53 protein-coding genes (2 of these 53 cut by a window edge) are annotated in these 56835 nt (G+C 70.0%); 34 read left to right on the top strand and 19 right to left on the bottom strand.

Annotated elements, in window-relative coordinates; translation table 11 throughout:
• The 3 genes in view from SD37_RS35605 to SD37_RS35595 are tightly spaced (at most 55 nt apart) and all read left to right on the top strand, a layout consistent with a single transcriptional unit that may run on beyond the window.
• Nucleotides 1-66, top strand: partial view of a helix-turn-helix transcriptional regulator gene (locus tag SD37_RS35605; protein WP_044854678.1) — the final stretch only. 903 nt of this gene lie to the left of the window's left edge; only the last 66 of its 969 coding nucleotides appear in the window; the start codon falls outside the window, past its left edge; the stop codon is at nt 64-66.
• Nucleotides 59-868: a uroporphyrinogen-III synthase gene (locus tag SD37_RS35600; protein WP_044854679.1), complete on the top strand. Its 810-nt coding sequence runs from the start codon at nt 59-61 to the stop codon at nt 866-868. The genes SD37_RS35605 and SD37_RS35600 overlap by 8 nt, the downstream gene beginning before the upstream one ends.
• Nucleotides 869-923: 55 nt before the next feature.
• On the top strand, nt 924-2213 hold the full coding sequence (locus tag SD37_RS35595) for a sensor histidine kinase (protein ID WP_044854680.1): 1290 nt from the start codon (nt 924-926) through the stop codon (nt 2211-2213).
• A 377-nt stretch (nt 2214-2590) separates the two neighbouring features.
• On the opposite strand, the gene SD37_RS35590 is transcribed toward SD37_RS35595, so the two are convergent.
• A complete protein-coding gene (locus tag SD37_RS35590) occupies nt 2591-3418 on the bottom strand; it encodes a siderophore-interacting protein (RefSeq protein ID WP_044854681.1) in 828 nt (275 codons plus the stop codon).
• 14 nt (nt 3419-3432) lie between these two features.
• Nucleotides 3433-3756, bottom strand: a complete 324-nt coding sequence (locus tag SD37_RS35585) for an MGMT family protein (protein ID WP_044854682.1) — start codon at nt 3754-3756, stop codon at nt 3433-3435.
• Between the two features lie 54 nt (nt 3757-3810).
• Between SD37_RS35585 and SD37_RS35580 the strand changes: the two genes are divergently transcribed.
• Complete coding sequence (locus tag SD37_RS35580; RefSeq protein WP_174567880.1) at nt 3811-7035, top strand: ATP-dependent helicase; 3225 nt, start codon at nt 3811-3813, stop codon at nt 7033-7035.
• Nucleotides 7032-10310 carry an ATP-dependent helicase gene (locus tag SD37_RS35575; RefSeq protein WP_044854683.1) on the top strand — a complete coding sequence of 1093 codons (3279 nt, stop codon included), beginning with the start codon at nt 7032-7034 and terminating at the stop codon, nt 10308-10310. The genes SD37_RS35580 and SD37_RS35575 overlap by 4 nt, the downstream gene beginning before the upstream one ends.
• 13 nt (nt 10311-10323) lie before the next feature.
• On the opposite strand, the gene SD37_RS35570 is transcribed toward SD37_RS35575, so the two are convergent.
• Nucleotides 10324-10710 carry a DoxX family protein gene (locus SD37_RS35570; protein WP_037316454.1) on the bottom strand — a complete coding sequence of 129 codons (387 nt, stop codon included), beginning with the start codon at nt 10708-10710 and terminating at the stop codon, nt 10324-10326.
• Between the two features lie 89 nt (nt 10711-10799).
• Between SD37_RS35570 and SD37_RS35565 the strand changes: the two genes are divergently transcribed.
• From SD37_RS35565 to SD37_RS35555, 3 genes are all read left to right on the top strand, one after another.
• Nucleotides 10800-11876, top strand: a complete 1077-nt coding sequence (locus SD37_RS35565) for a potassium channel family protein (protein WP_044854684.1) — start codon at nt 10800-10802, stop codon at nt 11874-11876.
• A gap of 605 nt (nt 11877-12481) precedes the next feature.
• Nucleotides 12482-12889 (top strand): hypothetical protein, encoded by a 408-nt coding sequence (locus tag SD37_RS35560; RefSeq protein WP_083255345.1) that lies wholly within the window; start codon nt 12482-12484, stop codon nt 12887-12889.
• Nucleotides 12890-12957: 68 nt separating this feature from the next.
• Complete coding sequence (locus SD37_RS35555) at nt 12958-13569, top strand: FKBP-type peptidyl-prolyl cis-trans isomerase (RefSeq protein WP_044854685.1); 612 nt, start codon at nt 12958-12960, stop codon at nt 13567-13569.
• A 15-nt stretch (nt 13570-13584) separates the two neighbouring features.
• On the opposite strand, the gene SD37_RS35550 is transcribed toward SD37_RS35555, so the two are convergent.
• Nucleotides 13585-14667 (bottom strand): neutral zinc metallopeptidase, encoded by a 1083-nt coding sequence (locus SD37_RS35550; RefSeq protein WP_236725199.1) that lies wholly within the window; start codon nt 14665-14667, stop codon nt 13585-13587.
• Between the two features lie 218 nt (nt 14668-14885).
• On the opposite strand from SD37_RS35550, the gene SD37_RS35545 reads away from it, so the two are divergent.
• The 6 genes from SD37_RS35545 (at nt 14886) to SD37_RS35520 (ending at nt 20911) form a co-directional block, all read left to right on the top strand.
• Entirely contained in the window at nt 14886-15998 is a 1113-nt protein-coding gene (locus tag SD37_RS35545) for a DUF7847 domain-containing protein (RefSeq protein ID WP_044854686.1), read from the top strand.
• The gene (locus SD37_RS35540; RefSeq protein WP_044854687.1) at nt 15992-16633 is read left to right on the top strand and encodes a DUF4129 domain-containing protein; all 642 of its coding nucleotides are present in this window, start codon (nt 15992-15994) and stop codon (nt 16631-16633) included. The genes SD37_RS35545 and SD37_RS35540 overlap by 7 nt, the downstream gene beginning before the upstream one ends.
• Nucleotides 16630-17754: a DUF4350 domain-containing protein gene (locus tag SD37_RS35535; RefSeq protein ID WP_044854688.1), complete on the top strand. Its 1125-nt coding sequence runs from the start codon at nt 16630-16632 to the stop codon at nt 17752-17754. Before SD37_RS35540 ends, SD37_RS35535 begins: the two co-directional genes overlap by 4 nt.
• 26 nt (nt 17755-17780) lie before the next feature.
• Entirely contained in the window at nt 17781-18740 is a 960-nt protein-coding gene (locus tag SD37_RS35530) for an AAA family ATPase (protein ID WP_044854776.1), read from the top strand.
• Complete coding sequence (locus SD37_RS35525) at nt 18740-20026, top strand: DUF58 domain-containing protein (protein WP_044854689.1); 1287 nt, start codon at nt 18740-18742, stop codon at nt 20024-20026. The genes SD37_RS35530 and SD37_RS35525 overlap by 1 nt, the downstream gene beginning before the upstream one ends.
• A gap of 102 nt (nt 20027-20128) precedes the next feature.
• A complete protein-coding gene (locus SD37_RS35520) occupies nt 20129-20911 on the top strand; it encodes an RICIN domain-containing protein (RefSeq protein ID WP_044854777.1) in 783 nt (260 codons plus the stop codon).
• Between the two features lie 68 nt (nt 20912-20979).
• On the opposite strand, the gene SD37_RS35515 is transcribed toward SD37_RS35520, so the two are convergent.
• Both SD37_RS35515 and SD37_RS35510 read right to left on the bottom strand, forming a co-directional pair.
• The gene (locus tag SD37_RS35515; protein WP_044854690.1) at nt 20980-22053 is read right to left on the bottom strand and encodes a hypothetical protein; all 1074 of its coding nucleotides are present in this window, start codon (nt 22051-22053) and stop codon (nt 20980-20982) included.
• A gap of 17 nt (nt 22054-22070) precedes the next feature.
• Complete coding sequence (locus SD37_RS35510) at nt 22071-23078, bottom strand: stage II sporulation protein M (protein ID WP_044854691.1); 1008 nt, start codon at nt 23076-23078, stop codon at nt 22071-22073.
• A 61-nt stretch (nt 23079-23139) separates the two neighbouring features.
• On the opposite strand from SD37_RS35510, the gene SD37_RS35505 reads away from it, so the two are divergent.
• Nucleotides 23140-24063, top strand: coding sequence for an RDD family protein (locus SD37_RS35505; protein ID WP_044854692.1), 924 nt, complete (start codon nt 23140-23142; stop codon nt 24061-24063).
• Nucleotides 24064-24125: 62 nt separating this feature from the next.
• Here SD37_RS35505 and SD37_RS35500 read toward each other — a convergent pair whose 3' ends face one another.
• A complete protein-coding gene (locus SD37_RS35500) occupies nt 24126-25616 on the bottom strand; it encodes a neutral zinc metallopeptidase (RefSeq protein ID WP_236725197.1) in 1491 nt (496 codons plus the stop codon).
• A 99-nt stretch (nt 25617-25715) separates the two neighbouring features.
• Between SD37_RS35500 and SD37_RS35495 the strand changes: the two genes are divergently transcribed.
• The 12 genes from SD37_RS35495 (at nt 25716) to SD37_RS35440 (ending at nt 40170) form a co-directional block, all read left to right on the top strand.
• Nucleotides 25716-27485 (top strand): DUF2207 family protein, encoded by a 1770-nt coding sequence (locus tag SD37_RS35495; RefSeq protein WP_044854693.1) that lies wholly within the window; start codon nt 25716-25718, stop codon nt 27483-27485.
• A 1-nt stretch (nt 27486) separates the two neighbouring features.
• Complete coding sequence (locus SD37_RS35490) at nt 27487-29094, top strand: DUF2207 family protein (RefSeq protein WP_044854694.1); 1608 nt, start codon at nt 27487-27489, stop codon at nt 29092-29094.
• Between the two features lie 21 nt (nt 29095-29115).
• The gene (locus tag SD37_RS35485; RefSeq protein ID WP_065913046.1) at nt 29116-30420 is read left to right on the top strand and encodes a M16 family metallopeptidase; all 1305 of its coding nucleotides are present in this window, start codon (nt 29116-29118) and stop codon (nt 30418-30420) included.
• Nucleotides 30417-31796 (top strand): M16 family metallopeptidase, encoded by a 1380-nt coding sequence (locus tag SD37_RS35480; protein ID WP_044854696.1) that lies wholly within the window; start codon nt 30417-30419, stop codon nt 31794-31796. Before SD37_RS35485 ends, SD37_RS35480 begins: the two co-directional genes overlap by 4 nt.
• Nucleotides 31793-32806: an NAD(+) diphosphatase gene (nudC, locus tag SD37_RS35475; RefSeq protein ID WP_044854697.1), complete on the top strand. Its 1014-nt coding sequence runs from the start codon at nt 31793-31795 to the stop codon at nt 32804-32806. The genes SD37_RS35480 and nudC overlap by 4 nt, the downstream gene beginning before the upstream one ends.
• A 95-nt stretch (nt 32807-32901) precedes the next feature.
• Nucleotides 32902-33147 carry a hypothetical protein gene (locus SD37_RS35470; RefSeq protein WP_044854698.1) on the top strand — a complete coding sequence of 82 codons (246 nt, stop codon included), beginning with the start codon at nt 32902-32904 and terminating at the stop codon, nt 33145-33147.
• Nucleotides 33148-33391: 244 nt separating this feature from the next.
• Entirely contained in the window at nt 33392-34642 is a 1251-nt protein-coding gene (locus SD37_RS35465; protein WP_044854699.1) for an ROK family transcriptional regulator, read from the top strand.
• Between the two features lie 64 nt (nt 34643-34706).
• Nucleotides 34707-36035: an extracellular solute-binding protein gene (locus SD37_RS35460; protein ID WP_174567928.1), complete on the top strand. Its 1329-nt coding sequence runs from the start codon at nt 34707-34709 to the stop codon at nt 36033-36035.
• 4 nt (nt 36036-36039) lie between these two features.
• Nucleotides 36040-37029, top strand: a complete 990-nt coding sequence (locus SD37_RS35455; RefSeq protein WP_044854701.1) for a carbohydrate ABC transporter permease — start codon at nt 36040-36042, stop codon at nt 37027-37029.
• Nucleotides 37026-37919: a carbohydrate ABC transporter permease gene (locus SD37_RS35450; protein WP_037316846.1), complete on the top strand. Its 894-nt coding sequence runs from the start codon at nt 37026-37028 to the stop codon at nt 37917-37919. The genes SD37_RS35455 and SD37_RS35450 overlap by 4 nt, the downstream gene beginning before the upstream one ends.
• Nucleotides 37916-39181, top strand: a complete 1266-nt coding sequence (locus SD37_RS35445) for a 6-phospho-beta-glucosidase (RefSeq protein ID WP_044854702.1) — start codon at nt 37916-37918, stop codon at nt 39179-39181. The genes SD37_RS35450 and SD37_RS35445 overlap by 4 nt, the downstream gene beginning before the upstream one ends.
• Entirely contained in the window at nt 39166-40170 is a 1005-nt protein-coding gene (locus SD37_RS35440; protein WP_083255175.1) for an N-acetylglucosamine kinase, read from the top strand. The genes SD37_RS35445 and SD37_RS35440 overlap by 16 nt, the downstream gene beginning before the upstream one ends.
• A 91-nt stretch (nt 40171-40261) precedes the next feature.
• Here SD37_RS35440 and SD37_RS35435 read toward each other — a convergent pair whose 3' ends face one another.
• From SD37_RS35435 to SD37_RS35420, 4 genes are all read right to left on the bottom strand, one after another.
• Nucleotides 40262-40771, bottom strand: coding sequence for an SRPBCC family protein (locus SD37_RS35435; RefSeq protein ID WP_044854703.1), 510 nt, complete (start codon nt 40769-40771; stop codon nt 40262-40264).
• Nucleotides 40768-41094 (bottom strand): ArsR/SmtB family transcription factor, encoded by a 327-nt coding sequence (locus tag SD37_RS35430; RefSeq protein ID WP_037316906.1) that lies wholly within the window; start codon nt 41092-41094, stop codon nt 40768-40770. The genes SD37_RS35435 and SD37_RS35430 overlap by 4 nt, the downstream gene beginning before the upstream one ends.
• A 111-nt stretch (nt 41095-41205) precedes the next feature.
• Nucleotides 41206-42573, bottom strand: a complete 1368-nt coding sequence (locus SD37_RS35425; protein ID WP_044854704.1) for a GntT/GntP/DsdX family permease — start codon at nt 42571-42573, stop codon at nt 41206-41208.
• Entirely contained in the window at nt 42570-43064 is a 495-nt protein-coding gene (locus tag SD37_RS35420) for a gluconokinase (protein WP_044854705.1), read from the bottom strand. The genes SD37_RS35425 and SD37_RS35420 overlap by 4 nt, the downstream gene beginning before the upstream one ends.
• Before the next feature lie 127 nt (nt 43065-43191).
• Here SD37_RS35420 and SD37_RS35415 point away from each other — a divergent pair, with 127 nt between their 5' ends.
• Both SD37_RS35415 and SD37_RS35410 read left to right on the top strand, forming a co-directional pair.
• Nucleotides 43192-43863 carry a FadR/GntR family transcriptional regulator gene (locus SD37_RS35415; RefSeq protein WP_044854706.1) on the top strand — a complete coding sequence of 224 codons (672 nt, stop codon included), beginning with the start codon at nt 43192-43194 and terminating at the stop codon, nt 43861-43863.
• Nucleotides 43864-43915: 52 nt separating this feature from the next.
• Nucleotides 43916-44857, top strand: a complete 942-nt coding sequence (locus SD37_RS35410; protein WP_044854780.1) for a cobalamin biosynthesis protein CobD/CbiB — start codon at nt 43916-43918, stop codon at nt 44855-44857.
• Between the two features lie 219 nt (nt 44858-45076).
• On the opposite strand, the gene SD37_RS35405 is transcribed toward SD37_RS35410, so the two are convergent.
• From SD37_RS35405 to SD37_RS35395, 3 genes are read right to left on the bottom strand one after another with little or no spacing between them, the layout of a single operon-like run.
• Nucleotides 45077-45697, bottom strand: coding sequence for an FMN-binding negative transcriptional regulator (locus tag SD37_RS35405; RefSeq protein WP_044854707.1), 621 nt, complete (start codon nt 45695-45697; stop codon nt 45077-45079).
• Nucleotides 45698-45751: 54 nt separating this feature from the next.
• On the bottom strand, nt 45752-46573 hold the full coding sequence (locus SD37_RS35400; protein ID WP_044854708.1) for an SURF1 family cytochrome oxidase biogenesis protein: 822 nt from the start codon (nt 46571-46573) through the stop codon (nt 45752-45754).
• A gap of 23 nt (nt 46574-46596) precedes the next feature.
• Nucleotides 46597-47058 (bottom strand): low molecular weight protein-tyrosine-phosphatase, encoded by a 462-nt coding sequence (locus SD37_RS35395; protein WP_044854709.1) that lies wholly within the window; start codon nt 47056-47058, stop codon nt 46597-46599.
• 130 nt (nt 47059-47188) lie between these two features.
• Between SD37_RS35395 and SD37_RS35390 the strand changes: the two genes are divergently transcribed.
• Nucleotides 47189-47509: a hypothetical protein gene (locus tag SD37_RS35390; RefSeq protein WP_044854710.1), complete on the top strand. Its 321-nt coding sequence runs from the start codon at nt 47189-47191 to the stop codon at nt 47507-47509.
• Between the two features lie 89 nt (nt 47510-47598).
• On the opposite strand, the gene SD37_RS35385 is transcribed toward SD37_RS35390, so the two are convergent.
• A complete protein-coding gene (locus SD37_RS35385; protein ID WP_044854711.1) occupies nt 47599-48156 on the bottom strand; it encodes a chorismate mutase in 558 nt (185 codons plus the stop codon).
• Nucleotides 48157-48187: 31 nt separating this feature from the next.
• On the opposite strand from SD37_RS35385, the gene SD37_RS35380 reads away from it, so the two are divergent.
• The 4 genes from SD37_RS35380 to SD37_RS35365 all read left to right on the top strand — a co-directional run bounded on the left by SD37_RS35380 (nt 48188) and on the right by SD37_RS35365 (nt 52747).
• Nucleotides 48188-49009 carry a Nif3-like dinuclear metal center hexameric protein gene (locus SD37_RS35380; protein WP_044854712.1) on the top strand — a complete coding sequence of 274 codons (822 nt, stop codon included), beginning with the start codon at nt 48188-48190 and terminating at the stop codon, nt 49007-49009.
• A gap of 15 nt (nt 49010-49024) precedes the next feature.
• Nucleotides 49025-49762, top strand: a complete 738-nt coding sequence (locus SD37_RS35375; RefSeq protein ID WP_044854713.1) for a zinc ribbon domain-containing protein — start codon at nt 49025-49027, stop codon at nt 49760-49762.
• Complete coding sequence (locus SD37_RS35370; protein ID WP_174567878.1) at nt 49759-50895, top strand: bifunctional RNase H/acid phosphatase; 1137 nt, start codon at nt 49759-49761, stop codon at nt 50893-50895. Before SD37_RS35375 ends, SD37_RS35370 begins: the two co-directional genes overlap by 4 nt.
• Before the next feature lie 112 nt (nt 50896-51007).
• Nucleotides 51008-52747 carry a hypothetical protein gene (locus SD37_RS35365; protein WP_044854714.1) on the top strand — a complete coding sequence of 580 codons (1740 nt, stop codon included), beginning with the start codon at nt 51008-51010 and terminating at the stop codon, nt 52745-52747.
• 63 nt (nt 52748-52810) lie between these two features.
• On the opposite strand, the gene SD37_RS35360 is transcribed toward SD37_RS35365, so the two are convergent.
• The 4 genes from SD37_RS35360 to SD37_RS35345 form a co-directional block, all read right to left on the bottom strand.
• A complete protein-coding gene (locus tag SD37_RS35360; protein WP_044854715.1) occupies nt 52811-53077 on the bottom strand; it encodes a hypothetical protein in 267 nt (88 codons plus the stop codon).
• 149 nt (nt 53078-53226) lie between these two features.
• Nucleotides 53227-56040: an AAA family ATPase gene (locus SD37_RS35355; RefSeq protein WP_044854716.1), complete on the bottom strand. Its 2814-nt coding sequence runs from the start codon at nt 56038-56040 to the stop codon at nt 53227-53229.
• 31 nt (nt 56041-56071) lie between these two features.
• Complete coding sequence (locus SD37_RS35350) at nt 56072-56491, bottom strand: zf-HC2 domain-containing protein (RefSeq protein WP_236725196.1); 420 nt, start codon at nt 56489-56491, stop codon at nt 56072-56074.
• 11 nt (nt 56492-56502) lie between these two features.
• On the bottom strand, nt 56503-56835 hold the 3' portion of the coding sequence (locus SD37_RS35345) for a sigma-70 family RNA polymerase sigma factor (RefSeq protein WP_418189835.1). It continues 180 nt past the right edge of the window; only the last 333 of its 513 coding nucleotides appear in the window; its start codon lies off the right edge, out of view — the gene reads right to left on this strand; its stop codon occupies nt 56503-56505.

The raw sequence follows: 56835 nt of genomic DNA, 5'->3' as shown, positions 1-56835 counted from the left end.
GAACCGCCGGAGCTGCGCGAGCGGCTGGCGGAGGAGATCAGGAAGATGGGCACGCGTTATGGCTGACCTGGACGGCATCACGATCGGGATCACCGCGGAACGGCGGGCCGACGACTTCGTCGCGGCACTGGAACGGCACGGCGCGACAGTGCTGCACGCGCCCACCATCCGCATCGTCCCGCTGCCGGACGACACCGAACTGCGCGCGGCGACGGACACCGTACTGGCCGCCCCGGTCGATTTCACCGCGGTCACCACCGGTGCCGGGTTCCGTGGCTGGCTTTCCGCCGCCGAAGGCTGGGGCCTGCGCGAACCGTTGCTGGAACGGCTGGCGGCGTCACGGATCTTCGTGCGCGGGCCGAAAGCGGCCGGTGCGGTGCGCGGTGAAGGACTTCGTGAGGAATTCTCCGCGCCGGAGGAGAGCAACGCCGAACTGTTCGAGGGCCTGCGCGACGCCGGGGTGCGCGGGTCGCGGGTCGCCGTCCAGCTGCACGGCACGCTGCTGCCCGAACTCACCGGACTGCTGCGAGAGTCCGGCGCGGACGTCGTCCAGGCGCAGCCGTATCGCTGGCTTTCGCCGGAGAATGTCGAACCTGTGCACGAACTCGTCGAAAGTGTGATCGCCGGGCGGGTGCACGCACTGGCGTTCACGTCCGCGCCCGCGGCGACGAATCTGCTCACCCTGGCGGGCTCGCGGCGCGAGGAACTCCTTGCCGCGCTGCGAGGTCCGGTGTTGTGCGCCTGCGTCGGACCGGTGACCGCCGCGCCGCTGGAAGCCGCCGGCGTCCCGACCGTCCAGCCGGAACGGCAACGACTCGGCGCGCTGGTGAAACTTCTCGTCGCGGAGCTGCGCATTCGGCCGTCTTGACGGGGGTGATCCCCTTTGCCAGGCTCGACATACCGGACGCACGGGAGGGCGGCGGATGTCCGAGTCGCAATCGGTCACCTTCGTGCGCGCGATGTTGCGAAAGGGATCTTCGGTACTGGGCGCCAGCCCGCCCGATGAAGCACCCGACCCCGATTCCGTGCCCGATTGGCGCTATCGCGAGGATTCCGCGGATTCGTTGCTGACGCGCGCGATCCGCTATTCCTCGCTCGGCCCGATCTTCTACCGCGTCGCGGCCTTTCCCAAGGTGTACCTCGGTTTCCTGGTCGCGAACGGCTCGGCCGGAATCGTCCCGGTGCTGAGCACGACGATCTTGGCGGTGCTGCTGAACGTCTTCGCCGTCTGGTGGGTGGTGCGGGGCCGCGGCATCCGGGCGAAGACGTCCGGGCGGCTGACGTACGCCGATCTCGCGGTGGGCGTGGTGCTCGCGACGTTCGTGGCCGCGACGGCGCCCGCCGGGATCCAGCCGTTCGCCGTCGATGTCGCGTGGACGTGGCTGGTCGGCACGGTGGCGTTGTGGACGCTGGCGTTCGGGTTGCCCGCCGCTTTCCTGGTGGTGCTCGGGGCCTTGCCGTTCCGCCTGTTCCTGACCTGGATCGGCGGGCTTCCCCTCGACGACCCGCTCGCGGTGAGCCGTTCGGTGGGCTGCATGGTCGCGCTCCTCGTGGCGATGGTGACCACAGCGGGGATCCTGATCCTGCTCGGCGTCGGGACGCGCTTCGCGCTCGGGATCGGGATGCGCCGCGGGCAGCGCGCCGAGCGGTTGCGGACCCAGCGGCTCATGCACGACAGCGTCTTGCAGACCCTCGAAGCGATGGGCCTGGAAGCGCCGGACGACGATTCCGCGGCGTCGCAACGGCTCGCGGAGATGCGCGCGACCGCGCGGGCGCAGGCCGCCGAACTGCGGCGCGAACTGACCGGTCCGGAAGCGCCATCGGCCCGCGGGCTCGCCGCGGACCTCGCCGAGGTCGCTACCGAAATGGCGCGTGACGGCCTCCGCACCCAGCTCGTCGCGGCGGAGACCGAAGAGGACTACCGCCTCTCGCACGCGCGCCGGACCGCCATCCGCGACGCTGTCCGCGAAGCACTCCGGAACACCGTGAAGCACGCCGGGACGAAACAGGTCGTGCTTCGCGTCGAGGAGCGCGAAGGCGGCATCGCGGTCATCGCGCGGGATCAGGGGACCGGCTTCAGCATGCTGGACCGGCCGCCGGGGTTCGGGATCAGTCAGTCGATCATGGCGCGGCTGGCGGAGGTCGGTGGGCGGGGGACCATCGATTCGCATCCGGGGCGCGGGACCCGGGTGACGCTTTGGGTGCCGCACTGAGTCGTGGCGCGTGACCGCCGAGGGCCGGAGCGGCAGCAGCGATAGCAAGGGACCTTTGCTATCGCTTGGTCCGGACACCGGACTGTTGATCATGATGGGGCTCTACGGCGCGGCGCTCATCGTCGGCGCGAGCATGCCTACGTAAGCGAGAGCAAAGGTCCCTTGCTCTCTTTCCGCGGGTCAGCGCGGCGACCGTGTGGATTTTGGGACATCTGACGTCCTGAAATCCACACGGTCAGCAGGCGTCGCTACGCGGAGTGAGGGGTGTGTGGAAATAGGGACACTCAACGTCCCTATTTCCACACACCCCACCTGCGGTAGCAAAGGTCCCCTGCTCCCTTTTCGCAGGTCAGGAGGGCAAGCCCGCCCGAGCGCAGTCAATCCTCTTCGGAAGGAACCTCGCCGTTCTCGAGCTGCCGCATGGCCTCACGCCCGGCGGCCTCTTCGCTCAGCCCCTGCCGCCAGTACCCGGTGAAACAGATCGCCCGCTTGTCGACCCCGCGCTCCCGCACGAGATGCCGCCGCGTCAGCTTCACCATGTTCGCCTCGCCCGAAATCCACGCGTAGGGCGTCCCGCCCGGCAGATCCGCCTTCCGCACGGCTTCGAGCACCGCGTCGCCGACAGGATCAGAGCCGCGCACCACCCAGTGCAGCTCCACCGCCCCCTGGGTTTCGAAGACCTGCCTGTCCTCACGGTCGCCGATCTCGACGTAGACCACCGCCCTGGTCCCGGCGGGCAGCGCCTCGACGATCGCGCCGATCGCCGGGATCGCGGTCTCGTCGCCGATCAGCAGTTGCCAGTTCGTGCCCTCGGGCACGGCGTAGAGGCCGTGCGGGCCCAGGAACGCGACCTTGTCACCCTCCGAAGCGCGCGAAGCCCAGGCCGAGGCGGGGCCTTCGTCGCCGTGCAGCACGAAGTCGATGTCGATCTCCTGCACCGACGGCCGCAGCGCGCGCACCGTGTAGGTGCGCATCGGCGGGCGGACGTCGTCGGGCATCGCGAGATAGGTCCGGTACCAGGACATCACCTCGTCGCCGCTCAGCGGCGCGGGCAGCACGGGCTCGGCCTGGCCGGGCTGCGGGAAGAACACCTTCAGGTACTGATCGGGTGCCTGGTCCACCAGCGACGCCCCCGAGAAGGTCACCCTGCTCATATGCGGGGTGAGCCGCCGGACACCGGCCACCTTCGCCTCGATATAGCTCATTAGGCGAGGCTAACCTAAAAGAGCGCGCCGGGGCCGGCGTCGTCGTCCGTATCACGCCGCCACCGGTATTTCCGCAGGTCGACGCGCTGGCCGTCCGGTACGACGCCCTCCTCGCGCAGCCGTTGCAGCTGTTCGTCGAGCAGATGCGGCGCCGGTGTCCCGTCGGCGCGCAGAATGCGGTGCCAGGGCAGGTCGTGGCCGTCCTCACCGAGGATCCGCCCGACCAGCCGCGGCGACGGAGCCCCCGAAACCGACGCTATATCCCCATAAGTCGCGACCGAGCCGGCGGGCACGCTCGCGATGACCTCGCGCACCCGCTCGTGCAGTTCGTCATCCATGGGACCACTTTGCCGTGCCGCTGCGAGGTTGTGTCGGCGGGGCGTGGTTCCATCGTGGGCGTGAACGGGCGGCGAACAGCGGCAGGAACCGACGCGCGGCTGGTCCGCACGCCGGTCACCGGCACGCCCTCGTTCCAGTGGGATTCCGCCGCCCGCCGCCTGCTGGCCGCCCCGGACGGCTTCCGCCGGGTCCTCGGCGGTCCGGGCACGGGCAAGACGGCTTTGCTGGCGTCGGCGGCCTCGCGGCGGATCGCCGAGGGCGCGGATCCGGGGAGCGTGCTCATCCTGACCACCTCCCGCAAGGCGGCCGACGTCCTGCGCGCCGACATCACCCACCGGCTCACCACCGATCCGGAAGAGGATCCGCTGCCGCGCACCATCCGCGAACCGCTCGTGCGCACGGTGCACTCGTACGCGTACGCACTGTTGCGGATGGAGGCCCAGGCCGACGACCTCCCGCCGCCCCGGCTGCTGGCCGGGGCGGAACAGGACGTCGTCGTCCGCGAGCTGCTCGCCGGTGACCTCGAAGCGGGCGCGCTCGACTGGCCGGAACAGCTGCGGCCCGCGCTGAACGTGCCCGGTTTCGCCGAGGAACTGCGCGACCTCCTGCTCCGCGCCGCCGAACGCGGACTGGGCCCCGAGGATCTGGCCGAACTCGGCAGGCGGCGCGGCCGCGAGGAATGGATCGCGGCCGGGCACTTCTGGAGCCAGTACGAAGAGGTCACGCTGCTGCAGGGCGCGGGTGGCAACGCGCTCGGGGTCGCGAGCGCGCCCGCGCTGGACGCGGCCGAACTCGTCACTTCCGCGCTGCTGGCCCTGGAGGACGACCCCGAACTGCGGGAACGCGAGCAGCGCCGGGTCCGGCACCTGTTCGTCGACGACGCGCAGCATCTCGATCCGCTGCAGACGCAGCTCATCCGGCTCATCGGGCACGCGGCCGACGAGTTCGTCGTCGCGGGTGATCCCGATCAGTCCGTGTTCTCCTTCCGTGGCGCGGATCCCCGGCTGTTCGCCGACGCGGACGAGGACGGCGAGCGCACGGTCCTGCTGACCACCGCGCACCGGCTCGCCCCGGTGATCCGCACGGCCGTCACGAAACTCGGCTCCGTACTGCCCGGTTCGTCACCGCAGCGCAAACTCGTCGACGCGCCGGACGCCGAGGGCGGCGCCGTGCGGGTCCGCCTGATGCCGACCCCGGCGGCCGAGGCAAGCTGGATCGCCGATCAGCTGCGCCGCGCGCATCTCGTCGACGGCGTGCCGTGGTCGGAGATGGCGGTGCTCGTCCGGTCGCCGGCCCGTACTTTCCTTGTCCTGCAACGCGCGCTCCGCGCCGCCGGGGTGCCGATCGGTTCGGCCACCGAGGAACTGCCCCTCGCGAAACAACCGGCCGTGCGGCCGTTGCTGGCGATGTTGCGGCTCGCCGCCGATCCGGAACTGCTCGACGTCGACCTCGCCGAGATGCTGTTGTCCTCGCCGTTGGGCGGTGCGGATCCGCTCGCCCTGCGGCGGCTGCGGCGCGGCCTGCGCCGGCTGGAACTGGCAGGCGGCGGGCAGCGGTCCAGCGACGAGCTGCTGGTGGAAGCCTTGCGCGCCAACGACGTCCTCACCGGCCTGGCGGAGGCCGAAGCGCTGCCGATGCGCCGGATCGGCGGCCTGCTGCACGCGGCACACCAGGCCGTGGTGCGGGGCGACGGGGTCGAGCAGGTGCTGTGGGATCTGTGGCAGGCCAGCGGTCTGGAACAGCGCTTCCTGCGGCTGGTCGATCGCGGTGGTTCCCTGGGCTCGCAGGCCGATCGCGACCTCGACGCGATCGTCGCGCTCTTCGACGCGGCCGGTCGCTATGTCGACAGATTGCCGAGGGCGAGTGTCGCCTCGTTCGCGGATTACCTGTCCTCGCAGAACATCGCCGGGGGCACGCTCGCGCCCGCGGCGATGAAGAGCGAAGGCGTTTCGCTGCTCACGGCGCACGCGGCCGCCGGTCGCGAATGGACGGTCGTCTCGGTCGCCGGGGTCCAGGAGGGCAGCTGGCCGGATCTGCGGCTGCGCGGTTCCGTGCTCGGCGTCGAGCGGCTGGTGGACCTGATGTCCGGCGTCGACGACGAGAAGGTGTCCGCCACCGCGCCGATCCTCGCCGAGGAGCGACGGCTGTTCTACCTGGCCGCGAGCCGCGCACGGAAGACGCTGCTGGTCAGCGCGGTCGCGGGGGAGGACGAGCAGCCCTCGCGGTTCATCGACGACCTGGAGGAGAACGGCGCCGACGACGGCGGCCTCGACTCGCGGATGAAACCGGCGGGACGTTCGCTGGTGCTCGCCGAACTCGTCGGCGAACTGCGCGAGGTGGTCTGTGACGAGTCGAGCGAGCCGGAGCGACGGCAGCGGGCGGCACGTCAACTCGCCAAACTGGCCGCCGCCGGGGTTCCGGGCGCGCATCCGGACACCTGGTACGGCCTGCTGGAGCCCTCCACCACCGAACCCGTGCACCAGCCGGGCGACCTCATCCGCATCTCACCGTCCACTGTGGAGGTTCTGGTCAAATGCCCGCTGCGGTGGCTGATCGAACGCCACGGCGGCAGCGATCCGGCGCAATTGGCCGCCGTCACCGGAACCCTGGTGCACGGGCTCGCGCAGGCGGTCGCCGGCGGCAGCAGTGACGAGCAGATCCGCGCGGCCCTCGACGAGGCGTGGGTGCGGGTCGACGCCGGGGCGCCGTGGTTCTCGCGCCGCGAACGGTCGCGGGTCGAGCAGATGCTCCGGAACTTCATCTCCTGGCTGGAGACCAGCCGCAAGGAGCTGATCGAGGCCGGGGTCGAGCAGGACATCGAGGTCGAACTCCCCGTCGGTGACGGCGACACCGGCGACATCCGCGTGCTCCTGCGTGGCCGGGTCGACCGGGTGGAGATGGACAAGGACGGCCGCCCGGTCGTCATCGACATCAAAACCGGCAAGGTCCCGATCTCGGCCTCGGACGCCGAACAGCATCCGCAGCTGGCCGCGTACCAGCTGGCTGTGCTGCTCGGCGCGGTCGAGGGCGGGTCGAAACCCGGTGGCGCGCGGCTGGTCTACGTCGCGAAGTCCAACAACAAGACCGGATCCACCCAGCGGGAGCAGGCGCCACTGGACGAGGACGGTGGGAAGCAGTGGCTCGAACTGGTGCGTTCGGCGGCAGGCTCGGCCACCGGACCGGAGTACGGGGTCATCGAGAACCCGGACTGTGATCGGTGCCCGGCAAGGGGTTGCTGTCCGCTGCGGCCCGAGGGCAGGCAGGTGACCGGCCCTTGATCTCCGAACTCCAGCGCCGTCAGGTCGAACCGGGCGAGATCGCCCGCGCGCTCGGCCTGCACAGCCCGACCGACGAACAGGCCGAGGTCATCGCCGCACCCGTCGAGCCTTCGCTGGTGGTCGCGGGGGCGGGCGCGGGCAAGACCGAGACGATGGCCGCGCGCGTGGTGTGGCTGGTGGCCAACAGTGTCGTGCCGCCGGAACGCGTCCTCGGCCTGACCTTCACCCGCAAGGCCGCCCGCCAGCTCGGGGAGCGCGTCCGCACCCGGCTGCGCCGCCTGGTCGGATCGGGGCTGCTCGACAAGATCGACCCGACCGGCGACCTGCGCATGACGGTGACCGCCGGGGAGCCGACGGTGCTCACCTACCACGCGTACGCCGGGCGCCTGCTGTCCGAACATGGGCTGAGGTTGCCGGTGCAGCCCGGGGTGCGGTTGCTGTCGGAGACGTCTTCGTGGCAGTTCTCGCACCGGGTCGTGTCCACTTGGGACAATGATCTCGACACCGATCGCGTGCCCTCCACGGTGACCGCGCAGTTGCTGGCGCTGGCCGGGGAACTCGGCGAGCACCTGGTGGAGACCGAACGGCTGGCGCAGTACACGTCGTGGCTGTGCGACGTCATCGAGAACGCGCCGCGGGCCAAGGGGCAGCGCGCCGCGCTCCCGCAGAAGCTGGCCGAAGTCATGACGGCGCAACGGTTCCGGCTCGCGCTCCTGCCGCTGGTCGAGGCGTACCACGCGCGGAAGCGGGCCGAGGGCGCACTCGACTTCGCCGATCAGATGTCGCTGGCCGCGCAGCTCGCCAGCAGCTATCCGGCGGTGGTCGCGGGGGAGCGAGAACGGTACGGCGCGGTGCTGCTCGACGAGTACCAGGACACCGGGCACGCCCAGCGGATCCTGCTGCGGTCGTTGTTCGGCGGCGTCGAGCATCCGCCGATGCCGGTGACGGCGGTGGGTGACCCGGCGCAGGCCATCTACGGCTGGCGCGGGGCGAGCGCGGCCAACCTGCCGCGGTTCACCACCGACTTCCCGAGGGACAACGGGGAGCGGCTCGTCCCGGCACTGGATTTCGGTCTGCTGACCAGTTTCCGCAACCCGCCGGAGGTGCTGGAACTCGCCAACGCGATCTCGGAACCGTTGCGGGAGCGGGGTCTCGGCGTCGCGCGGCTGCGGGCGCTGGAAGGCGCCGGGACGGCGGACATCGCCGCCGCGCTTCAGCCGGACGTCCGCGCCGAACGCGAATGGGTCGCCGACGCGGTGGCGAAGCGCTGGTTCGAAACCCTGGAGGAGACCGGGAAACCGCCCACGGCGGCGGTGCTGGTCCGGCGCCGCGCGGATATGGCGCCGATCGCGGCGGAGATGCGGGCGCGCGGGCTGCCGGTGGAGGTCGTCGGCCTCGGCGGACTGCTCGACGAGCCCGAGGTCGCGGACCTGGTCAGCACGTTGCGGGTGCTCGCAGATCCGCTCGCGGGCAGTGCGGCCGCCCGGTTGCTGACCGGGGCGCGCTGGCGGATCGCGGCGGCCGACCTCGCGGCGTTGTGGCGGCGCGCGGGTGAGCTCTCCTCGCCGGAGCAGTCGTCCGGGAAGTCCGATGTGGACGAACCGGTGCTGGTGACCGAGCGCGTCGAGCAGGCGGGGCTGATCGACGCCATCGACGACCCCGGTACGCCGGAACGGTATTCGACGGAGGGGTTCCGGCGTATCCAGCGGATCGGCAGGGAGTTGTCGGCGTTGCGCCGACGCCTCGACCAGTCGCTGCCCGAACTGGTCGCCGACGTGGAACGCACGATGCTGCTCGACGTCGAGTCGCTGGCCCGTCCCGGCCCTGCCGGGCGCGCGCACCTGGACGCTTTCGCCGACGTCGTCACGGATTTCGCCGAAACCTCGCCGACGGCGACGCTGTTGTCCTTTGTGGACTATTTGAACACCGCCGCGCACGCGGAGGACGGGCTCACCCCGGGCGAGGTGGAGGTGGTCCCGGACCGGGTCCAGGTGCTGACGGTGCACTCGGCCAAGGGGCTGGAATGGCGCATCGTCGCGGTCCCGCATCTGGTGAAGGAGGTCTTTCCCGGCAGGCGGCGTTCGTCGTCGTGGCTGCGGACGTCGACCTCGCTTCCGGCCGCGCTGCGCGGTGACTCGGAGGATCTGCCGGAGCTGCGGATCTCCGAGGGGTCTGACCGCAAGGAAGTCCAGGAAGCGCTGGAGCTGCACGAAGAAGGGTTCGTGGCGCGGGAGGCGGATGAGGAGCGGCGGCTCTGTTATGTCGCGCTGACTCGCTCCGAGCACACGCTGATCGTTTCCGGGCACTGGTGGAACGAGAGCAGCGCGCGGCCGAAGGGCCCTTCGGAGTTCCTGCTCGAAATCGGCGAGGTGATGCGGGAGAACTCCGTCGGCCGGATCGAGTGCTGGGCCGAGGAGCCGGAGGGCGACGAAGAGAATCCGCTGGTCGCCGACTCACGCCGGTCGCGGTGGCCGGTCGATCCGCTGTGGCCGCGGCGTGAGGGCGTCGCGGACGGTGTCGATCTGGTGCTCGGTGCCATGGAGGCCGCGAAGGACACCGAGGCCACAGAAGACACAGAGGACACCGAGGAAGAAGACGATCCGGACGGCTGGATCTCCGACACCAAGGTGCTGCTGGAGGAGCGCGCGCGGGCGCAGAACCGCGTCCAGCAGGTCGTCCTGCCGCCGCACCTTTCGGTGAGTCAGCTGGTCGAACTGTCGGCCGATCCGGCCGGGCTGGCCAGACGGCTGCGGCGCCCGCTTCCGGTGCGTCCCAACACTTACGCGCGCCGGGGGACGGCGTTCCACGGGTGGCTGGAGCAGCGGTTCGGCGGCGAGCAGCTGCTGGAGATCGACGACCTGCCCGGCGCGGCGGACGTCGACGAGGCGCCCGACACCGAGCTGGAGGCGCTGCGGACGGCGTTCGAGAAGAGCGAGTGGGCGAACAGGGTGCCGCACGCGGTCGAGGTGCCGTTCTCGGCCGACGTCGTCGGCGTGACCGTGCGCGGGCGGATGGACGCGGTCTTCGCCGATCCCGACGGCGGCTGGACCGTCGTCGACTGGAAGACCGGTGCCGTGCCGGAAGAGGGACGGCTCGCTTCGCTGGCCGTGCAGCTGGCGGCGTACCGGCTGGCGTGGGCGGCGCTGAAGAAGATCCCCGTGGAGAAGGTGCGGGCGGCGTTCCACTATGTGAAACACGACAAAACCGTCCGCCCGGCCGACCTGCTGGACGCCGAAGGCCTGCGAAACCTCCTGCGACGCGTCCCCACGATCTAGCGGGAGGGCGGGGTCAGGCGCGGTCGCGGACCTTCAGGGCCCAGGTCACCAGCGGGATCTGCAGCGGCACGCGGGCCCAGAAGGCCGCCCGCCAGTGCTTCGGCGCCTTCCGGCGGTCGGCGTCGACGGCCATCTTCACGTTCCCGGGCAGGACGACGACGAACAGCAACGCGGCCGCGAGCCCGCCGAGACGGCGCGTCTTCGGCGCGGCGATCGCGGCGGCGACGCCCAGCTCAGCGACACCAGAACCGTAGGTCCACGCGCGAGGGGAGCCGGGAAGCTGCTTCGGGATGATGGCGTCGAACGGTTTGGGCTGGACGAAGTGCAGGACGCCCGCCGTGCCGAGGAGGCCGGCGAGGAAATACGCGGGCCGCTGGGACGGCTTGGATTCCGAAGACATGCCCCGAGCTTCGCATACCGCGCTGAACACGCGGTTCGTCGGCTATCCTCGGCGACCGTGAGTTACGCGGACCAGGCCGGAGCCTGTGCATGAGGGTTCTCAAGCGTTTCCCGGTCCGGTTGAGCGACCGCCCGGACCACGAGCTCGTCGGCGTGATCCGGATGCCGGAACTGACGGTCAGCCCGTTGCGGTCGATCCTCAAACGGATCATCGGCGCGATGCTCGCCCTGCTCGCGACCGTCCTGATCGTCTACCTCGACCGTGACGGCTACCGTGACGCCAACGGCGACGGGCTCAGCTTCCTCGACAGCCTCTATTACGCGACCGTGTCGCTGTCGACCACGGGGTACGGCGACATCGCACCCGCGACGTCGTCCGCGCGGCTGGTGAACGTCCTGGTGATCACCCCGCTGCGCGTGCTCTTCCTCATCGTCCTGGTCGGTACCACCCTCGAAGTGCTCACCGAGCGCTCTCGCCAGGCTTTCAAGATCCAAAAGTGGAGGACGAAGGTGCGTGACCACACGGTCGTCGTCGGATTCGGCACGAAGGGCCGGTCGGCGGTCAACGCGCTGCTCGGGGACGAGAACGTCGAACCCGACCACATCGTCGTCGTCGACACCGACCAGCAGGCCCTCGAAGCGGCCACCTCGCTCGGCCTGGTGACCGTGCACGGTTCGGCCACCCGCGCCGACGTGCTGCGGGTCGCCGGCGTGCAGCGGGCCAAGGCCGTCGTCGTCGCCCCGAACCGGGACGACACCGCGGTGCTGGTCACCTTGACCGCGCGCGAACTGGCGCCCAAGTCGCACATCGTGGCTTCGGTGCGGGAGGCGGAGAACGTCCACCTGCTCAAGCAGTCGGGCGCGAACCAGGTCGTGGTGTCGAGCGAGACGGCCGGGCGCCTGCTGGGCATGGCGACGTCGACGCCGCTGGTGGTCGACATGGTCGAGGATCTGCTCACCCCCGAGTCCGGCCTCGCCATCGCCGAACGGCCGGTGGAACCGTCGGAAGAGGGCGGTTCGCCGCGGCATCTGTCGGACATCGTGCTGGGCCTCGTCCGCGACGGCGTCCTGTACCGCGTCGACGCTCCGCAGGCCGACGCGATCGAGCCGGGCGACAAGCTGCTGTACGTCCGGAAGGTGACGTCCGCGGAGACCATCGAGCGCTGACCCGGCGGCGGTAGCAAGGGACCTTTGCTATCGCGGAGAGGGTTGACCTGGCGTTTTATCGCTTTCGTGCGTGAGCCCCGCCGCGGGCAGTTGGCCGCAGGTCCGTGAAGGCCTCCTTCCCTACTTTGAAGGTAGGGAAGGAGGCCTTCACGGACTATGTGCTGGTGCCGGTGAGGCCGAGTGTGGAGGATTTGGGACGTTGAACGTCCCAAATCCTCCACGCTCGGGGTCTTCCTCGGCATGTCCCCCATTCTCTGTTGATCAAGCTTCGCAACGGGTGCGAACCCGCGACGATGAAGGAATCGGGACACTCAACGTCCCAATTCCTTCATCGTCGGCCTGCAAGATGCCGACACTTCAGGGGCGAGCAAGAGGGCAGCCGAGACCCACTCGCCCGAATCCTCAACATCGTCCCGGAGCGAGACCACCGAAGCGGCGCCCGCCGTGCTGAGACCATCGAACGGCGGTAGCAAGGGACCTTTGCTATCACTCTCGCCGCCGGGCGGGTTCGCTGTGTTTTGCCGCGTGGTTCTGGGAGCATGGCGATCGTGCGCAAGCGATCGGACCCCGCCAGAGGGCTCACCCCGGGGTGGAACTCCCTGGCCGTGGCGGCCGGTGCCTGCCTGCTGGTGATCTTTCTGGCCTGGCTCGCCGGGCCGGGTCTGTTCGGCATCAAGAACGAGAAGCAGGGGACGACCGTGCGGGCCGAGGTCGTCCAGCCCGTGCCCTGTGCGGGCGGCGCCACCACCGAGACCGTCAAGTTCGAATTCGGCGGACGGCCGATGGAGGGTTCGCTCAACGCCTGCGGGCACGGCAAGGGGGAGCGGCTCGATGTCGTGGTCCCCGACGGCGCCGCGGGTGACGCGGTCTCCGTGCACGCGGCCGACGCGGCGGCCGGGGCCAGCGACGCACGGCGGCCGGTCGGGCTGGCTCTGCTGGTGTTCAGCTGCTTCGCCGGCGGGATGTACGTCTTCCTCGTCCTGCGCGGTCCACGGAGGCTCGCGACGGCGTGACCGGACTGTGTCTCGTCATCCGGCGCGCTGGTTCCTAGAGTTCTCGCGACACCTGGGGGTGGCGCGACATGGTCGAGCAAGACCGGATCGGCGACGAAGCCGGATCCATCGGTGAGCGGCGGAGCCGGGTACCGTGGCTCGTCGGCCTGATCGTGCTGGTGATCTTGCTGGTCGGCGGTCTCGTCCTCGTCGGCGCCCGCGCGCTCGCGCCCACACAGGCCGCCGAGGAGCCACCGCCGCCACCGCTGCCGTTCTGCGCCGTGGCCCAGGTCAAGGTCGCCGAGGGGAAACCGGTGCGGCAACGGCTGCCCGAGCCGGTGGTCACCCTGCCGACCGGCTGCCGCCCGCCCGATCCGGCGGCCGTCATCACCTTCGCCGACGTGGTCGTCGGCACCGGGCCGGAGAAGGCGCAGGGTAGCGATTACCTGGCCTTTTTCGCGTTGTACGACCTCGCCACCGGCGAGGTGATCGCGTCGAACTGGCAGCCGAGGCATCAGTACGACGGCCTGTCCGGCGGTGCCGTCGAACCGGCCGGGGGTCTCTGGAGCAGTGGTCTCGCCGGGATGAAACCCGGCGGCCGCCGGGTGCTCCTGCTGCCCGCGGTCCCCGGGGAACGCGCCCAGGACCCCGTCGAGATGTACCGCTCGGTGCCGCTGGTCGCGGTCGTCGACGTGCTCTGAGGGGAAGGGAAGGGGTCAGGAGACGGCGCTGGCCGGGGCCGAGAAGGTGTTGCAGTCGGCCACCCGGTTGTTGCTCGCCCCCGCGCGCCACCAGGACGCGTAATGCGCGTTCGTCCCGTGGTCCTGGCTGCGCGAGGTGTTGTCGCCCCGGGTCTCCTGGTCGTTCCAGGCCTTGTTGTACATGTCCCGGGTGACCGTGCCGCCCTGGTCGACGTGCGCGCCGAGGAACATCCCGGAGAAGCACTGCGCCTGCAGTTCCTTGCGCCGCGACATCTCCAGCCCGGCGGGGCTGTTCTGGCCCGCGTCGTAGATCTTCTGCCAGGCCGCGTCCATCAGCCCGGCGACCTCCTGCACGTGATGCCCGTACTCGTGCGCGAAAAGGGCCAGGTAGACGCCGGGGTTGTTGCCGTACTGGTCGGTCTGCAGACCCCGGAACGGCACGTAGAGGTTGTTCTCGCAGTAGTAGGCCGCCGTCGCGATGCCGACCTGGATCGTGCCGCATTCGGTTTCGAAGCTGGCGCCGGTCGGGAAGTGCAGCGCGGGCGGGGTGAACGGCAGGCGGTAGGCCTCCAGGAACGGGCCCCACGCGTTGTCGAGGCATTTGCCCGCCGCGGTGAAGAACGCCTCGGCGGCCTGCTGGCTGCTCTGCCACTGCGGCAGCGTGCAGACGCGGTTCTGCAGGCCGGCATTGGGATCCTGGAGGATCGGGTGATCGGCGAGCTTGAGGATCTTCTGCGGCCCGCTCGGCGAGGACGGCGTCCTGGACGGCGACGTCGGGAACGGGTCCGGTGAGGACGAGGGTGACGACGACCCGCTCGGCGGCAGCGCCGCCGGGGAAGTCGGGTTCGGGGAGTTCTGGTAGCCCGCGTTCGCTACGTGATCGTTGTCGTCACGATTGAGTGAAACGATGGCGACCAGACCGAGGGCCAGGACGGCGACCGCGCCGAGGCAGATCCCGATGATCGCGCCCGTCGACCGGCGTGGCGGCGTCGGGAACCGGTGCGGCGCACCGTGCCACTGCGCAGGGGGCTGGCCGTGCACCGGCGGTGGCTGGACGGCGCCGCGTGGCGGCCACTGGCCGTGGGGCGGTTGCGTCATCAAGTCGGTCCCGGTGGTTCTAGGGGCGAACCGGGGGTACCCGGCCCGATGTTCAGCATAACGAGCTAATGGCACTCCCTCCCACTGCTCGGCTGCAGAGGGTATCCATGGTGAGGCGAGCGGTCACCCATCAGTGTCTTCACCCCAGCTCTCGCCGGGTGTCGGACCCTCTGGAAGAGTGTGCGCAAGCACTGCGCAAGGGGTAAGGGGCTGTCGCGATGACGGAGACCGGTGGATCGTCAGGGCCGGAAGGCACCGAGACGCCGAAGCCGCAGGAAGACACACCGACGCCGCCGCAGGGGGAAAGGTCGTCCTCGACGGCGCCGGAGCAGCAATGGCAGTCCCCGTCGGGAGCGACGACGCCGCCTCAGTCTCCGCCGCCGTCCTATCAGCCCTATCAGCCGCAGGCGCCGCAGCCGAACTGGAAGGTCGGCCTCGGCAGGCCGGGGGTCATCCCGCTGCGCCCGCTGAACCTCACCGACATCCTCGACGGCGCGATCACGGCGATGCGCCGGTACTGGCGCATGGTCTTCGGCGCCGCCGCGGTGACCGCCGTGCTCACCGCGGCCATCAACCTGGTCGGGCTGCTGCTGGTCGACACCGGCGCCGACCTCGAGCGGGTGCGCGATCTCGGCCCCGCGGCCACCGATCAGGAACTGATGAACCAGATGCTGAGCATCCTGGGCGGCACGCTGGCGTCCTCGTTCATCACCCTCGTCGCCACCCTGCTCGGGACGACCGTCCTCACCGGATTCCTGACCGTCCTGATGGGCAAGGCCGTGCTGGGCAAGCCGGTCACCTTCAAGGAGGCCATGAAGGAGGCGACGCCGCGGCTGCTGCCGCTGCTCGGCCTGACCGTGCTCTACACGCTGGCGATCATGGTCGCGGCGATCTTCTGCCTGCTGCCCGCGATCATCCCGTTCACCTTCTGGGCGCTGGCCAGCCCGGCGTTCATCCTGGAGCGCGGCACCGTGATGGAGGCGTTCCGCCGCTCGGTGAAGCTGGTTTCGGGGATGTTCTGGCGGGTCTTCGGCATCCTGCTGCTGGCCACCGTGATCTCCTCGTTCCTGGCGTCGATCATCACGCTGCCGTTCAGCTTCAGCGCGTTCATGTCGATCTTCGGCAACCTGGACCAGGTGTACATCCCGTCGACCGGTGACCTGATCCTGCAGTCGGTGGGCACCGTGGTCGCGCAGACGATCGTCGGGCCGTTCACCGCGCTGGTCACCGTGATCCTCTACATCGACCAGCGCATGCGCCGCGAGGGCATGGACATCGAACTGGCCCGAGCGGCCGGGATCACGCCGCCGCCTCCGCCCCAGGCATGGTGACGCCCTTCCTCACCGACGTCCCGGTCGACATCGACCGGGACACCGCCCGGCTGCGCGCCACCGAGGAGCTTTCCGGCTCGGCGTACCAGGCCGCGAAACCGAGTTGGCTCTCCGAGGCCTTCAACTGGGTTCTCGAAAAGCTGCTGGGTTTCTTCGACACCGTCGACAGCGCCGTGCCCGGCGGGATCTTCGCCGTGGTGCTGCTGCTCGTCGTGCTGATCGTGCTGATCGTGGTGATCCGGCTGCGGTCCGGCCCGCTGGCGACGTCGGCCAGGGCCGAACGGGCCGTGTTCGCCGGGCGGCGCAAGGCCTCCCGCGAACACCGCGTGGCGGCCGAGGCGGCCGCGGCCCGGGGCGACTTCGACGACGCCGTCCGCGAGATGTTCCGCGCCGTGGTGCGGTCCTTGGAGGAACGGGCGCTGCTGGACGAGAAGTCCGGCCGGACGGCCGACGAGGCCGCCCTCGAAGCCGGACGGCTGCTCCCGGACGTCGCCGACGCCCTGCGCGTCGGCGCCCGGCTGTTCGACGATGTCCACTATGGAGGGATACCGGCCGCCGAGTCCGGTTACCGGTCACTGTCCGAATTGGACGAACGCTGCCGTCGCTCGCGGCCCGTCGCACTGGCGGCCGGATGACCTCGGTTTCGCCCGACGCCCGCCGGATCTGGCGCGGGGTACGGCTCCCGCTCGCGGTCGTCTTCCTCATCGTGCTGACCGGGACGCTGCTGGTCCTCGCCCGCGGAGAGCAGACCACCGGCGCGCTCGAACCGGGTTCGTACGAGCCTGGCGGCGGCCGCGCGCTGGCGACCCTGCTGGAACGGGAAGGCGTCAAGATCCCGGTGGTGCGCACCGCCGCCGCGGCCAAGGGTGTCGCGAGGGACGCGACCGTCTTGATCACCCAGCCCGCTTACGTGCCCAAGGAGACCTTCGCCGAGATCCGGCGGAGCGCCCAGCATGTCGTGCTGGTGCGGCCGAGTCCCGGCACGCTCGACGAAGTCCTCCCCGGCGTACGGGCGACAGGCCAGCTCGAAACCAAGACCCGGGCCCCGGACTGCCAGGCGGTGGATCCCGTCGCGGCGGGCGGCGCGACGATGGGCGGCGTGAAGTACGCGGCGACGCAGCCGCGAGCCCAGGAATGTTACGGCGGCTCGTATCTCGAAGTCCCGGGTCCACAAGGGACGGTGACGGTGCTCGGCACGCCGGAACCGCTGACCAACGAGCGGCTCGCGGACGAGGGCAACGCGGCGCTCGCGATGCGGCTGCTCGGGAAGCACGAGCGGCTGGTCTGGTATCTGCCGACGCCGGGGGATCCGTCGCTCGAAGCGGAGAAGAAGCCGTTGTCCGAACTGATCCCGGCGGGCTGGTCGTACGCGGCCTTGCAGGCCGGGATCGCGGTGGTCCTGCTGGCGCTGTGGCGGTCGAGGAGACTGGGGCCGGTGGTGTCCGAGCCGATCCCGGTCGTGGTGCGCGCGGCCGAGGCCACCGAGGGACGGGCCCGGTTGTACCGCAAGGCGAAGGCCGCCGCGCACGCCGGGGAGACCTTGCGCGAGGCGGCCCGCGCGCGGCTTCGGCCGTTGCTGGGGCTGACCCGCGACGCCGAACCCGCGGCACTGGTGCAGACCGTCGCCGCGCGCACCGGCCGGGCCCCGGCCGAGGTCGGCGCGCTGCTGTACGGGGATCCGCCCGCCGACGACGCCGCGCTGGTGCGGCTGGCGGACGGACTCGACGTCGTGGAACGAGAGGTGGAGCGGTCTTGAGTACCGAACAGACCGGACAGTCCAGTGTGGACGGTGCGGCCGAAGCGCGGGCGGCGCTGATCGCGTTGCGCGCCGAGGTCGGGAAGGCCGTCGTCGGCAACGACGCGGCCGTCACCGGGCTCATCATCGCGTTGCTGTGCCGGGGACACGTCCTGCTCGAAGGCGTTCCGGGCGTGGCGAAGACGCTGCTCGTGCGGGCCTTGGCCGCGGCGCTGGACCTGGAGACGACCCGGGTGCAGTTCACGCCGGACCTGATGCCGGGCGACATCACCGGATCGATCGTCTACGACGCGCACAGCGGCGAGTTCTCCTTCCGCGAGGGCCCGGTGTTCACCAATCTGCTGCTGGCCGACGAGATCAACCGCACGCCGCCGAAAACGCAGTCGGCCCTGCTGGAGGCGATGGAGGAGCGGCAGGTCTCCAGCGACGGCAAGACCCGGCCGCTGCCCGATCCGTTCATCGTCGTCGCGACGCAGAACCCGGTCGAATACGAAGGCACGTACCCGCTTCCCGAGGCCCAGCTGGACCGGTTCCTGCTGAAGCTGACCATGCCGACGCCGTCGCGAGACGAAGAGTTCGGCATCCTTTCCCGGCACGCACAGGGTTTCGACCCGCGGAACCTGACCGCGGCCGGGATCACCCCGGTCGCCGGGATCGCCGAACTCGAGGCGGCGCGGCGCGCGGTCGCCGGGGTCACCGTCCGGCCGGAGGTGCTCGCCTACATCGTCGACGTCTGCCGGGCGACGCGGGAACTGCCGTCCGTGCGCATCGGTGTCTCGCCGCGTGGCGCGACCGCGCTGCTGGCGGCGACGCGGGCGTGGGCGTGGCTCGCGGGCCGCGACTACGCCACCCCGGACGACGTCAAAGCCCTGGCGCGGCCGTCGTTGCGGCACCGGCTCGATCTGCGGCCCGAGGCCGAACTCGAAGGCGCGACCGCCGACGGCGTACTGGACCGCGTCCTCGCGTCCGTGCCCGTTCCACGCTGATGGCCGTCACCGGGCGGCTCGGGCTGCTGGCGCTCCTCGCGGCGCCGGTGGTCGGTCTCCTGCTGCCCGGTTGGGCCGGGATCGGACTGGCCGCCGCGGTGCTGCTTCTGCTGGTGGTACTGGATCTCCTGCTCGCCGGGAGTGTGCGGCGGCTGCGGTTCGCGCGGTCCGGCGCGACTTCCGTCCGGCTCGGGGAGGCCTGCGAGGTCACGCTGACCGTGGCCAATCCCGGTGGCCGTCCGGTGCGCGCGAAGCTGCGGGACGCCTGGCCGCCCAGCGCCGGCGCGGACGACCGGCACCGCTTGTCCCTGCCCGCGGGCGAACGTCGCGTCGTGACCACCCGGCTCCTGCCGACCCGGCGCGGCGACCGGCGGGCGGCCAGGGTCACCGTCCGGTCGGTCGGGCCGTTGGGGCTCGCGGCACGGCAGGGTTCGCACGACGTGCCGTGGACCGTACGGGTGCTGCCGCCGTTCCACAGCCGTAAGCATCTGCCGTCGCGGCTGGCGCGGCTGCAGCAGCTCGACGGCCGCAACGCGGTGCTGATCCGGGGCCAGGGCACGGAATTCGACTCGTTGCGCGAGTACGTGATCGGCGACGACGTCCGCTCGATCGACTGGCGCGCCTCGGCGCGCGCGTCCGACGTCATGGTGCGGACCTGGCGCCCCGAACGCGACCGGCAGGTGGTGCTGGTCCTCGACACCGGCCGCGTTTCGGCGGGCCGGGTGGGGGACGCGCCGCGGCTCGACGCGGCGATGGACGCGGCCCTGCTGCTGGCTGTGCTCGCCGCGCGGGCGGGTGACCGCGTCGACCTCTTCGCCTACGACCGTCAGGTCCAGGCCGCGGTCCAAGGTTCGACGGAGCTGTTGCCCGCCTTGGTGAACGCGATGGCGCCGCTCGAACCGTCGCTGATCGAGACCGACGCGCGCGGCATGGTCGCGGAGGTGCTGCGGCGGACCCGGCGGCGCGCGCTGGTCGTCCTGCTGACCGGACTGGACGCGGCGCCGCTGGAAGAAGGCCTGTTCCCGGTGTTGTCCACGCTGACTTCGCGGCACCAGCTGGTGGTCGCGTCGGTGGCCGATCCGCGGGTGGCCGAGATGGCGGCGGGCCGTGGTGACGCGGAGGCCGTCTACGACGCGGCCGCGGCCGAGTGGGTGCTGGCCGAACGGCGCCAGGTCACCGCGCGGCTGGCGCGGCACGGGGTCGAGGTCGTCGACGCCGTGCCGGAGGAACTGCCGCCGCGGCTGGCCGATCGGTACCTCGCGCTGAAGGCGGCCGGGCGTCTCTGAAGTCGTGGGGCGCTGAACCCGATGGTGTGGTGCCGGTTGGCGCCGGGCGGCGCGGGCTGTTAGGTCGGGGAGGGATCCAGACCGACAGGATTGGGGTTCGGCTTGCGCAGGATCGTGCTGTTGTCCGCGTTGCTCCCGCTTGTGCTGCTCGTATCGCCCGCCTCGGCGCAACCCGCCGGCACGCCGGTCTACCTCGCGGAAGGCGGCGGGATCCTTTCGCTGGCCGCGGCCGACGGGAAGCCCGTCCTCGCCGACGCGAAGGACGCCGGGGCGCAGTGGGTGTACGACAAGGCGGCGCTTTCGTACAAACATGTCGCGAGTGGACAGTGCCTGGCGGCGATCAGCCCGGTCGACGGCATCGGGGTCAAACTCGTGGTCTGCGACGGCAAGGACCGCTACCAGCAGTGGCGCCGCAACGCCGGACTGCCCGGCCTGGTCCTGCTGGCGAACGTGGCGACCGCGCGCTGCCTGACCGCGGAGACGCCGACGGCCGGATCGCGGCTGTATCAAGAGGTCTGTTCGCTGCCGGGCCTGGCCAACACCTGGGCCGCCGGGGTGCGGACGCTCGCGATCCTGTCCGGCAACGGCCAGCGGCTGTCGACGAAGACGCCCGGGCAGCCGTTCACCGTCCGGGTGATCGGGGAGAACGGCCAGCCCGCGGCCGACGTGCCGGTGAACTTCTTCGTCCGCGCCGCGCGGCCGAAGAACGTGCTGGTCTTCGAGGGCGGTGCCGAGACGGCGTCGGCGAAGACCGGTGCCGACGGGGCGGCGTCGAGCCCGAAGATCGTCCTGACCGAACCCGGCGAATTCGAGATCCGGTTCGCGGGCAGCGCGAGCCTGGAGGACGGGAACAGCATCGCCTTCGAGGGCAGCTGCACCTGCTGAACCGGCCTCGTGAGTGGTAATGACGGTTAGAACCGCCATTACCACTCACGAGCAGCTGTACCGAACGGCTAGGCGACCAGGGCGAAACTCGCGTAATACTCGCCCGCCGGATCCCGGGGGTCGCTCCGGTCGGGACTGACCTCGGCGCCGACCCAGCCCTGGAACGCTCCCGCGTCGTCGATCACCTGCAGCAGCGGGCGGACGTGGCTGTTGCCGACATAGCACCCGTTGTAGGACAGGCATTCGCACCAGAACTCGTAGCTGTTGCGCCGTCCGCCGAAGGCGTCGCTCAGGTAGTAGAACCGCCGGTCGCCGGTGTCGATGATCTTCTGTGCGCACGCCTCGTAGCCGGGACCGGCGGGACAGCAGGAGGTCGGAGCGCAACCGGAGTCGTATTGCACGTATCCCAGGCACGATCCGTCGTCGCAGTTGTTCCACGCGGGGCCGACGCCCAGCGCGCCGCTGCCGCCGCGGGTCCAGGTGGTGATCGCCCGGTGGTTAACCCCCTGTCCTTCGAGCAGATACGACCGCTGGGTCGCGCGCACCGTGCTCATCGGGGCTTTGCTGGTCTGCGCGAGGGAGGCGTTGCTGCCGTAGGCGATGCCGCTCGTGATCGAGTAGGTGTCGCTGACCAGGCTCATCCGGCCGAGACCTGGCCGCGCCTCCGAAACCGCCCATGTCTCCCCGAGGTTCACGGGTGTGGTGGTGCCGTCGATGGTGCTGCTGGTCCAGGTGATGGTCACTTTCCCGGAGTTCTCGGCGTAGGTGCCGGTGAAGTGGCCGTTCGGTGCACCGGTGAAGCCTGGCGCGGTTTTGATCGGGCAGTTGTTGCGGGGATTGGAACCCGGTGCCGGGCCACCGCAGTAGTAGACGTCGCCGCTGTTGACCGGAACGGGGCGATCCGCCTGATTCCAGGTCCAGAAATTGTGCGCGACGGTGTTGTCGGCCTGGTTGAACACGAGATAGCCGAGCCGGACGTAATTGCGGTCGGCGTCGGTGCGGAATCCGCCGACGCTCACCACCCAGTTCTGTTTGCCCAGCGGCGCGGACGACGTTTGCGCCTGGGATGCGCCGACCAGGAGCGTCGAGGCGAGCAGGGACAGGACGAGGATCGCGAACCCGCGTAAACGTTTTCTCCCCATGGGGGCAGCTAACCAGTTCAGCCAGCTTCTGGTCGAGAATCTCCAGCGTATCGCCAGTCGACATCACCCGTTTCCCCCGCTTTCGCGGCCCTTCGCCCGACCACGAACACGTAGAGCAAGAACGCGACCTCGGCGATTACGCCGATTCCGATCCGCGCCCAGGTCGGCAGGCCCGACGGCGTCACGAAACCCTCGATCACGCCGGAGATCAGCAGCACCACGGTCAGTCCCAGCGCCATCACCACGACCGACCGGCCCTGTTCGCCGAGTGCCGCGGTCCGGGAGCGGCGTCCCGGGTCGATGACCGTCCAGCCGAGCTTCAGCCCCGTCCCGGCCGCGACGAACACCGCGGTCAGCTCCAGCAAGCCGTGGGGCAGGATCAGGCCGAAGAACACGTCGAGCCGTCCGGCCGAGGACATCAGCGCCGCGCCGATCGCCAGGTTCAGCGAGTTCGCCCACAGCGCGTAGATCACCGGGACGCCCAGCACCACGCCGAGGAAAAGGCAGGTCGCTGCCACCCACGCGTTGTTTGTCCACACGCGTGCCGCGAAGGAGCCCGCGGGGTCGGACGAGTAGTACGTCTCGTACTTCCCGCCCGGCGCGGTCAGATCCTTGAACTCCTCCGGCGAGGCCAGCGACGCGAGCACATGGGGGTCACCGGCGATCCACACCGCCGCGATCGCCATCACCGCGATCGACGCCGCCGCCGACGCGAGCCACCAGCGCCTGCTCAGGTACAGCGCCGCGGGGAACCGCCGGGTGAAGAAGAGGCCGACCTCTCGCCAGGCGGGGCTGTGCGAGCCCGTGACGGCCGAGCGGGCCTTCGCGACCAGGCCGGACAGGTGCGCGACGAGTACGGGATCGGGTGCGACCGAGCGGATGATCGAAAGATGCGTCGCGACCCGCTGGTACAGCGTCACCAGCTCGTCGGCGTCCGGGCCGCTGAGCTTCCCGGCGCGGCCGACGAGGTCGCGCAGGCGGTTCCATTCGGCCTGGTGCGCGGCGACGAACACGTCCACGTCCAACTCGGAGCCCTCCCGGCGATCGTCCTTGGTCGCCCAGCCTATTCGTCACTACGCTTGCCGGGTGGAACAAGAGTCCGAACTCGTCACCGGCGAGGCCGTCGTCCTGGACGTGCGCGCGGCGAAGCTGGCCAGCCGCGGGCTCGCCATGATGATCGACGTCGCCCTCCAGCTGTTCGCGTTGTTCGTCGCGGTGCTGGTACTGAGCCAGGTCGCCGCGTTCGGTGACGACGCGCTGGCGGTGACCCTGTTCCTGGTGACCCTGGTGCTGATCATGGTCGGCTACCCGGTGATCTTCGAGACGCTCAGCCGGGGCCGGAGCCTCGGGAAGATGGCGCTCGGGCTGCGGGTGGTCCGCACCGACGGCGGGCCGGTCCGGTTCCGGCACGCGCTGGTCCGCGGGCTCGCCGGGTTCTTCATCGACTTCTGGGCGCTGGGCCTGCTCGGCGTGGTGGCGGTGGTCACCTCGCTGCTGTCGACCAACGGTCGCCGCGTCGGCGACTACCTCGCCGGCACCCTGGTGATCCGCGAACGCATGCCCGCTTCCCGGACGCCTTACGTCGGGATGCCGCCACAGCTCGCGTACTGGGCTTCGCAGCTGGATCTGACCCGGTTGCCGAACGAGCTGGCGCTGGCCGTCCGCCAGTACCTGAGCCGCACGAGCGAGCTTCGTCCCGAAGCGGCCGAAGCCCTCGGATACGGGCTCGCGCAGCAGGTCGCGGGCGTGATCGGGACGCCGGTGCCGCCGGGCGTGCCGTCGTGGGCGTACCTGTCGGCGGTGCTGGCCGAGCGACGGCGGCGGGATCAGGCGAAGCTGCAACCGGCTGTTCAGTACGCGCCGTCCGCGCACTACCCGCCGGCCGTCCAGTACCCGCAACCCACGCAGGCAGCCCAGTACCCGCAGGCCCCCGCCCCCGCCCCGGTCACCCAGCCGCAGGCGGCTCCCCCAGAGCCGACCCCGGAGAACCCCTTCGCCCCGCCAGGCTGACCCAAGCGCGTGAAGGCCCCCTTCCCTCGGCTCAGCCGAGGGAAGGGGGCCTTCACGCGCGGTCAGGACACGTCGGAGGAGTTCGCCGCCCACGTGTTGCATTGCGCCATCCGGTTCTTCTGCGCGCCGTGCTGCCACCACGAGATCGCGTGCGCGTCGGTGCCGTGGTCGCGCGGGCCGCCGTTGTGGTCGCCGCGGTCCTGCGAACCCCACGCGTCCCGGTACATCGCCTGATCGACCGAGCCGCCGCGGCCCACCGTCGACCCGAGGAACGTCCCGGAAAGACACTGCGCCGAAAGCTCGTTCCGACGCGACATCTCCAGCCCCTCCGACGAGTCGACACCGGCGTCGTACCGCGCGTCCCAGTAGGCCTCCATGACCCCGGAGAGCGCTTGGACGTGGTGCGCGTACTCATGCGCGAAGACCGCCAGGTAGACCCCGGGCTTGTTGCCGTACTGATCGGCCTGAAGCCCTTCGTACGGCATGTACAGCGTTTCGTTCTGTGAGCAGTAGAACGCCGCCACCGCACCGCCGCTGGCGTCGCCGCACGGGCTCGACCAGTTCTTGCCGGAGGGGTACTTCACGGTCGGGATCCGGAACGGCAGCTTCGTGTAGCTCATGACCTGCTGCCACACGCTGTCCAGACAGGGACGCGCGCTTTCGAAGAACGCCGACGACGCGCTCGGGTTGCTGGCCCAGCGCGAGAGGTTGCACGGCTGGTTCGGCAGGCCGACGTCGGGATCGAGCCACAGCGGGTTGTCCGCCAGCTTGTGCTGCGCCTGCGGACCGGACGGGGCCCGGCTGGCCGAGGTCTCGCGGGACGAGCCGGTCGACGTCTCGCGCGTGCCGGTCGAGTCACGCGAACTGGTCGCGGTCGTCGTCGACGTGTCGCTGGAGGTGGTCGTGGTCGTCGAGTAGTCCGAAGAGGACGTCGTCGGGTACGCGCCGCTCGTGTACCCGGCGTCCGCGACGTGGTGCGAGCCGCTGTTCGCGATGGCGATCACCATGATCAGCCCGCCCATCACCGCCATCACGGCCACGATCGCGACGGCCGCGATGACCCCGCCGTTCGACTTCTTCGCGCGATATCCCCCGTAAGGCGTGAACGCGGGCTGCGCGAAACGCGGGCCGTAGGGAAGCTGCGGCGGGCCGACGGCACCGGGCTGGAACGGCATCGGGGCACCGATCCTCGGCGGCGGCAGCGGAGCCGCACCCGGTGGGGGCAGTGGCATCCCGCCGCTCGGCGGACCCGGCCGGTACGGCGGCGGGATCGGCGTCGGCTGTGAGATCGGCGGCCGTCCGGCACCAGGAGGACCCTGGTGACCCGGCTGTCCGGGGCGGCCAGGTGGCACAGGTGGAACCGGGCCACCACCGGGGCCCGGCCGGTTCGGCGGCGGCACCGGCGGCCTGCCCTGCGGGCCACCGCGCGGTGGCAGCGGGCGCGCGCCCGGCGGCGGCAGCGGACGGCCGCCCTGCGGTGGTCGCGGTGGCGGTGTGGACGGCGGAGTCGGCCGGCGCCGCGGATCAGGCGGGCCGGGCGGCTGCTGGTTCATCGAGTGGATCCCCCATGCGGTCGGCAACGCCGTTCGCCCAGGTGGCGGTTTCGGCGTTTCGGCGGTCAGCATAGATCGGCTGGCCTAGAGTGTGTGGCTGTGTTGACGAAATGGGGGACGGCGGTCGTGGCCGTCGCGGCGAGTACGGCCTTGATGGCCCCGCCGACGGATTCGAACGTGCCGAAGGCGCCCGAAGCGGGCCCTTCGCTGACCAACGCGCCGCAATTGCCGAAGCCGCCGCCGCTCGGCGCGCGCGGCCAGCTCGGACTGCTTCAGCCGCCGAGCGGTTCGGCCACGAACGTCGCGGTGAAGGTGGAACGCGACGGTTCGGTGTCGATCACCGAGCAGGTGACCGTCCCGGGTGGACAGCACCTGGTGCGGCGGATCCCGTTGAAGGTCCCCGCCACCGACGAGCAGGACCGGGTCTACGGCATCCGTGACGTCTCGGTGGAAGGCGCGGGCAAGACCGAGCTGACCGGTGAGCAGCTGATCGCCACCTTCGACGGCGGCGCGGCCACCCTCAAGTACAAAGTGGACGGAGCGGTCGCCGACATCACCGGCGCGCAGCAGGTGCGCTGGCAGGTCGCGAGCGGCTGGGACGGTGAACTGTCCCGGGTGTCCGCTTCGTTCAGCGCGCCGACGCGGGAAATGCCCACAGTGGACTGTTTCGCCGGGCCGCTCGGCTCGGACCGGCAGTGTTCGCTCGCGGAGACCGACCACAGCGGCGTCGTCCGCATCGAGCAGGACAAGCTCGCGGCCGGGGAGCGGGTCGACCTCGCCGTCCAGCTGCCGCCGGGCACCGTGCCCGCCAACGCGCGGTTCGAGCGGATCGCGTCGGTCGGCGGCGCGTTCGCCCTCACCACGCCCGCCGGCATCGGGTTCGGGGTACTGGCGCTGTTCCTGATCCTCGGCGCGGTCGCCGTCTGGCTGCTGCGCCGTCGCGACAAGGCGGCGCTCACCGCGGGCGCCGGCCCGGTCGACGTCCTCATGCGCGACGGCGATCGAGTGTCCTTCGCCTCGCCGGACGGTGTCCTGCCCGGGCAGGTCGGCACGGTCGTCGACGAGACGGTCGACGTCGTGGACGTCAGCGGCACGGTGGTCGACCTCGCGGTCCGCAACTACCTGTGGATCGCCGAGGTCCGCGGCGCCGGGACCGTCGATTGGCAGATCGCCCGCCGCAACGCGCCGGACGAGCACCTCGCCGGCTTCGAGCGCGAGATCTACACCGCGATCCTCCCCGAGGGCACCGATTCCGTGCTGCTGTCGGAACTTCGCGGCCGCGGCACCGTCGATCTCCGCGTCGCCGGTGAGGCGATGTACGCCGACGTCGTGCGCAAGGGCTGGTTCTCGCGCCGCCCGGACAAGTCCAGGAGCAAGTTCACGTGGGCGGGCATCGGCCTGGTCGCGCTCGGTCTCGTGGGCACCGTGATCTTGACGTTCACCGCCGGGCACGCGCTGCTCGGCGTCGCGGTCGCGCTCGCCGGGGTCGCCGTGTTGCTGGGCGCGTCGTGGGTGCCGCCGAAGACCTCGCGTGGCAGGCGCCTGGTCGGTCAGGTGCGCGGCCTCCTCGAATACCTGCACACGGTCAAGGTCGCCGACATTCCTTTGAGGGACCGGGAAATGGTGTTCTCCCGGTCGCTGCCCTACGCGATCGTGCTCGGCGACACCGAGCACTGGCTCCGGACGTTCGAGGCGCTCGACCCGTCGGCGGACGGTTCGGCCGGGCTGTACTGGTTCGGCGGCCTCGAAGGCGACCGGGACCTGCGCCGGTTCGCCGCGCACCTGCCGTCCTTCCTGTCCGCTTTGGACGGTCTGCTCGCCGAATCCGGTCACCTGCGCTCGATCCGCCCGGAACCGGTCCCCGCCTGACGTGAAGATCTGCTTGCTGGTCGGCCTCCTGCTGGTGCTGGGTGCGGCACCGGCGGGAGCGCAAAGCGAACCGCAACTGCCCACGTTGCCCAACAGCGCGGAGATCTCGCTCAAGGTGGAACGCGACGGCGCGCTGTCGGTCGTCGAGGCGGTCTCCGTGCCGAGCGAAGCGACGATGACCCGCCGCGTCCCGCTGCGGACGGCCGCCCCGCACGCCAGGGACCGGCTCATCGGCATCCGCGACGTCGTCATCGAGGGAGCCGGCGACTCCGAGCTGACCGACGACGAGTTCACCATCCGGCTCAAGGGCGGCACCTCGGTCGTCCGGTACACAGTGGACGGTGCGGTCGCCGAAGCCGACGGCCTGCTGCGGGTCGGCTGGCAGGTCGCGGGCGGCTGGGACACCGGCCTCGAACTCGTGCGCGCCAGCTTCGCCGCGCCCGCCATCCCGAACGCGGTCACCTGCTACGCCGGTCCCGAGGGCTCACGCGCGCACTGCGGGGCCGCGCAGATCGCGCATTCCGGGCTGACCCGGTTCAGCCAGCAGAACCTCGCCGCCGGGCAGCGGATGGAGATCTCGGTCGAGCTGCCGGGCGGCACCGTCCCGGCGAACGCGCGGCTGGAGCCGTCGAAGACCTTCGCCGGGGCCTTCGTGCTCACCGCGCCGGTCGGCTGGGCTTGGGGCGGCTTCGCGCTCGCGCTGGTCGTCGGGGCCGTGGCACTGGTCCTGCTGCGACGGCGTGACGAACAACCGGGCGGCGCCCTCCCGGTCCGCCTGCTCACCGGCAAGGACGAACAGGCCGCTTTCGCCTCTCCCGACGGCGTGCTGCCGGGACAGGTCGGGATCGTCCTCTCGGGTCGCGCCGACGCCGTCGACCTGGCGGCGACGGTCGTCGACCTCGCGGTGCGCAACTACCTGTGGGTGAGCGAGGAGCCGGGCGAACTGACCGACTGGCGGCTGGTCCGCCGCAATCCGCCGGACGAGCAGCTCACCGCGTTCGAACGCGCGGTGTTCGACCTCCTGCTGCCGGACGGGCGGGAGTCGGTGCTGCTGTCGGAGATCCAGTCCGCGGGGATCGGGATCGAAGCGGTCCGGGGCGCGCTGCACGACAGCGTGGTCGAACGCCGCTGGTATTCGCGGCGGCCCGGCAGGCTCACCCGGGCGGGCCTGCGGATCTGCGGCTACGGCCTGTTCCTCACCGTCCTGCTGGCACTGACCGTCGGCTACGCGCAACTCGGGCTGATCGCCATCGCCGCGGGCGCGGTACTCGCCGTCGCCGCCCGGTGGCTGCCGGTGCGCACCGGGGCAGGTGTCACGCTGCACAGGCGGCTGCTCGGCGTCCGTGACGTGCTGCTGGCGACCAAGGCGACGGCCGTCCCGAAGCTCGAACGCGAGGTGCTCCTTTCGCGGGCGCTGCCCTACGCGCTCGCTCTCGGCGAACAAGAGCATTGGGTCGCCGGATTTGCCGGACTCAAGGGTCCGCCCAAGATCTACTGGTACGGCAGGGAAGCCGACGGCGAGACCGAGATCGCGAGGGTGAGCGACTTCACCGCCGCGGTGGTGGGAACCTTCGCCGCGACCCGACAGGGTCGTCGCCTGAAGGCCTGACTAGCCCGTAGGGTGGTGCGCATGGCCGATCCCGAGCTTGTCCGATTCACCCTCGACAACGGTCTGCGCGTGGTGCTCGCGCCCGACGCGACCGCTCCGGTGGTGGGTGTCAGCGTCCACTATGACGTGGGCTTCCGTTCCGAGCCCGAAGGGCGCACCGGTTTCGCGCACCTCTTCGAGCATTTGATGTTCCAGGGGAGCGAGAGCCTGGAGAAGCTCGCGCACTTCCGGTACGTCCAGTCGAGTGGTGGCAGCTTCAACGGTTCCACCCATCCGGACTACACGGACTACTTCGAGGTGCTCCCCGCCGCGGCACTCGAACGCGCCCTGTTCCTCGAAGCGGACAGGATGCGGGCCCCGAAGCTGACGCAGGAGAACCTGGCCAACCAGATCGACGTGGTCAAGGAAGAGATCCGCCTCAACGTGCTGAACCGGCCGTACGGCGGGGTCCCGTGGATCCTGCTCCCGCCGGTGCTGTACTCCACGTTCCCCAACGCGCACAACGGTTACGGCGGTTTCGAGGACCTCGAACAGGCCACCCTGGACGACTGCGCGGCCTTCTTCGACACCTACTACTCGCCCGCGAACGCGGTACTGACCGTCGCCGGTGACTTCACCGTCGAGCAGGCCCGCGAGCTGATCGAGAAGCACTTCGGCGACGTGCCGTACCGGCCCGCCCCCGTGCGCCCGTCGTTCGCCGAGCCCGCCCCCGAGGGCGAGCTGCGCGGTGAAGAGGTGGATCAGCACGCCCCGCTGCCCGCGGTCGGCGTCGGCTACCGCATGCCGGACCCGATCAACGACCTCGACGGCTACCTGGCGAATCTCGTGCTCGCCGGCGTGCTGACCGACGGCGACGGTTCCCGGCTGCAGCAGCGCCTGGTGCACCGCGAGCCGCTGGTCGTCGACATCGGCGCCGGCGCCGGGCTGTTCGGCCCGTTCGAGGCCCGCGACCCGGACACGTTCACCATCACCGCGATCCACCCGCACGAGGTGAGCACCGATCAGGTCCTCGCCGCGCTGGACGAGGAACTGGAGAAGCTGGCGGCCACGCCGCCGGAGGACCAGGAACTGAAGAAGGTCACCGCGCGCTGGGCCGCGAGCCTGCACTCCGAGCACGACAAACTGGTGTCCCGCACGCTGGCGCTGGGCTCGTTCGAGCTGCTGTACGGCGACGCGTCGCTGGTGTACCGGCTCGCCGAGAAGATGTCGGCGGTCACCGCGGAAGCCGTTTCGGCGGCGGCGAAGGCACTGCGCCCGGATTCGCGCGCCGTCCTCGTCATCCGCCCGGGCAGTGGATCTTCAGAGCAGGAAGGTACCGAGCAGTGAGCGCACCGCACCGCACCGCCGAGGAGATCGGCCGCACGGCCACCGGGCCGCGTCCGGTCCCGCCGCTGGGGACGCAGCGCGCCGCCGCCGATCTGTCCCATGTGGACACCACGCTGAGCAACGGGCTGCGGGTGCTCGCCGTCCGCAAGGCCACCGTGCCGCTGGTCGAACTGCGGATGTGGATCCCGTTCGCCGGTGACGACGCCCTGCACCCGGCGACCGCCGAGGTGCTGGCCGAGACCCTGCTGACCGGCACCGCGCGCCGCGACCGCATCGAGATCGACGCCGACCTGGCGCTGATCGGTGGTGACCTGGCCTCGGGTGTCGACCCCGAGCGGCTGGCCATCACGGGTTCCTCGCTGGCCGACGGCCTGCCGACGATGCTCGACGTCCTCACCGACGCGCTCACCGGCGCCTCGTACGCGGACGCCGAGGTCGAGCGGGAACGCGAGCGGCTGATCGAGCGGATCGCCGTCTCGCGCACGCAGCCGAGGACGATCGCCCGCGAAGCCCTGCAGAAGCACCGTTACGGCGACCACCCGGCGACCCGTGAGGTGCCGAAGGCCGAGGACGTGGCGGTCGTGACGCCCGAGCAGGTCCGCGCGCTGCACCAGGCTTCGGTGCTGCCGAGGGGATCCGTGCTGGTGCTCGTCGGCGACATCGACCCGCAGACCGTCATCGGCGATCTGGAGAAGGCGCTCGGCGGCTGGGCTTCGGACCGCTCCGCCGTCCGCCTGCCCGCGCTGCCCGTCCTCACCGGCGGCGACGTCCTGCTCGTGCCGCGCGCCGGTGCCGTGCAGTCGCAGATCCGGCTGTCCGCGCAGACGGTTCCGCGGACGGACCCGGGTTACGCCGCGCTGCAGCTGGCGAACCTCGCCTACGGCGGGTACTTCTCGTCGCGGCTGGTCGAGAACATCCGCGAGGACAAGGGTTACACCTACAGCGCGCACTCCGGATTCGAGTTCACCGACCAGACCGCGGTGGTGAACATCGACGCCGACACCGCGACCGGGGCGACGGCGGCCGCCCTGCTGGAGACGCGGTACGAGCTGGCCAGGCTGGGTCTCGTGCCGCCGACCGCCGACGAGGTCGAGTCGGTGCGGCAGTACGCGATCGGTTCGCTGGTCACGTCGGCTTCGTCGCAGGGCGGGCTGGCGGCGCAGCTGTCCGCGCTCGCCGCGACCGGGCTGGGAGTCGAATGGCTCGCCGGGCATCCGGAACGGCTCGCCGCGGTCACCGCCGAAGACGTGGCCAACGCCGCACTGGAGTACTTCGCGCCCCAGCGCTTCACCGGGGTCGTCGTCGGCGACGCCGATGTCCTCGCGCCGAAGCTGAAGGCGCTGGGCGACGTGACCGTCGGGGAGCCGGCTGAATGAGCACACCGTTCGGGCTGGGGGCGCTCCCGACGCTTTCGCGCTCCACGGCGGACCGTCAGGAATCCTTGCGCACCAACCCGGACAGGCTCATCGAGCGCTGGCCGGACGCCCGGGTCGTGCTGCTCGACGAGCACGCCCGCACCCCGGTGATCGAGGGTTCCGGCGCACTCGCGACCCGCAAGACGCAGGACTTCGGCGCCGAGCCGCCCGCCGACGCGGTCTTCCTGGGGGAGTGGCAGGGCACCGACTTCTGGTCGCTGCCCGGCCACCCCGCCGGGGAGACGGAGACCGTCGAGATGGCGGGAAGCTGGGGCGTCGTCGAACAGGTCCCGCGCCACGAAGGTGAGATCTGGGTCGATCTGCGCGGCTACGGCGACCTGCTCGACGACACGTCGGCCGGGTTGTTCACCACCGCGCAGGCGCTGCGGAACTGGCGTCGGCAGGCGAAGTTCTGCGCGAGCTGCGGGAGCCCGGTCGAGGTGGTCCAGCTGGGCTGGGCGAGCAGGTGCACCGGCTGCGGCCGGGAGGAGTACCCGCGCACCGACCCCGCGGTGATCTGCCTCGTGCACGACGACGCCGGTGTCAACGGTGAGCACGTCCTGCTGGCCCGGCAGCCGATCTGGCCGCCGGACCGGTACTCGATCCTCGCCGGTTTCGTCGAGGCGGGGGAGTCGCTCGAAGGCTGTGTCGAGCGGGAGATCCGCGAAGAGGTCGGCGTCGAGGTGCGTGACGTGCGCTATCTCGGCAGCCAGCCGTGGCCGTTCCCGCGGTCGATCATGCTCGGCTTCTCCGCGCGGGCCGACATCTCTTCGACGATCGTGCCCGCGGAAGGCGAGATCGAAGAGGCCTTCTGGGTTTCGCGTGAGGAGGTGCGGGCCGCGTTCGCGAACAGCCAGCTGCGGAACGCGGGCGCCGTGCCGACGCCGATCGCCGGTGGTACGCGGCAGCTGGTGCTGCCGGGGAACTCGTCCATCGCGCGGGTGATGCTGGCGGCCTGGGCGGGCGTTTAGGCGGAGTTGGTGATTCGCCCACGGGCGCGAAGTTCGTTCGCTAAGCTCCCGGCGTCCACTTTCTGGATCATCGAGTCAGGACACTGGGGAAAGACATGAAGAACGCGTTGCGGCGGTTCGCCGTCGCCGGAGCCGCTGTCGCGGCCATCGCCTCGTTCAACGTCGTCAACGCCGGAGCGGCGCAGGCCTCGGACTACGAGTACTTCGATACGTACGAGAACCAAGATCGGTGCGGATCCGTCGGCTACCACGGCCAGATGGTCGGGGACTGGAACGGGTGGATGTGCTACCCCTCCAACGTGATCCCCTGGGCGTACGACCTGTACGTGCAGCCCAACTGATCAACGCGTAGCCGAAGGGCCGCTCAGGACACTCCTGAGCGGCCCTTTGTCGTCTGGCCGGTCGCACCGCCTCGCTCACCGTGCCCCCACGCGTACCCGCTGTGCGGAACATCGCAAGCGTTACCTCCCCGTTTCCCCACCCCGTTGACGGCTGTGGTTCGGCTCACTACAGTCCCCGGAAACCGTCTGTAAAGTTTCCTAACGAAGTCGGGAGCGAGTCCACGTGCGAGCCGGCAGTCCGCGAATGCTGCGCGAGATCAACGATCGCGCGGCCATCGAGGTCCTCCTCCGGGAGGGCCCGCTGACGCGTTCCGAGCTCGAGGTCGCGATCGGCCTGTCGAAGCCCGCGACGGCGCAGCTGCTCACCCGCCTCGAACAGGACGACATCGTCGGCAAGGCGGGCGTGCGCGGCGGGGGACGCGGGCCGCGGGCGCAGCTTTGGCAGGTCAACGGCGGTGTCGCCTACGTCGCGGCCGTGGACCTCACGCCCCAGCAAGCCGACTTCGTCGTCGCCGACGTCACGGGCGCGGTGCTGGCCGAGTACCAGGTCCCGTTGCCGGTCCACGAGGGCGCGGACGTCGTCGGCACCTTCGGCGCGGCGCTCACGAAGGTCGCGAACGACGCCGGGCTCGCCGCCACCGATCTCCGCCAGGTCGTCATCGGCGCGCAGGGTGCCTTCGATCCGCGGACCGGTCTGCTCTCGTCGGCGCCGCACATCCCCGGCTGGCTCGGCTTCGACGTGCCGAGCAGGCTCAGTGCGGAACTCGGCGTCGAGGTCACCATCGAGAACGACGTCAACCTCGTCGCGATCGTGGAAATGACCGTCGGCCAGGCAGTGGGCCTGGACGACTTCGTGATGATCTGGCTCAGCGACGGCGTCGGCGGCGCGGTAGTGGTCGGACGGCGGCTGCTGCGCGGGGCGACCGGCGGCGGTGGCGAGATCGACTGGATGCGCGTCCCCGATCCGGTTTCGGTCGCCCGGCGAGGAGAAAAACCGCGCGCGGGAGATCGTTTCGGTGACCTCGTCGCCTCACCCGCGGTCGTCGAACTGGCCGCCGCGCACGGGATCGAGGCCGAGACCGGCGCGGACGCCGTCACCCAAGCCCGCGAGAACAAGAACGAGGGCTTCCTCGACGACCTCGCCCGCCGTGTCGCGGGCGGTGCGGCCGGTCTCATCGCGGTCGTCGACCCCGAACTCGTCCTGCTATCGGGTGACACCAGCCGCGCGGGCGGCGAGGAGTTCGCCGCGCTGGTCGCGACCCGGCTGCACGAACTCGTCCTGCCCCGCACCCCCGTCGGGGTCGCTTCGGTGCAGGGCAACGCGGTGCGCGCGGGTGCGCTCCAATCGGCGCTCGCCACCGTTCGCAGGGACGTCTTCGGCGTCAACACCCCTTCGCTCCTCGGGCCCGGGCGGTCCGGGGCGGGAGAGCCCCACCCGATCGTGGCTGTCCCGGATTCACGAACAGAACCACCGTCTCCCGCCCCAACCAACTAGGAGGAGGGTCATGAGTTCCACGACCCAGGTTTCCAGAAGCGGCCGCCGTTGGCGCGGCTCGATAGTGCTCGGCGCGGTCACCGTCGCCGCACTGGTGTCCGCTTGTTCGGGCGCCGCGAGCGGCCCGAACTCCGGCTCGGGTGACGCGGCGGCCGCCCCCGCCGCGGACGCGAAGCTCACACTGACCGTCTACAGCAAGTTCGCCGACCGCGAGTACAACGTGGTCACCGCCGGGCTCAACAAGCTCAAGGCGAAGTTCCCGAACATCGAGATCAAGCACGAAGGTCAGCAGGACGACGACAAGATCACCCAGTCCATCCGCGGCGGCAACCCGCCGGACGTGGCGATCTCGTTCTTCACCGACAACCTCGGTGCGTGGTGCTCCACCGGCAGCTTCCAGGATCTCAAGCCCTACATCGACCGCGACAAGATCGACCTGACGCAGATCCCCGACGCGGTCCGCAGCTACACCGAGTTCCAGGGCAAGCGCTGCGCCATGCCGCTGCTCGCCGACGTCTACGGCTTCTACTACAACAAGGACATGTTCGCGGCGAAGGGCATCACCTCGCCGCCGAAGACGACCTCGGAACTGTTCGAGGCCACCAAGAAGCTGACCGAGTTCAACCCGGACGGCTCGATCAAGGTCGCGGGCTTCCTGCCGTCGATGCCGTTCTACGCCAACATGGCGCAGTACTGGGCCCCGAACTTCGGCGCCAGCTACCTCGGCCCGGACGGCCAGTCGCATCTGGCCGACAGCCCCGAGTGGAAGGCGATGTTCGACTTCCAGAAGCAGCTGGTCGACTTCTACGGCGGCCACGCCAAGGTCGAGCAGTTCAAGGCCGGGCTCGGCGAGGAGTACTCGGCGGACCACGGTTTCCAGCGCGGCAAGCTCGCGATGATGATCGACGGCGAGTACCGCACCGCGTTCATCAAGGACCAGGCGCCGGAACTGAAGTTCGGCACCGCGGCCCCGCCGGTGCTCGACAGCAAGCCGGACCGCTACGGCGGCGCGTTCACCACGGGCACGATCATCGCGATCCCCAAGGGCGCCAAGAACCCCGGTGCGGCTTGGGAACTGATCAAGCAGGTCACCCTCGACACCGCGACGCTGGTCGACCTGTCGAACGGCCTGAAGAACGTCCCCAGCACCAAGGCCGCGCTGACCGACCCGAAGCTCGAGGTCAACCCCGAGTTCAAGACGTTCCTCGACCTGTACAACGGCGGGAAGCTGCTGCCGAACCCGTCGACCCCGATCGGTGACGCGCACCTCAAGGCGGTCAACGACTTCGCGGAGAAGTGGCAGGCCGGGAACATTCCCGACATGGTCGCGGGCCTGAAGCAGGTCGACGCGCAGATCAACGACGAACTGGCCCAGAAACGCGCCGGCGGCTGATCGCATGACATCGACCCTGGAGTCCAGGGCGGCCGCCTCCCCTTCCGCGTCCACCCGGACGCGGAAGGGGAACGCGGCGCGCCGCCGTCGTACGGTCTTCTACTTCATCGCCCCGGCGATGCTCGGGTTCCTGATCTTCTTCGGGTACCCGCTGATCGCCACGGTGTACTACTCGTTCACCCGCTACGACCTGATCAACGCGCCCGAGTTCATCGGCTTCGACAACTACATCCGCATGTTCACCAGTGAACAACTGGTCGGCACCGCCGCGTACAACACGCTGTGGCTGGTGATCGTGCTGACGTTCTGCCGGGTCGTGTTCTCGCTCGGCGTGGCGTCGATCATCTCGCGGCTGAAATCGGGCATCGGCCTCGTGCGGACGCTCTGCTACCTGCCCTCGCTGGCCCCGCCCGCCGCCGCGACCCTGGCGTTCGTGTTCCTGTTCAACCCGGAATACGGCCCGGTCAACGCTTTCCTGCGGGCGGTCGGCATCGACGGCGGGCTGTGGTTCAACGACCCGGCGATGTCGAAGCCCGCGCTGACCCTGCTGGTGATGTGGGGTTCGGGCGAGCTGATGATCATCATCCTGGCGGCGCTGCTCGACGTGCCGCAGGAACAGTACGAAGCCGCCCAGCTCGACGGTGCCGGGCCGGTCCGCCGGTTCTGGCACGTCACGCTCCCGTCGATCTCGCCGGTGCTGCTGTTCGGTGTCGTCAACTCGATGATCTTCGCGCTGCAGTTCTTCACGCAGGCGATCGTCGCGGGTTCGGCGGCCGCGGGCGCGGCCGACGTCGCGGGCAACACGAGATTCATCGGTGCGCCACAGAACTCGACGCTGACCTATCCGGTCTGGCTGTACGTGCAGGGTTTCCGGTACTTCAACATGGGTTACGCGGCGGCGATGGCGGTCCTGCTGTTCATCGTGTCGGCCGGGTTCACCTGGATTCTCGTGCGGCAGCTCCGCAAGTCCCAGCACCAGGAGGAGGGCGGATGACCACCCTGGCCGAGCCCCGGCACACCGCCCCGGCGTCCGAACCGCCGAAGGTGCGGGTGCGGCGCCAATGGGACAAGAAGCTGTACTGGATCGCGACGCACAGCGTGGGCATCGCGATGGGCGTGATCTTCATGCTGCCCATCCTGTTCGTGTTCCTCACCGCGGTGATGTCCAGCGACCAGGCGCTTTCGTCGAACTTCTGGCCGAAGGAATGGCACTTCGAGAACTTCATCGAGGTGTTCGAAAAGGCGCCGCTGCTGCAGTATTTCGGCAACAGCATGCTGTACTCGACGCTGGCCACCCTCGGGGCGCTCATCTCGGCGATCCCGGCGGCGTACGCGCTTTCGAAGCTGAAGTTCCGTGGGCAGAACCTGTTCTTCATGCTCACCGTGGCCGCGATGATGCTGCCGCCGCAGGTCACCGTCGTGCCGTTGTACGACCTGTGGGTGCGGCTCGGGTTCACCGGGACCCTGGTTCCGCTGATCGTGCCGTACTTCTTCTTCGACGCCTTCTCGATCTTCCTGCTGCGGCAGTTCTTCCTCACCATTCCGAAGGACTACCTCGAAGCGGCGAAGATCGACGGCTGCAACGAGTTCCAGGCGATGCTCAAGGTGCTGATCCCGATGGCGAAGCCGGGGATCGCGGCCACCGCGATGTTCTGCTTCCTGTTCACCTGGAACGACTACTTCGGTCCGCTGCTCTACACCGGTGAGACCCGCGACAGCTGGCCGCTTTCGCTGGCGATCGCGTCCTTCCGCGGGATGCACCACGTGGAATGGAACCTCACCATGGCCGCCACCGCGCTGATCATGCTGCCGGTGATCGTGCTGTTCGTGTTCGCGCAGAAGTCCTTCGTCAAGGGCATCACATTCACAGGGGTCAAGGGATGAAACTGGCAGTCGTCGGTGGAGGATCCACTTACACGCCCGAGCTGATCGACGGGATCGCCGGACGACGGTCCACTTTGGACGTCGACGAGATCGTGCTGATCGATCCGGACGCCTACCGGGTGGAGGCGGTCGGTGACTTCAGCAACCGGTTGCTGGACCACGCCGGGCATCCGGCACGGGTCCGTACCACCTCGAATCTCGAAGAAGGTGTCGAGGGCGCGTCGGCGGTGCTGATCCAGTTGCGGGTCGGCGGGCAGCGCGCGCGGCGCGGGGACGAGACGTTCCCGCACGTCTGCGGCTGTGTCGGGCAGGAGACGACGGGCGCGGGCGGCCTCGCGAAGGCGCTGCGCACCGTGCCGGTGGTGCTCGACATCGCCGACAGGGTCCGGAAAATCGCCGGTGACGACACCTGGATCGTGAACTTCACGAACCCGGTGGGCATCGTCACGCGCGCGCTGCTGAACGAGGGGCACCGCGCGGTCGGGCTGTGCAACGTCGCCATCCATCTCCAGCGGACGTTCGCGCATCTGCTCGGCGCCGGGACCGACGACGTCAAGCTCGTGCACACCGGGCTCAACCACCTGAGCTGGGAACGGAAGGTGCTCGTCAACGGCGAGGACCGGTTGCCGGAACTGCTGGCGGAGCACGCGGAATTCCTCGGCGAGCACGTCACCGCGCCGGTCGAATGGATGCGGCGGATGAACGTCGTGCCGTCGTACTACCTGAAGTACTACTACGGGCACGACGAGCAGGTCGCGAAGCAGCGCACCGAGCGGCCGCGCGCGGACGTCGTCAGCGACGTCGAAGAGGAACTGCTCAAGGTGTACCTCGACCCGGAGGTGGTGACCAAACCGGAACAGCTGGAGAAACGGGGCGGTGCCTACTATTCCGAGGCCGCGGTGCAGCTCGTGCACGCGCTGACCTCGGGTGGTCCCGCCGAAGAGCACGTCGTCAACGTCCGCAACGAAGGCACTTTCGACTTCCTGCCGGACGACGCCGTCATCGAGGTTCCGTCCCTTGTGGACGGTAAGGGACCGAGGCCGATCCCGCAGGAGCCGGTGGAGCAGCGGTTCGCCGGGCTCATCGCCGGGGTGACCTCCTACGAGCACCTCGCGCTGGAGGCGGCGATCAAGGGCGGCCGGGACCGGGTGGCCGACGCGCTGCTCGCGCATCCGCTGGTCGGCCAGTACGCCAAGGCGGATCGGCTCGCGGACGAGCTGGTGCGGGTCAACCGCCGGTTCCTGCCGTGGGCGGGGGCATGACGGCCGGCTCACGGGACGTCGTCGTCGCGATCGACGGTGGCAACAGCAAGACCGACGTCCTGATCGTCTCGCGGGACGGGCGGGTGCTCGGACGGTCGCGGGGACCGGGCGCGTCCCCGCAGAACATCGGCGTCGACGCCAGCGTCCGCGCACTGGAGGAGCTGGTCCTGGAGGCCCTTCGCGGGGCAGGGCTTCCCGACGAACGGCCGTTCGCGGCGCATACGTCGGCCTATCTCGCGGGACTGGATTTCCCGCAGGAGGAGGCGATCCTGCACGCGGCGCTGGCCGCACGCGGCTGGAGCGAAACGCTGATCGTCGGAAACGACACGCTCGCGCTGCTGCGCGCGGGGAGTTCCGACGGGACCGGGGTGGCGGTGGTGTGCGGCGCCGGGATCAACGGCGCCGGCGTCAGCGCCGACGGCCGGGAGCACCGGTTTCCCGCGCTGGGCAAGATCTCCGGCGACTGGGGTGGCGGCTACCGGCTGGGCGAGGAGGCGCTGTGGTGGGCCGTCCGCGCCGAGGACGGCCGTGGGCCCGGTACCGCGCTGCGGACCGCCGTCGCCGCGCATTTCCAGGCGTCGTCGGTGCTGGAGGTGGTGCAGCGCCTGCATTTCGAGGAGCTGCACTCCGACGCGATCCACGGCCTGTGCCCGCTGCTGTTCGCCGTCGCGGCGGGCGGTGACGAGGTGGCGCAGGAGGTGGTCGGCCGGTTCGTCGAGGAGGTGGCCGTGCTGGTCGCGGTCATCCTGCGTCGGCTCGAACTGACCGAGGAGGCGCCCGAGGTCGTCCTCGGCGGCGGAGTGCTGACCGGGGTCGGCGCGCAGGTGATCGCGGAGATCGAGCGGCGGTGCCTGAAGGTGGCGCCGCGTGCCGCGATCCGCGTCGTCGACGTCGCGCCCGTGGTCGGGGCGGCTCTGTTCGCGCTGGACACCATCGGTGCTCCCGATACCGCGAAGGCCGCGCTGAAGGCTGCCACCAGACGGGTCTAGAGCGGGCTGAAGGGGCCCTTCACCGCATGCGATGCGGTGAAGGGCCCCTTCGTCGCGTCTTATGCGGGGAAAGGGCCCTTCAGCTCCCGGCTCAGGAGGCGGTGGGGGCGAGAGGAGCGTCCGTCTCCAGCAGCGACTTGAGGTCCGAGAGGATCCACGCCCAGCCACCACCGGCGTTCTCGCCCGGTCCGGCGTTGATGTTCTCCTGCGAACCGTTGACCAGGGCGGCCGTCGTCGGCGCGTCCGTGACGTCGTGGGTGACGGTCAGCCGGGTGCCCGCGGTCTTCGTCTCTTCGATCTCGTAGGTGAGCTTGGTGTATGGCTCCTTGTCGAAGGCCGGGTCCATCCTCAGCTTCCACGTGATGACCAGCTTGCGCGGTGGGTCGACCTCCAGCACCTCACCGTCGACGAGGTCGTTCGTGAAGCCCGCCTCGACGTAATCCGGCGTGGGGTGGGTGGCGTGCTTGCCGCCCGGCCGCAGGTCGAAGTCGACCAGGCCGGTGTAGCCGTACTTCTGCGACCACTCGGGCTTCGTGATGGCGTCCCAGATCTTCTCCGGGGTGGCCTTGATGTAGACGCGGTAGACCTGGGTGTCGGTCATGAGGGCTCCTCGTTCTCGAGTTCGGCTTTGAGGTCGAGCAACGCGGTCACGTTGCGCTCGGTGAACTTGTCGATCCACCTGTCGTGGATCTGCCGGATCGGAACCGGGTTGAGGAAATGCTTCTTCTCCCGGCCTTCCTTGCGCGTGACGACAAGTCCGGCTTCTTCAAGCAGTTTCAAATGCTTCATCACGCCGAACCGGCTCATGTCCACTTCGGACTCGAGTTCGGTCAGCGTGCGGCCGTCACGCGCGAACAGCTGGTCGAGCAGGAACCTGCGGGTCGGATCCGCCAGGGCCTTGAAAACCAGGTCGTCGTCGGGCACGTCGAAAGAATAGGTGACCAAAAGGTCACGTGTCAACCGGGCTCCGGAAATCCGTGAAGGCCTCCTTGAGGGACCCAGAGTCCCTCAAGGAGGCCTTCACGGAACGTCGGGCTAGAGGAGGGCGCCCAGCGGCAGGATCAGCGCGATCGCGACCACGGAGATGACCGTCTCCATGATCGACCAGCTCTTCAGCGTCTGTCCGACCGAAAGTCCGAAGTACTCCTTCACCAGCCAGAAACCGGCGTCGTTGACATGCGAGAAGAACAGCGACCCGGCACCGATCGCCAGCACCAGCAGCGCACTGTGGGACGGGTCCATGGTCGCCGCGAGCGGGGCCACGATGCCTGCCGCGGACACGGTCGCGACCGTCGCGGAACCGGTGGCGAGCCGGATCGCGACCGCGACCAGCCAGCCGAGCAGCAGCGGCGACAGGTTCGCACCGGTCGCGAGGCTGGTGATGACGTTGCCGACCCCGGCGTCGACGAGGGTCTGCTTGAAGCCGCCGCCCGCGCCGACGATGAGCAGGATCCCCGCGATCGGCGGCAGGGAATCGCCGATGGTGGACGACATCTTGTCGCGGGTGAAGCCCGCCGCGCGGCCGAGGGTGATCATGCCGAGCAGGACGGCGGCGAGCAGGGCCACCAGCGGGTCGCCGATGAAGTCGAGTACGCGGCGGAGGTGGTTTTCCTTGTCCAGCAGGATGTCCGCGAGTGCCTTGCCCATCATCAGTACGACCGGCAGCAGCACTGTCGACAGCGTCGCGAGGAAGCCGGGGCGGCGGCCGTCTCCTGAAGTCGATTCCGGGACGAGCCGTTCCGGCGCGACGGCGTCCGGCACCATCTTCGCGGCCAGCCTGCCGAACAGCGGTCCGGCGATGATCACCGTCGGGATGGCGATGAGCAGGCCGAAGGCCAGGGTGAGGCCGACGTTCGCGTTCAGCGCGCCCGCGGCGGCGAGCGGGCCGGGGTGCGGCGGGACGAGACCGTGCAGCACCGAAAGTCCGGCGAGTGCCGGGATTCCCAGCAACAGCAACGGTTTCCCGGTGCGCTTGGCGACCAGCAGGATCACCGGGATCAGCATGACCAGGCCGATCTCGAAGAACATCGGCAGCCCGATCAGCGCGGCGACGAGCGCCATCGCCCAGGGCAGGGTGCGGTCGCCCGCGCGGCGCAGGATGGTGTCGACGATCTGGTCCGCGCCGCCGGAGTCGGCGAGCAGCTTGCCGAGCATCGCGCCGAGCGCGATGAGCACACCGACCGAGGCGACGGTGGAGCCGACGCCGGAGCTGAAGCTCTTGATCAGCTTGTCCACCGGCATGCCGCCGGCGAGCCCGAGCACGCCCGAGCCGAGGATCAGGGCCAGGAACGGATGCAGTTTCGCCTTGGTGATGAGGACGACGATCACGGCGATGGCGAGCACCGTCGCGCCGATGAGGCGGGTGTCATGTCCGGTCCAGGCGGCGGCGAGGGTGGTGGTCATTTGCGGTCCTCGAGAGCGGAGAGGGCGGAGGCGATGATCTCTTCCGGCGTGTTCGCGATGTCGGCGACGAGACCGGATTCGTCCGGCCGCAACTGTTCGAGGTCGGCCAGCTGACTGTCCAAAAGGGACACCGGCATGAAATGGCCGGAGCGGGTCTTCATCCGGTCGGCGAGCAGGGCGCGGTCGCCGTGCAGGTGCAGGAACCAGACGTCGCCGCCGCCGCGCAGGACGTCGCGGTAGCGGTACTTGAGCGCGGAGGAGGTCACGACGCCGCCGGATGACTGGTGGTCGGAGATCCAGGCGGCGATGGCTTCGAGCCAGGGTTGCCGGTCTTCGTCGTTCAGCGGGTGGCCGGAACTCATCTTGTCGATGTTCGCCTTCGGATGGAACGTGTCCGCTTCGGCGTAGTCGACGCCGAGGCGTTCGGCGAGTGCCGTGCCCACGGTCGTCTTGCCCGAGCCGGAAACGCCCATCACCACGATGACGGTCATCCGTACCTCCCACGTCGTTGTAGCCGGGACGAGTACAACTCAAAAGTACTACTTAAGCAATATGAAGTACTACTTAATCGAATCAGAACGCTAGGGTCACCAGGTGGGCAATGACAGGCATGCCGAAATGCTCGACGCGCTCGGCGCCGCGATCGCGAACGGGGAGTTCGCGCCGGGTTCGGTGCTGCGGTCCGAGGAGCTGCAGGAGCGCTTCGGCGCGTCGCGCACCGTGGCGCGCGAGGTCGTCCGCGTACTGGAGACGATGTGCTTGACCAGCAGCAAGCGCCGGGTCGGGGTGATCGTGCGCGACCCGGGGGAATGGAACCACTACGACCCGCGGCTCATCCGCTGGCAGCTCGACGGCACCGAACGGAAGACCGCGCTGCGCACGCTGACCGAGCTGCGTTCCGCCGTCGAGCCGAGTGCGGCCCGGTTCGCCGCGCTGCGGGCGACCCCGGAAGAGGGTGGCCGCCTGCGCGCGCTGGCCAAGCGGCTGGAGGAGACGGCGCACCAACGGGATCTGGTGACCTTCCTCGGCCACGACGTCGCTTTCCATGACCTGCTGCTCTCCTCGTCGCGGAATCCGATGTTCGCGCAGCTTTCCGCGGTCGTCGCCGAAGTGCTCGCCGGGCGCACCGGGCACGGGCTGATGCCGGAGGAACCACAGCCCGAGGCCGTCGCACTGCACGTCGAGGTCGCGGCCGCCGTCGACGCCGGTGACCCTGACCGGGCCGAACGCGCCATGCGGGACATCGTCAGCCAGGCGCGCGACGAGATGGCCGTCCTCCTGGACGGATGATCTTCGAGTAATCTCTGCAGGTCTTCGAGGGAACTGCATGCAGGGGGCGACGGTGAGCGCGGCACGCGCGATCGGTTTGGTGTTGGGGGTGGCGGCCGACGGGGCGATCGGGGATCCCCGGTCCCGGCGCCCGGTGACGGCGTTCGCCAGGGCGGCCGCCGCGGTGGACGCGAAGGTCCGGTCGAAGCATCCGGCGGCGGGCGTGCTCTGGACCGGTGGTCTCGCGGGCTCCGCCGTGCTGGCCGGCGTCCTCGCCGAACGCGCCGGACGGCGAAGCCCCGTCCTGCAGGCGACCACGACCGCCGTGACCACCTGGGCCGTTCTCGGCGCCGCCGGTCTCGCCGCGCACGGCACGTCGCTGGCGCGAGATCTCGAAGAGGGCGAACTCGAAACCGCGCGCACCACACTGTCCACACTGGACCCCCGCGTCGCCGACAGCCTCGGCGTCATCGGCCTTTCGCGCGCTTCGGTGGAGACGCTCGCCGAGAACACCGCGAACGTCGTCGTCGCGCCGCTGGTGTGGGGTGCGCTGGCGGGCGCGCCCGGTCTGCTCGGCTCGCGCGCGATCAGCCTGCTGCGCGGTCTGGGCCGGGGCCGTCCCGAGCGGTACCGGTGGTTCGTCGCCCGGTTGGATGAAATCGTCCATCTCGTGCCCACCCGGGTCGCGGCCGGGCTGACCGTGCTCGCGGCGCCGGTCGTCGGCGGCTCGGCGGGCGGCGCGTGGCGGGCATGGCGGCGGGACACGACCGCGCATCCGAGCCCGAACGCGGGCCGCGTCGAGGCCGCGTTCGCCGGGGCGCTGGAGATCCGGGTCGGCGGGCGGACGGTGTACCCGCACGGGGTCGAGGAACTGCCGGTGCTCGGCATCGGCCGCAACCCGGACGCCGGGCACGTGACGCGGGCCGTGGAGCTTTCGCGGGTGGTGGGGTGGCTGGGCGCGCTCAGCTCGGTGGCGCTGGCCGCTCTCGTCGGCCTTTGGCGGCGGCGCCGGTAGCACCCGCCTGCTCCTGCGGAAGGAGAGCGGGGGACCTTTGCTGTCGCTGGGCAGACGCGAGACCGCCGCGGTGATGGTGCCCGTTGCCGACCGTGTGGATTTTGGGACGTCAGATGTCCCAAAATCCACACGGTCACCGCGAAGGCCCGGCCGCGGAAGCAAGGGACCTTTGCTCTCGCCTGGCCCGTTGACCTGCGGAAAGAGAGCGGGGGACCCTTGCTATCGCTCCCGCCGGGCCAGCTGAGCCCGTGCCCACGCGTCCAGCGGACCGCCGCGCCGCTCCAGTTCCGCGTCGATCCGGGCCCGGTCGGCGGGCTGCTTGTTCCCGCCGAACTTGAACTTCGCCCGCACCCCGGTCACGGTCAGCTCGACCCCGCGGATGCCGGGGAGCAGCCGCTTGTCGGGAGCCTCGGTGGCGCTCACGGCGACACGGTCACCGGAAGGCTCGAAGTGCGCGAGCTGCCGGTCCAGCAGCGCCGCCTTCTCCTCGGCGCCGTCGACCAGCCGGACGTCGCATTCGAGCTGGACGGACGCGTAGTACGACGTCGGGACGCCGTGCGGCGGGTCGGCCGGTGTGTTCCAGTCGGAGCGGATGTAGGTGTGGTCGCCGCTCACCGACAGCAGCGCGCGCGGGTGCTCCTCCAGGAGCGGCCAGACCGGATTGGGGCGCGCGAGGTGCAGCAGGACCGTGCGGGCGCCGTCGTAGACGAAGTGCACCGGGTTGACGATCGGCAGGTCACGGCCCTTGCCTCCGGCGATCAGCTGGCCGAAGTCGTGTCCGGAAAGCCACTCCCGCCATTCGGCGTTGTCGTGGGCGGAGTCCCACGGGTGAATCAGCATGATCGAGTATGAGCACGCGGAATGGCCCTATAAAAGGTCCAGTTTCGCGTCAGATCAGGTGGCCACTTCAGAGCGTTCGTCCTCGGCCAGCAGCTCCGCGACGCTCTTGCGGCGCTGAGGCCGTTCCGTGGTCAGCGCGCCGCCCGGCTTCAGCTCGCGGACGGTGAAGTACAGCCAGCCGAGCAGCGCCATCGCCCCGAACGCGATCCACTGGAGCGCGTAGGAGAAGAACGGTCCCGCGTCGGTCTGCGGCAGCGGCAGCGCGCCCAGCACGCCGGGCTGGTTCACGTCGAGCTGGAAATACCCCGGCCGGATGTCCAGCTTCGCGGCCCGCGCGACGACCTGGGAATCGACGACGTAGCTCTGCGGCTTCCCGCCGGTCGACTCGTCGGCGAAGGCGTCGCGGTTCTTCCCGTCCCTCTCGTCGTGACGTGCCCGCGTGATGATGTCGACGACCCCGGTGGGCGGCGGGGCGAAGGGCAGGGCGCGCGACTTCGCGTCGAGCCGCACGTACCCGCGGTCCACCAGCACCACGGTGCCCTCGACGGTCCGGAACGGTGTCAGGACCTCGAAGGCCGCTTCGCCCTGTACGGAGCGCAGACGGGCCACGACCTCGCCCTCGGGAAGGTACGTGCCCTTCATCGCGACCAGATGCCATTCGGTGCGCTGATCAGGGGCGGCACCGCCGGGAAGCAGTTCCTCCAGCGACTTCGGCTGCCCGGTGAACGACTCCCGCAACGCCGCGTTCTGATGCTCGCGTTCGGTGTTGCGGGAGAACTGCCACGGCGCCAGCAGGGTGAAGCAGCAGACGGCGAAGGTGAACACCACCAACGTCAACGCCAGCCAGCCGGGCCGTAGCAGGAACTTCAACCGCACCCCACCACGGTAAGCGGTCCGCTTCAGGCGTGTGCGCGCACCCAGTCGAGCAGGCCCGGAACGGTCCGCTCGATCATGCCGAGGACGTCCTCGAAACCGTCGTCCTCGCCGTAGTACGGGTCCGGGACCTCGGCACCTTCTGGCGCGGACGGATCGAACTCCCGCAGCAAGCGGACCTTCGCCGGGTCGGCCACCTTGCGCCGGAGGAAGGACAGGTGGCTCTCGTCCGCGGCGAGCAGCAGGTCGGCGGCGAGATGCCCGCGGTCGACCTCGGCGGCGACGTGGCCGGTCGGGTAACCGTGTTCCGCCAGCTTCGCGCGGGCCCGCTTGTCCGCGGCCTCCCCGACATGCCAGCCGCCGGTGCCCGCACTGGACACCTGGACGAGGTGGTCGAGACCGGCTTCCTCGGCCTTCGCGCGGAAGACGAGTTCGGCCATCGGTGAGCGGCAGATGTTGCCGGAGCAGACGAAGACGATGTGCAGCACCTGATCAGTGTGAACGCAGAGCGAGATCGACCGCTCACCGGCTCCGAACGGCTACCGGGCGCGCGAAGCTGGAAAGCCGGGGCGAAGCGGGAGTAGACCTCCTGGAGAGAAACACGCAGGAAGGTCGCGTATGAGCGCACCAACACCCACCGTCGAATCCCCGGCAACCGGGCTTCGCTGGTACCGCATCACCGTCAAGCATCCGCACCCCTACGAGGTCGGGCGGATCCTGTCGGAGCACCACTTCGTCCAGGCGAGATCGCCGAAAGAGGCGCTGACCAGGATGCCGTTGCACCTCCGGTCGAACGCGTCCGTCGCGCCGTATCAGGTCGACCACCCCGACGTCCCCGAGCACGCGACGAAGGCGTACCGGGCGATGATGTGGACGGGCCGGGTCATGCGCGCGGCAGGTCGCTGGGCGGTCAACAAGGACGCGAAGGCGCTGGACTGACCCGGGAGCGATAGCAAAGGTCCCTTGCTCTCTTTCCGCAGGTCAGCGGGTCAGTCGATAGCAAAGGTCCCTTGCTCCCGGGACCGAGGTCACGGCCGCGAGCAGGCCGACCGCACGGCTTCGCCGAGCGCGGCCGAATGCAGCCGGTCCAGCTCGCGCCGCGCGTCCACCAGCCGCACCGCGACCCCGAGCCGCACCTCGCAGGACCGTCGCGCCCGCGCGTCCCGCGTCTGGGCGAGTTCCGCCAGCAGGCCCGCGTTGAGCCGGTCGATCACCGGCCGGACCTCGGTCGCCAGATCGGGCCGTTCGGGCGGCCGCGAGCCGGGGTCCTCGGTCCACCGCGCGTACAGGCCGCGCTGCACGAGCTTGTTCGCCTCGATCTGGTCTCGGAAGAACCGCACCGCGTCGCCCGCGTCGAGACCGAGGCCGGGCGCCTTCGCCGCCACCGAGTCGAGGATCTGCTGTTCGCGCGCCGGGTCGTCGATCGGTGACGGCGTGCCGAACTTCGCTGCCGCGACCTTGTCGGCGATCTCCACGCGCTGAGCGGCCAGGTCGGTCAGCGTCCAGAAACCGGATGACGCCGAGGCGGGGGCGGGCATCGCCAGCGGTCCGGCCACGAGCAGCGCGCAGAGCACCCGAAGTCGCATGCCCGGAAACGCTACATGCGAAAATCCCCGGGTGCCCGCGTTAGCCGAAGTCATCGCCGCCCTGGAGCAGGCGTACCCGCCCGAACTCGCCGAATCGTGGGACGCCGTCGGACTCGTCTGCGGCGACCCGGCCGAGAATGTGGACAAGGTCCTGTTCTGCGTCGATCCGGTCGAAGAGACCGTCGACGAGGCGATCGACGGCGGCGCTCAGCTGATCGTCGCGCATCACCCGTTGCTGCTGCGCGGCGTCCACGGCGTGCCGGCCGACAGCACCAAGGGGCGCCTCGTGCACCGGCTGATCCGCGCCGGCGTCGCCCTCTACTGCGCGCACACCAACGCCGATTCCGCGTCGCCCGGCGTCTCCGACGCGCTCGCCGAGGCCATCGGCCTGACCGTCCTCGGCCCGCTCGACCCTCGCGAGGACGGCGTCACCGGCATCGGCCGCATCGGCGAACTGCCCGCGCCGGAACCGTTCTCCGCCTTCGTCGAACGCGTCGCGAACGCCTTGCCGCGTACGGAACCCGGCGTCTACGGCGCGGGCGATCCCGGTCGCCCGATCCGCCGCGTCGCCGTTTCCGGCGGGTCCGGCGACAGTTATCTCAAGCGTGCCACCGCCGCCGGAGTCGACGCGTACGTCACCGCCGATCTCCGGCATCATCCGGCGGGCGAGCACCTCGCCGACATCGCCGAAGTCCCCGCCCTGGTCGGCGTCACGCACTGGGCGAGCGAATGGCCGTGGTGTGAGCAAGCCTCGGCCGTCGTCCGCGCCGCGTTTGCGGGTAACGTCGACCTTCACGTCTCCACGAGGTGCACCGACCCGTGGACGCTACGGGCCACCCGAACCGAGCACTAAGAATCAAGGAGCACCGTGAAGGCTGACCCCGCCATCCAGCGCCAGCTGCTCGAACTCGCGAAGGTGGACGCCGAACTTTCGCGTACCGCCCACCGCCGCCGCACCCTCCCCGAAATCGCCGAGATCGACGCGGGTGAGAAGACCGTCCGCGAACGACGTGACGCGCTGGTCTCGGTCCAGACCGCGGCGTCCGACCTCGACCGCGAGATCGCCCGGCAGGAGAAGGAGATCGAGTCGGTGCGCGCCCGCGGGGACCGCGACCGCAAGCTGCTCGAATCCGGTTCCGTCGCGGCGAAGCAGATGGCCGACATCGAGCACGAGCTGAACAGCCTCACCCGGCGTCAGTCCGCGCTCGAAGACGACCTGCTCGAACTGATGGAACGCCGCGAGGCGCTCGAACTCGACGCCCAGCGCACCAGCGCCGAGGTCGCCAAGGCCGAGAACGAGGTCGCCGAGGCCATCCGCCGCCGCGACGAGCAGTTCGCCGACTTCGACACCACGCAGGCGCGCCGCGACGAAGACCGCGCCAAGCTCCTGCCGCGCTTCCCGGCCGACCTCATCAAGCTCTACGAACGCGTCCGGGCGCAGAAGGGCATCGGCGCGGCGCTGCTGCGGGCCCGCCGTTGCGGTGCCTGCCAGCTGGACATCGATCGCCGCGAGATCGCCGAGATCAAGGCCGCCCCCGAGGACAACGTCATCCAGTGCGAGAACTGCGGCGCCATCCTGGTGCGCACATTGGAGTCCGGCCTGTGACCGACCACGTGCTCGTCGAGGCCGACGGCGGTTCGCGGGGCAACCCCGGGCCCGCCGGCTACGGCGCCGTCGTCAAGGACGCGGACACCGGTGCGGTGCTCGCCGAGCGCAAGGCCTACGTCGGCATCGCGACCAACAACGTCGCCGAATACTCCGGCCTGATCGCCGGACTCGCCGCGGCCGCCGAACTCGGAGCGTCCACAGTGGACGTCCGGATGGACTCGAAGCTCGTGGTGGAGCAGATGTCCGGGCGCTGGAAGGTCAAGCACCCGTCGATGCAGCCGCTGAACGCCGAGGCCAAGGAACTGGCGGCGCGGTTCTCGCGGGTGCGCTACGAGTGGATTCCGCGCGCGGAGAACTCGCACGCCGACGGGCTCGCGAACGAGGCGATGGATGCCGGGCGTGACAGCGCCAAGACCGTGCCGCAGGCGGAAGCGCCGAAGCCGGTGAAGCCGGTGAAGCAGGACAGGACCAGCCCGGTCGGCTGGACCGGCGCCACCGGGACGCCCACCAAACTGCTCCTCGTACGGCACGGCCAGACGGCGATGTCGGTCGAGAAGCGCTACTCCGGCCGCGGCGACGTGCCGCTCACCGAGCACGGCAAGCAGCAGGCGGCCGCCGCCGCGAAACGGCTCGGCGCGATGGAAGGCCTGGTCGTCGACGGTGAAGCCGTGCCGATCATCGCCTCGCCGCTGATCCGCACCCAGCAGACCGCGCAGGCGATCGCGGACGCGCTCGGCGGCCGGGTCGAGACGCACCCCGGGCTGATCGAGACCGACTTCGGCGACTGGGAGGGCCTCACCTTCAAGGAGGCCATGGACCGCGACCCCGAATTCCAGACCGCCTGGCTTTCCGACACCTCGATCCCCGCGCCGGGCGGGGAGAGCTTCGACGGCGTCCACCGCCGGGTCCGCAAGGCCCGCGACGAGCTGCTCGCGAAGTACGGCGGGCGGACGCTCGTGCTGGTCAGCCATGTCACGCCGATCAAGGCGCTGCTGCGGATGGGCCTCGACGCCGGGCCGTCGCTGCTGTTCCGCCTGCACCTGGATCTGGCTTCGCTGTCGATCGTCGAGTTCTATCCGGACGGCAACGCGTCGGTCCGGCTGGTGAACGACATCTCGCATCTGTCCTAGCGCGGAGAATGTGGCGCGGATCACGCCTGGATATGACGTGTCGCGGGCGGCCGATGGGGTATTGGCTACAGTCTCGGCAACGGCACGTGAGCGAAAAGGCAAAGACGGGGACATGACGGCGAGCGCACTCAGCGAAGCTTCCGAAAAAGACGTGCCCGAACCGGCGAAGACGCCGGCCTCTCGTGGTGCGGCCGCCCGGATCGCGCCCTACCTGGCGATTCTCGCCGGAGTCGCGGCGCTCGCCTGGCACGCGACCCTCTATGGCCACTGGATCGTCGACGACGCGGCCATCACCTTCTCCTACGCGCGCAGCTTCGCCGACGGCCTCGGCCCGGTGCTGCAGCCGGGGCAGCCGTCGGTCGAGGGCTGGTCGAACTCGACCTGGCTGGTGCTGCTGGCACTCGGCAAGCTCGTCGGCGTCTTCGACAGCGGCATGCTGTTCGGCCTGCCCGACTACGTGCTGTTCCCCAAGCTGCTCGGTCTCCTGTTCACCGCCGGGACGCTGGCGGCGTGCCACGTCGCGGCGAAGCAGGTCTTCGAGCGTTTCGCCTGGTTGGCCACGCTGGTAGTCGGGCTGACGCTCGCCGCGATCCCGTCCTTCGTCATCTGGACCATCTCCGGACTGGAGAACTCCCTGTTCGGGATGGCGGTCGCCTGGCTCGCCGTGCTGCTGTTCGTCGCCGTGCGCAAGGACACCGTGCTCACCGCGAAGGTCGCCATCTGGTCCGGGGTGCTGGTCGCGTTCGCCGCGCTGACTCGTCCCGAAGGCCTCATCTACGGCGGCGCGTACCCGCTGGTCGTGCTGTTCCAGCTGCGTAAGCCGCTGCTGGGGCGGAGTGTCAAGTTCATCGTGGTGTCGGTGGTCGCGTTCGCGATCCCGTTCGGCGCGTACCTCGCCTGGCGGATCGCGGAGTTCGGCAGGCTGCTGGCGAACCCGTCGATCGCGAAGGGGCAGGGCCTGCCCGGCCTTTCGGCACTGAAGCAGCCGTTCGAACTGGTCGGCTACGCGGGCGTCGCCGGGACGATCCTGCTGGCGCTGACCATCGGCTACGCGGTGGTCCGCGCGGAATGGCGCCGCAGCCTGATCGCGCTGCTGGTGCCGCTGGCGCTGGGCATCGTCGCGTACGGCGTGATGGTCCCGGACTGGATGGGCCAGCACCGGTTCGCCACCCCGATCTGGATCCTCGCCGTGCTGGCGGGAACGCTGGCGGCGGGCGAACTGCTGCGCCGTTCGCGGGCCGTCCTGCGGAGCGTCGTGGTGCTGGTGCTGGTCGCGGCCGCGATCCCGTCCGGGATGGGTTTCGCGTCGGCGTCGGAGAAGTTCCAAGAGGTCCCGACGGTGCCCGCGTGCCTCATCGCCGACCGCTTCGGCCGCGGCTTCAACACCATGGCCGACATCCTCGGCCTCCAGCAGGCTTCACTGCTGCTGCCCGACCTCGGCGGTTCGTCGATGACCAGCCGCCTGCACCTGGTCGACATGGCCGGACTCGTCGAGGCCGACGTCGCGGACTTCGTCAAGAACGGCGACATGCCGGGCCTGCGCGACTACGTCTTCGAGACGGTCAAGCCGACCTTCATCCACTCGTGGGGCCCGTGGGCGGCGGGGAACGGCATCACCGTCGACCCGCGGATCGACCGTGACTACGAGCCGATCTTCGTGTATCCCGGCACCGGCCCGCGCAACGGTGACTTCGTGCGCAAGGACGCCATCTCCAGCCCGGAGAAGCTGAAGGCGGTCCAGGACTACGCCGCGAAGACCCTTCCGGACGTCGAGAAGGCGCGCTTCGGCGGCCCGCTCAAGGACTGCGGCCCGACCATGCACCCCGGCGAGACCGTCTACCTGCCTCAGTAGCCTCGTGAGTGGTAATGACGGTTAGAACCGTCATTACCACTCACGAGACCTGCGTCGCTTTCGTCAGGTCCGTTCCGTGTATTCGAAGCCCCACGAGGTCCCGTTGGGCCGGTAGCAGGCCTTCACGATCCGGTAGTAGCGGACGTAGGTGTGCTGCTCGTCAAGGCAGACCGACTCCTTCCAGAACGGGCCCGCGAAGTGGACTTCGCCGGCCTGTGCGGAAGGCGCCGAGACAAGCAACGGTGCGATCGTCGCCGCCGTGCAGGCGACGGTGACCGCGATCCGCTGACCGAGTGACCTTCGCGCCGTCGTCCGTTCGACAGGGTGCATGTGATCCCCCAGGATCTTCGAGTTCGGATTACGGCGGGCAGCGTATTCCGAGGCGCTGCCAAAGCTCTGTCGTCGTCTACCTGCCGTGAAACCACGCGTTCAGTCCTCTGGATGCGGTAGTCGCACGCGCATATACCGCATCCAGAGGACTAAACGCGGGAGCGGCCGAGCGCGGAACTCAGCTCGGTCCGTCCGGTGATCCCCAGTTTCCGGTAGGCCCCGGACAAATGCAGTTCGACGGTGCGTCGGGTCAGGTGCAGCGCTTCGGCGATCTCGCGGTTGGTGAGACCTTGCGACGCCATCACCGCGACGCGGTATTCCTGTTTGGTGAGGCCGTGTTCGTTGTCCTTCGCGATCGTCAGGCTGGTCCTGGCGACCCGCAGCGCCTCGGCCGCCCGCCTCGCCAGCGGCCGCGCCCCGCAATGCCTGCTCGACTGCGCGGCCCGCCGCAGCGTGACGACCGCCTTCTCGCCCTGCCCGTGCCGCGCCTGCAGCGCCCCGAGTTCGATCAGTGCCTCGGCCAGCGCCAGTTTCGCGGTCGATCCGCCGAGGACGTCGACGGCCCTGGTGAGCAGGCGTTCGGCCTCGTCGTCGTCGCGGACAAGACCAGCCGTGGTCAGCGCGCCGCCGAGGATTCTCGGCGCTCCCCAGCGTTCCGCTGCTTCGAGATCCTCTTCCGCGAGCCGCGCCGCCGCATCGGTGCGCCCGAGCTCCAGCGCGGCGCGGACGGCATACGCCCGCCAGGGCGCGAACCCGGGAAAACGCATGCCGTGGTGTTCGAGACGACGTCCGCAGCCGCGCAGATCCTCGTAGCCGAGCTCGGGCTCGCCGGTGGCCACTCGGAGTCTGCCGCGCGCGTAGAGCAGGTAGTTGTGCGTGAAAAGTGCTTGCGTGGCCCCGAAATCGAGCTTTTCGAGCAGGGCGTTCGCGACGTCGAACCGGCCGAGGTCGACCGAGGTCTCGATCAGCCTGGCCACGCACAGCACGGCCACCGGGCATCGGCTGGTGGCGCCGCGTTCGTCGAACTGCCGCACCAGGGTTTCGTAGTGGACACTCGCCCGCACCAGGTCGCCACCCGCCTGCAGGGCGATCCCGCGGGCGAGCGTGGCGAGGGCGCCCTTCGGCACATGGAAGTCCCACGGCAGGCGTTTGGTGTCGAGCACCTGGCAGAGCTTGTCGGTGAGGGCGGCCTCGTCGGCGAGCACGGCCGTCGCGAGCGTGAAGAAGTAGGGCTGCTCGAACAGTTCCGGTTGTTCGCCGGACAGCGCCTCCCCGAAATGGCGGACGGCGTTCGCCGAAGAGTTCCCGCTCCGCACCGTGTCGAGCGCGAGCAGCCCCGAGCGGCTCTGCTGCGCGGCGGGGTCGTTCAGTGGCGCCCACTGCTGCTCGAAGTCGCGGAAGTCCGGCGGCGGCCCGAGTCTGCTGCCCGCCTCGGCGAGGTAGGTCATGCACAGCAGCGGCCAGACGGCGTCGGGCCCGCCCGCGTCGAGCCGCGCGGCGAACTGGCCGGCGGAGTTGATCGCCAGCCGCGCGTCCGGGCCGCAGCACAGCGAAAGGATCATGGCCGTCGCGACGAAGGCCGCGGTTTCGCGGTCGTCGATGTGGTCGACGGCCTCGCGCACCCTGGCGGGCGCCAGGTCCGGGTCGCAGTGGAACTCCGCGTGCGCGAGCTGGAGCAGGATCGCCATCCGCTTGCGCTCGCTGAGCCGTTCCTCCAGTGCCCGCAGCAGGAACCGGACCGACAGCTCCGGGTCGCCGTTGACCACCGAGTGCCGCGCCGCGAGCCGCAGGATGTCGATCGCCCAAGGGACCCTGACCGCGGTCGCCTCCAGCAGATGCGCGGCGACCCGTTCGGGCGGGGCGCCGGCCTCGTGTAGGAGCCGCGCCGCTCTGGCGTGACTGACCGCCCTGGTGGCGAGCGGCATGTCGGCGAGGACCGAGTTGCGGGCGAACCGGTAGGTGAGCGCGGGCAGATGGCTGTCGCTCAGCAGGTGTACGCGCACCATCTTGTCGATGGCCTCCAGCGCGGTGATCTCGTCGACGCCGGCGAGCTGCGCCAGCAGGTCGAAACTCGCGTCCTCGCCGAGGATCGCGACGGCTTCGAGCATTTTCGGCGCGGCCGTGTACTCGTGCATGCGGACCCGCAGGATCTCGCCGATCATCGCCGAGCCCGCGGTTTCGAGGTCCATGCCGGGGACCATGCGTCGGCGCAGCGCGCCGAGCAGGAAGGGGTTGCCGCCGGTCACCTCACGGCATTCTTCGGGGAACCGGCCGGGGGAGACGCGGAGGAATTCGGCGACGTGCTGGGAACTCAGCCCGCGCAGCCGGATCGTCGCCGGGGTGCAGCCCGCCATCTCCAGCAGCGCGACCTCACCGGTCTGCAGATGCCCGATCAACGACGTCAGCACGATCATCACCGGCAGGTGTTCCACGCGGTGCCGGATGTAGGCGAGGCAGCGCATCGACCACGGGTCGGCGAGGTGGATGTTGTCGACGCCGAGGAAGACCGGTCCTTGTTCGGCGGCGTCCCGGACGATGCGGAAGAAGGCGTCGAGTGCCTCGGTCTGCTCGTGTTCGTCCCGTGGCCGGTGGTCCGGCAGGACCTCACTCACATGCGGTGCCCGCGGCCGCGGTGATCCGGGTGCGGCGGGGGCGTGGGTGAGCCCCTCGACGAGCTGACGGCCGACGCCGCCGCTCAGATGTGTCTCCAGCCGGGACGCGGCGGCGATCGCGACGGTGAACCCGGCCGCCTTCGCCAGCTCGCCCGCCGCTGTGAGCACCGACGACTTGCCCATCCCGAACTCGCCGACCACCACCGCGCTGGTGGCGCGCCCGTGAAGCGCGGCGCGGAACAGCCCGGTGATCGTGGCCAGTTCGCTGTCGCGGCCCAGCAACCCGGCGGCGCGGCGCTTCGGTACCGAAGGCCCGCCGAAGGGACTCTCGGGATTTACTTCGGTATGCACCGTAGAGACCTTCGTGTCGGCTTGCGGCAGACTACTGGAACGGAAGCGGTAGTGGGAGTAATCGCTGGTCGGAGTCCTCGGCCGGCCCGTCGTCGAGGGGAGCCGGGAACAAGATGTCCGGATCCGAGGAGGCCCGCCGGTACCGGCCGGACGACCGGTGCGACGACAGCAAGGCCGCGACCACACACGCCAGGAGCACCACCACGAGGTTGGCCGTGATCATGGACGGCCGCCCGCAGCGCCGGACGACCAAGGTCCCGGAACGGCGAGCGCCCTTGGCACCAGGGGACAGGTAGCGCAGATCGGCCTTCGCCAGCGCGCCCTCCACCGACGTGAATTCCGCGACCTGGGCCCCGCACCGTCCGCAGTCCTTCAAGTGCTTTTCGAAGGCGTATGCCTCGGCTTGATCGAGCACACCGAGCACATAGGCCGCGACATCGGTGTGTTTCACCTTTCGCTTCCTCATCGCGAACCCAGCTCTCCTAACGACCGTCGCAATGTCCTCATAGCCGCGTACAGCCGTGATTTGACCGTTCCCTCCGGGATTCCCAATATCACCGCCGCCTCCCGGACGGTATGTCCGGTCAGATACGTCTCGTAGATGACCGCCTGATATTTGCGGTCCAGATATCGTAGCGCTTCGGAAATGACGAGCGCGGACAGTGACTGATCCGTCTGGTCCGCTATTTCGGCGTTTTCGGAACTGTCCAGCTCCACCTCCTGCGGGCGGGCTCGCCGGTTTCGCCAGCCGTCGATCACGATCCTCCTCGCGACCGTGAGCAGCCAGCCGCGCAG

Origin of the sequence: Amycolatopsis orientalis, from assembly GCF_000943515.2 — a bacterium.
In the GTDB taxonomy this organism is placed as follows: domain Bacteria; phylum Actinomycetota; class Actinomycetes; order Mycobacteriales; family Pseudonocardiaceae; genus Amycolatopsis; species Amycolatopsis orientalis.
The sequence above is the reverse complement of the archived record's forward strand: the minus strand, read 5'-3'. Positions and strand labels throughout refer to the sequence as shown.

Coding starts and splice junctions, on each gene's coding strand:
- SD37_RS35600 (WP_044854679.1), top strand. CDS start 59: ATGGCTGACCTGGACGGCATCACGATCGGGATCACCGCGGAACGGCGG.
- SD37_RS35595 (WP_044854680.1), top strand. CDS start 924: ATGTCCGAGTCGCAATCGGTCACCTTCGTGCGCGCGATGTTGCGAAAG.
- SD37_RS35590 (WP_044854681.1), bottom strand. CDS start 3,418: ATGAGCTATATCGAGGCGAAGGTGGCCGGTGTCCGGCGGCTCACCCCG.
- SD37_RS35585 (WP_044854682.1), bottom strand. CDS start 3,756: ATGGATGACGAACTGCACGAGCGGGTGCGCGAGGTCATCGCGAGCGTG.
- SD37_RS35570 (WP_037316454.1), bottom strand. CDS start 10,710: ATGTCTTCGGAATCCAAGCCGTCCCAGCGGCCCGCGTATTTCCTCGCC.
- SD37_RS35565 (WP_044854684.1), top strand. CDS start 10,800: ATGAGGGTTCTCAAGCGTTTCCCGGTCCGGTTGAGCGACCGCCCGGAC.
- SD37_RS35555 (WP_044854685.1), top strand. CDS start 12,958: ATGGTCGAGCAAGACCGGATCGGCGACGAAGCCGGATCCATCGGTGAG.
- SD37_RS35550 (WP_236725199.1), bottom strand. CDS start 14,667: ATGACGCAACCGCCCCACGGCCAGTGGCCGCCACGCGGCGCCGTCCAG.
- SD37_RS35545 (WP_044854686.1), top strand. CDS start 14,886: ATGACGGAGACCGGTGGATCGTCAGGGCCGGAAGGCACCGAGACGCCG.
- SD37_RS35540 (WP_044854687.1), top strand. CDS start 15,992: ATGGTGACGCCCTTCCTCACCGACGTCCCGGTCGACATCGACCGGGAC.
- SD37_RS35535 (WP_044854688.1), top strand. CDS start 16,630: ATGACCTCGGTTTCGCCCGACGCCCGCCGGATCTGGCGCGGGGTACGG.
- SD37_RS35525 (WP_044854689.1), top strand. CDS start 18,740: ATGGCCGTCACCGGGCGGCTCGGGCTGCTGGCGCTCCTCGCGGCGCCG.
- SD37_RS35515 (WP_044854690.1), bottom strand. CDS start 22,053: ATGGGGAGAAAACGTTTACGCGGGTTCGCGATCCTCGTCCTGTCCCTG.
- SD37_RS35500 (WP_236725197.1), bottom strand. CDS start 25,616: ATGAACCAGCAGCCGCCCGGCCCGCCTGATCCGCGGCGCCGGCCGACT.
- SD37_RS35485 (WP_065913046.1), top strand. CDS start 29,116: ATGGCCGATCCCGAGCTTGTCCGATTCACCCTCGACAACGGTCTGCGC.
- nudC (WP_044854697.1), top strand. CDS start 31,793: ATGAGCACACCGTTCGGGCTGGGGGCGCTCCCGACGCTTTCGCGCTCC.
- SD37_RS35470 (WP_044854698.1), top strand. CDS start 32,902: ATGAAGAACGCGTTGCGGCGGTTCGCCGTCGCCGGAGCCGCTGTCGCG.
- SD37_RS35465 (WP_044854699.1), top strand. CDS start 33,392: ATGCTGCGCGAGATCAACGATCGCGCGGCCATCGAGGTCCTCCTCCGG.
- SD37_RS35455 (WP_044854701.1), top strand. CDS start 36,040: ATGACATCGACCCTGGAGTCCAGGGCGGCCGCCTCCCCTTCCGCGTCC.
- SD37_RS35450 (WP_037316846.1), top strand. CDS start 37,026: ATGACCACCCTGGCCGAGCCCCGGCACACCGCCCCGGCGTCCGAACCG.
- SD37_RS35445 (WP_044854702.1), top strand. CDS start 37,916: ATGAAACTGGCAGTCGTCGGTGGAGGATCCACTTACACGCCCGAGCTG.
- SD37_RS35435 (WP_044854703.1), bottom strand. CDS start 40,771: ATGACCGACACCCAGGTCTACCGCGTCTACATCAAGGCCACCCCGGAG.
- SD37_RS35425 (WP_044854704.1), bottom strand. CDS start 42,573: ATGACCACCACCCTCGCCGCCGCCTGGACCGGACATGACACCCGCCTC.
- SD37_RS35420 (WP_044854705.1), bottom strand. CDS start 43,064: ATGACCGTCATCGTGGTGATGGGCGTTTCCGGCTCGGGCAAGACGACC.
- SD37_RS35415 (WP_044854706.1), top strand. CDS start 43,192: ATGCTCGACGCGCTCGGCGCCGCGATCGCGAACGGGGAGTTCGCGCCG.
- SD37_RS35405 (WP_044854707.1), bottom strand. CDS start 45,697: ATGCTGATTCACCCGTGGGACTCCGCCCACGACAACGCCGAATGGCGG.
- SD37_RS35390 (WP_044854710.1), top strand. CDS start 47,189: ATGAGCGCACCAACACCCACCGTCGAATCCCCGGCAACCGGGCTTCGC.
- SD37_RS35385 (WP_044854711.1), bottom strand. CDS start 48,156: ATGCGACTTCGGGTGCTCTGCGCGCTGCTCGTGGCCGGACCGCTGGCG.
- SD37_RS35365 (WP_044854714.1), top strand. CDS start 51,008: ATGACGGCGAGCGCACTCAGCGAAGCTTCCGAAAAAGACGTGCCCGAA.
- SD37_RS35360 (WP_044854715.1), bottom strand. CDS start 53,077: ATGCACCCTGTCGAACGGACGACGGCGCGAAGGTCACTCGGTCAGCGG.